This is a genomic window from Streptomyces sp. NK08204, assembly GCF_020400585.1.
In the GTDB taxonomy this organism is placed as follows: Bacteria; Actinomycetota; Actinomycetes; order Streptomycetales; family Streptomycetaceae; genus Streptomyces.
The window spans coordinates 1-57671 of the sequence record NZ_JAINVF010000020.1 but is presented as its reverse complement, the minus strand read 5'-3'; the positions used below and the strand labels follow the sequence as shown (position 1 = coordinate 57671).

Here is a 57671-nt window from a genome sequence, read left to right as displayed (position 1 = left end):
GGCAGTCGGATGTGTGCGGCGCTCGACTCGGCAGTCATGGTGATTCCTCCCATGAGCGGGATTCTCGGCCTGTGTACCCACCGTAGCCGCCGTAACCGACAAAGGTCATCACATCGGGTGATCAACACCCGGGCGACGGATACCGCTAGCTCTTGCGGTGCCCGATCAGCCGCGGCTTCGGCTCCAGACCGTCCAGCCCGTGCCACGCCAGGTTGACCAGGTGCGCCGCCACCTCCGCCTTCTTCGGGCGGCGGACGTCCAGCCACCACTGGCCGGTCAGGGCAACCATGCCGACCAGGGCCTGGGCGTACAGCGGCGCGAGCTTGGGGTCGAAGCCGCGGGACTTGAACTCGCGGCCCAGGATGTCCTCCACCTGCGTGGCGATGTCCGAGATCAGCGAGGCGAAGGACCCCGTGGACTGGGGGATCGGGGAGTCGCGGACCAGGATGCGGAAACCGTCCGTGTACTCCTCGATGTAGTCGAGCAGCGCGAAGGCCGCCTGCTCGCACAGCTCACGAGGGTGGCCCGCGGTCAGCGAGCTGGTCACCATGTCCAGCAGGCGGCGCATCTCACGGTCCACCACCACCGCGTACAGCCCCTCCTTGCCACCGAAGTGCTCGTACACCACGGGCTTGGACACCCCGGCCTTCGCCGCGATCTCCTCGACCGACGTGCCCTCGAAACCCTTGGCTGCGAAGAGGGTGCGACCGATCTCCAGCAACTGCTGGCGGCGCTCGGCACCGGTCATACGGGTCCGGCGGGTCCGCCGCTGCTTGTCGTTGCCTGGATTACTGCTCGAATCGGTCGCCACGGCGTCAATCATGCCGCCTTGGCGGTCTCCTTCCGGCGTCCGGAACCGCCTTCCCCGGTGTTACGGCGGGAATCGATACGCGAGCGTGACGGCCAGCGCACGTCGTACGCCCAGCCGAGCTGCTCGAACCAGCGGATGAACCGCGCCGAGGAGTCCAGCTGGCCGCGCATCACCCCGTGGCGCGCCGAGGTCGGGTCGGCGTGGTGCAGGTTGTGCCAGGACTCGCCGCAGGACAGGACCGCCAGCCACCACACGTTGCCCGAGCGGTCGCGCGACTTGAACGGGCGCTTGCCCACCGCGTGGCAGATCGAGTTGATCGACCACGTCACATGATGCAGCAGCGCCACTCGCACGAGCGAACCCCAGAAGAACGCGGTGAACGCCCCCCACCAGGACATCGTCACCAGCCCGCCGATCAGCGGCGGCAGCAGGAGGGAGACGGCGGTCCACAGGACGAACTGGCGGGAGACCGCCCGGATCGCCGGGTCCTTGATCAGATCCGGCGCGTACTTGTCCTGCGGGGTCTGCTCCTCGTCGAACATCCAGCCGATGTGCGCCCACCACAGGCCCTTCAGCAGCGCCGGGATCGTCTCGCCGTAGCGCCAGGGGGAGTGCGGGTCGCCCTCCGCGTCGGAGAACTTGTGGTGCCTGCGGTGATCGGCCACCCAGCGCACCAGCGGGCCCTCGACCGCCATCGACCCCATGACCGCGAGCGCGATGCGCAGGGGCCGCTTGGCCTTGAACGAGCCATGGGTGAAGTACCGGTGGAAGCCGATCGTGATGCCGTGGCAGCCGAGGTAGTAGAAAAACACCATCAGGCCCAGGTCGAGCCAGCTCACCCCCCAGCCCCAGGCCAGCGGCACCGCCGCCACCAGCGCCAGGAACGGGACGATGATGAAGAGCAGCAGCGTGAGCTGCTCGACCGAACGCTTCTGCTCACCGCCCAGCGTGGCGGAGGCGGAAGGTGTGCCGGCGGCTTTCGGAGCGTCGTCGATCACATCGGAACTTGGCGTCATTGCGCGTCCCCTGTGGGGTCGAGGGTTGAGGTGGGCGCCGGGTCGACGGGACCGGACGGGAGCAGGGCGATACTTCCTACGGTTCCGTAACCTACGGCATCGTAAGTATGGCAGCGTGCCCCCCGGCGGCAAGAGCCCACGAGCCTGCGCGTCCGCGTGGACACCTATCCTTGGTATCGGTCGGACAGCGCGGTCCGCTTCGTTTCCTTCCCGGACGCTCCGGCCGGTATGCGGCACCCCCGCCGCAGGGCCGACGGCCGGGTTCCCCTCCAGACGAGCTTCAACACTGCAAGGAGCCGCACCTGTGAGCAGTGCCGACGACCTGACTACCCGCACCGCGACGACCAGCACCGCGCTGCGCGCCGACATCCGGCGACTGGGTGACCTCCTCGGCGAGACCCTCGTCCGGCAGGAGGGCCCCGAGCTCCTCGAACTGGTCGAGAAGGTCCGCCGCCTCACCCGCGAGGACGGCGAGGCCGCCGCCGAGCTGCTGCGCGGGACCGAACTGCAGACCGCCGCGCAGCTGGTCCGCGCCTTCTCCACCTACTTCCACCTGGCCAACGTCACCGAGCAGGTGCACCGCGGCCGTGAGCTGCGCGCCAGGCGCGCCGCCGAGGGCGGACTGCTCGCCCGCACCGCCGACCGCCTGAAGGACGCCGACCCCGAGCACCTCCGGCAGACGGTCGAGCACCTGAACGTCCGCCCGGTGTTCACCGCACACCCCACCGAGGCCGCGCGCCGGTCGGTCCTCAACAAGCTCCGGCGCATCGCCGAGCTGCTGGACACCCCCGTCCTCGACTCCGACCGCCGTCGCCACGACATCCGCCTCGCCGAGAACATCGACCTGGTGTGGCAGACGGACGAGCTGCGCGTGGTGCGCCCCGAGCCCGCCGACGAAGCCCGCAACGCCATCTACTACCTGGACGAACTGCACGCCGGCGCCGTCGGTGACGTCCTGGAGGACCTCAGCGCGGAACTGGAGCGCGTCGGCGTCCGGCTCCCCGAGGACACCCGCCCCCTCACCTTCGGCACCTGGATCGGCGGCGACCGCGACGGCAACCCGAACGTCACGCCCCAGGTCACCTGGGACGTCCTGATCCTCCAGCACGAGCACGGCATCAACGACGCCCTGGAGACGATCGACGAGCTGCGCGGACTGCTCTCCAACTCCATCCGCTACAGCGGCGCCACCGAGGAACTCCTCACCTCCCTGGAGACCGACCTCGAGCGGCTGCCCGAGATCAGCCCCCGCTACAAGCGCCTCAACGCCGAGGAGCCCTACCGGCTCAAGGCCACCTGCATCCGGCAGAAGCTGGAGAACACCAAGCAGCGCCTCGCCAAGGGCACCCCGCACGAGGAAGGCCGTGACTACCTCGGCACCGGCGAGCTGCTCAAGGACCTGCGGATCATCCAGGCGTCCCTGCGCGAGCACCGTGGCGGCCTCTTCGCCGACGGGCGCATCAACCGCACCATCCGCACCCTGGCAGCCTTCGGCCTCCAGCTCGCCACCATGGACGTACGCGAGCACGCCGACGCCCACCACCACGCCCTCGGCCAGCTCTTCGACCGGCTCGGCGAGGAGTCCTGGCGCTACGCCGACATGCCCCGCGAGTACCGGGCCAAGCTCCTCGCCAAGGAGCTGCGTTCCCGCAGGCCGCTGGCCCCCACCCCGGCACCCGTCGACGCGGCCGGCGAGAAGACCCTCGGCGTCTTCCAGACGGTCAAGAAGGCGCTGGAGGTGTTCGGCCCGGAGGTCATCGAGTCGTACATCATCTCGATGTGCCAGGGCGCCGACGACGTCTTCGCCGCCGCCGTCCTCGCCCGCGAGGCCGGCCTCATCGACCTGCACGCCGGCTGGGCCAGGATCGGCATCGTCCCGCTGCTGGAGACCACCGACGAGCTGCGGGCCGCCGACACCATCCTCGAGGACATGCTCTCCGACCCCTCCTACCGGCGCCTGGTCGCGCTGCGCGGAGACGTCCAGGAGGTCATGCTCGGCTACTCCGACTCCTCCAAGTTCGGCGGCATCACCACCAGCCAGTGGGAGATCCACCGCGCCCAGCGCCGCCTGCGTGACGTCGCCCACCGCTACGGCGTCCGCCTCCGCCTCTTCCACGGCCGCGGCGGCACCGTGGGCCGCGGCGGCGGCCCCTCCCACGACGCCATCCTCGCCCAGCCCTGGGGCACCCTGGAGGGCGAGATCAAGGTCACCGAGCAGGGCGAGGTCATCTCCGACAAGTACCTCATCCCCTCCCTGGCCCGGGAGAACCTGGAACTGACGGTCGCGGCCACCCTGCAGGCCTCCGCGCTGCACACCGCCCCCCGTCAGTCCGACGAGGCCCTCGCCCGCTGGGACGCCGCCATGGACGTCGTCTCCGACGCCGCCCACGCCGCCTACCGCGGTCTGGTCGAGGACCCCGACCTGCCCGCCTACTTCTTCGCCTCCACCCCCGTCGACCAGCTCGCCGAACTGCACCTCGGGTCCAGGCCCTCGCGGCGTCCCGACTCGGGCGCCGGCCTGGACGGCCTGCGCGCCATCCCCTGGGTGTTCGGCTGGACCCAGTCCCGGCAGATCGTCCCCGGCTGGTACGGCGTCGGCTCCGGCCTCAAGGCGCTGCGCGAGGCCGGCCTGGACACCGTCCTGGACGAGATGCACGAGCAGTGGCACTTCTTCCGCAACTTCATCTCCAACGTCGAGATGACGCTGGCGAAGACGGACCTCCGCATCGCCCAGCACTACGTCGACACCCTCGTCCCGGACGAGCTCAAGCACGTGTTCGACACCATCAGGGCCGAACACGAACTGACCGTCCGCGAGGTGCTGCGGGTGACCGGCGAGGAGGAACTCCTCGACGCCCAGCCGGCGCTCCGGCAGACCCTGACCATCCGCGACGCCTACCTGGACCCGATCTCCTACCTCCAGGTCACCCTGCTCAAGCGCCAGCGCGACGCGGTGGCCGCGGGCGCCGAGCCCGACCCGCTGCTCTCCCGCGCCCTGCTCCTCACGGTCAACGGCGTGGCGGCGGGCCTGCGCAACACCGGCTGACCCCTCTCCGAACGACGGTGCCCCGGGGTCGTACGACCCCGGGGCACCGCCCGTTTCCGGCCCGCGTCAGCCCTGCCGAACCCTCCGGCGCCGCACCACCGGGCAGGCGCCCGCGCCCACCACCATGCTGCACGGCGTCACTGCAACGCCAGGAACGCCGCCGTCAGCAGCGCCGCACCGAAGCCGCCCAGCACCCACGCCGCCCGCGTCAGCCGCATCCCGCCCGCGACCACCACCGCGGCCAGCAGCAGCGCCCCGCCGAGCGGCGCCCAGGCGTACAGGATCCCCGCGGGTCCGGACCGCACCGCGTCCCCGGTCCCGGGCTTGAGGACGACGTCGTACGTCCGCCCCTTGCGCACCGCCACGGACTTCTCGAGCATCACGTCCCGCCGGGCCGCCGCGCCCGCGGACACCGGCGTGAACGGACCCGTGCACCGGCTGCCGGCGCAGCGCACCACCTTCACCGTGCCGCGCTCACGCCCCTTCGTCAGCATCACGTGCTGCGCGGTCCCCCAGGAGGCCCACACCCCGCCGATGAGGATCAGCGCGGCGATCGCACCCGCCGCGCCGACGCGTCCGAACCGCAACGCGGTCTGGGAGGCCTGGCGGACGGTGACGGCTGTGGCAGGCATGGCCGGGATCATACGCCCGGTGCGCTCAGGAGTTGTAGGCGCTCTGCGCCCGCTCCAGCCCCTCGGTCACCAGGCACTCCACCGAGTCCGCCGCCCGGTCCACGAAGTAGTCCAGCTCCTTGCGCTCCGCCGAGGAGAAGTCCTTCAGCACGAAGTCCGCGACCTGCATCCGCCCCGGCGGTCGGCCGATCCCGAACCGGACCCGGTGGTAGTCCGCGCCCATCGCCTTCGTCATCGACTTGAGCCCGTTGTGCCCGTTGTCCCCGCCGCCCAGCTTCAGGCGCAGGGTGCCGTAGTCGATGTCCAGCTCGTCGTGGATCGCGACGATGTTCGCCACCGGCACCTTGTAGAAGTCGCGCAGCGCGTTGACCGGGCCGCCCGACAGGTTCATGTACGACATGGGCTTGGCGAGGATCACCCGGCGGTTCGCCGGCCCGACCGGGCCGATCCGCCCCTCCAGCACCTGCGCCTGGGCCTTGCCCGCTCGCTTGAACTTGCCCCCGATCCGCTCCGCGAGCAGGTCCGCGACCATGAAGCCGACGTTGTGCCGGTTCATGGCGTACTCCGGCCCGGGATTACCGAGCCCGACGATGAGCCAGGGGGCGCTGGCAGGGGTGGTCACGTCCATGTCTCCTTATGCAACAGCCGCTGCTCCCTCAAGGGAAGCAGCGGCTGGAGCGAATTACCGCTACCGCTGTGGTACCGACGGGGGCGCTACGGCCCGACCGTCGATCAGGCCTCGGTGCCCTCGGCGGCCTCGGCGCCCTCGCCCTCCGCGGCCTCCTCGGCCTGCGCCTGCAGGACCTGCAGCACGACCGCGTCCTCCTCGACGGCGAGCACGACGCCGTTCGGCAGGGCGATGTCCTTGGCGAGGACGGAGGCACCGGCCTCCAGGCCCTCGACGGAGACGGTGAGCGCCTCGGGGATGTGGGTGGCCTCGGCCTCGACCGGCAGCGCGTTCAGGACGTGCTCCAGCAGGTTGCCGCCCGGGGCCAGCTCGCCCTCGGTGTGCACCGGAACCTCGACCGTGACCTTCTCGCCACGCTTGACCAGCAGCAGGTCGACGTGCTCCAGGAAGCCCTTCAGCGGGTCGCGCTGAACGGCCTTCGGGATCGCCAGCTCGTTGGTCTTGCCGTCGATGTCCAGGGAGATCAGGACGTTCGGCGTGCGCAGCGCCAGCAGCAGCTCGTGGCCCGGCAGGGTCAGGTGCAGCGGCTCGGAGCCGTGGCCGTAGAGAACACCGGGGACCTTGCTGTCGCGGCGGATGCGGCGGGCGGCACCCTTGCCGAACTCGGTGCGGGTCTCGGCGGTGAGCTTCACCTCGGACATGTGGATCACTCCTCGTAGGACGTCGGAACGATGGGGGTCCCCCCTGCTCCCTGGAGCTCGGGGGAGGTCACCCGGCCACGAACGGCCTGCTACGAAGAGCGCGTCGATTACGGACCGCCGTACCTCGTCGGAACAACGAGTACGGCCTCCCTCGCCGAGCAACTGCAGCAGTCTACTCGGCAGGGGAGGCCACACCCAAAAAGATCTTCCGTCAGCGCCTGCTCAGGCGTTGCAGAAACCTCACTGCTCGTCGAAGAGGCTGGTCACCGAGCCGTCCTCGAACACCTCACGCACCGCGCTCGCGATCGTCGGAGCGATCGACAGCACCTTGATCTTGTCCAGGTCCCGGCCCAGCTCCGACGGCGTCGGCAGCGTGTTCGTGAACACGAACTCGCTCACGCGGGAGTTCTTCAGCCGGTCCGCCGCCGGGCCGGAGAGCACACCGTGCGTGGCGGTGACGATGACGTCCTCGGCGCCGTGCGCGAACAGCGCGTCGGCCGCCGCGCAGATCGTGCCACCGGTGTCGATCATGTCGTCGACCAGGACGCACACGCGGCCCTTGACCTCACCCACGACCTCGTGGACGGTCACCTGGTTCGCCACGTCCTTGTCGCGGCGCTTGTGCACGATCGCCAGCGGCGCGCCGAGCCGGTCGCACCACCGGTCCGCGACGCGCACGCGGCCGGCGTCCGGGGAGACGACCGTCAGCTTGTCGCGGTCCACCTTCTCGCCCACGTAGTCCGCGAGGAGCGGAAGCGCGAACAGATGGTCGACGGGCCCGTCGAAGAAGCCCTGGATCTGGTCCGTGTGCAGGTCGACCGTCAGGATCCGGTCGGCCCCCGCGGTCTTCATCAGGTCCGCGATCAGACGCGCCGAGATCGGTTCACGACCCCGGTGCTTCTTGTCCTGCCGTGCGTAACCGTAGAACGGCACGATCACCGTGATGGAGCGCGCCGACGCGCGCTTCAGCGCGTCGATCATGATCAGCTGCTCCATGATCCACTGGTTGATCGGAGCCGTGTGGCTCTGGATCACGAAGCAGTCCGCGCCGCGGGCCGACTCCTGGTAGCGGACGTAGATCTCGCCGTTGGCGAAATCGAAGGCCTTCGTCGGGACGACCCCGACACCCAGCTGGTGGGCGACCTCCTCGGCAAGCTCGGGGTGGGCGCGGCCGGAGAAGAACATCAACTTCTTCTCGCCGGTCGTCTTGATCCCGGTCACAGCACTGTCTCCTCAGAGGTTCTCAGCCAGCCGGCTGCTCGCGACCTCTCGGCTGGGCGCGAGAGGCCGTACCAGCTGGTAGGGGGGTGCGGGGTGCACGTGTGCGGATGTGCACTTATCACGGTACGCCGTGTCCGGCGCACCTGTTTCCGGTCAGTCCTCGGCCACGCCCTGCCGGGAAGCCGTCTCGGCCGCCTTCGCCGCCGCGCTCCCCGGGCGCTTACGGGCCACCCAGCCCTCGATATTCCGCTGCTGACCACGGGCCACGGCCAGCGAACCGGCCGGCACATCCTTCGTGATCACGGATCCGGCGGCGGTGTACGCACCGTCCCCGACCGTGACAGGAGCCACAAACATGTTGTCCGAACCCGTACGGCAATGCGACCCGATCGTGGTGTGGTGCTTGTCCTGACCGTCGTAGTTCACGAACACGCTCGCGGCGCCGATGTTCGTGTGCTCGCCGATCGTCGCGTCACCGACGTACGACAGATGCGGAACCTTCGTCCCTTCCCCGATGGAGGCGTTCTTCGTCTCCACGTAGGTCCCGACCTTCGCCTTCAGGCCGAGCCGCGTACCCGGGCGCAGGTAGGCGTACGGCCCCACGCTCGCCTGCGGCCCGACCACCGCCCCGTCGGACACGGTGTTGTCCACCCGCGCCCCGGCGCCGACCGCGGTGTCCTTCAGCCGGCAGTTCGGCCCGACCTCCGCACCCTCGCCCAGGTGCGTCGAGCCCGTCAGCTGGGTCCCCGGGTGCACCACCGCGTCCCGTTCGAAGGTCACGGTCACGTCCACCCAGGTGGTCGCCGGGTCGACCACCGTCACGCCGTCGAGCATCGCGCGCGTCAGCAGACGGTCGTTCAGGGTGCGGCGGGCCTCGGCGAGCTGCACCCGGTTGTTGATCCCGGCGATCTCCCGGTGGTCACCGGCGACCGAGGCACCCACCCGGTGCCCGGCCCCGCGCAGGATCCCGAGAACGTCGGTCAGGTACTCCTCGCCCTGGCTGTTGTCCGTCCGCACCTTCTTCAGCGCGTCCGCCAGCAACTGCCCGTCGAAGGCGAACACCCCGCTGTTGATCTCCCGGATCGCCCGCTGGGCGTCGGTGGCGTCCTTGTGCTCGACGATCGCGGTCACAGCGCCGGTCGCGTCGTCGCGCACGATCCGCCCGTACCCGGTGGCGTCCGGCACCTCGGCGGTCAGCACGGTCACGGCGTTGCCGTCGGCGTGGTGGGTGGCGGCGAGCTGCGCCAGGGTGTCACCGGTGAGCAGCGGGGTGTCCCCGCACACGACCACGACGGTCCCGGCGACCGACCCGCCCAGCTCCTCCAGAGCCATCCGCACGGCGTGCCCGGTCCCGTTCTGCTGGGCCTGCACGGCGGTGCGCACACCGGGGTCGATCTCGCCCAGGTGCGCGGTGACCTGCTCACGGGCGTGGCCGACGACGACGACCAGGTTCTCGGGTTCCAACTCGCGCGCGGCGGCGAGCACGTGGCCCACCAGGGAACGGCCGCAGATCTGGTGCAGGACCTTCGGTGTGGCCGACTTCATACGGGTGCCCTCACCCGCTGCGAGAACGACGACGGCTGCCGGGCGAATGGCGCTCACGGGGTTGCCCTTCGGCTCTTGATGGGTGGGGGTGACAGCCGCAGGATACCGGGGTGTTTCGTGCAGGACATGAGAGCGGGCCCTGACAGTGCTGTCAGGGCCCGTGGGCAAGCAGCTCCCCCATCAGGATTCGAACCTGAACTTAAGGGACCAAAACCCTCAGTGCTGCCTGGTTACACCATGGGGGACAGAACTCGGCCGAACCCGACATCTCGTCAGGCCGCCGATTCGGCACCCCACACTATGCCGTACCAAGACCCTCCGATGCGACGGTGCAAGTCGGCTCCCCCCAGGACTTTGATCACGGGGCAGCCGCGGTGGTCGTCGTCGGTGCTCACGTGCACCGCTCGCACCGTCCGCGGGAACGGATCGTTCCGGAGTGTTCCGGAGTCGAACGGATGAGGTTCAGCAGTTCGATGGACAAGGATGGTTTTCGCTGCCGTTCGATTACGGGGTGTGGTGTAGGCCAGTAGGGGAAAGTCACCGGAAAAGCGCCCCTGGGCGCCCGTAGGCTGGACGTATGACCACGACGGGGGAAGACCACGCCAGGGCACTGAACGGGCCCTGGTGGTGGGCGCGGTGGCGCAGTGCGGTGCTCGACGGGAGTCTCGCGCTGGTGTCTGCGGTGGAGTGCAGCGCGGAGGGAGTTCCGTTCGCCCGGGACGCGGGGATCCCGGCGTCGGCGGGGATCGTGTTCGGGCTGCTCACCGGTTCGGCCCTGCTGCTGCGGCGGAAGTGGCCGATCGCCGTCGTGCTGGTCGCCATCGCGATCACACCGGCCCAGATGGGCTTCCTGATGGGCATCGTCGGTCTGTACACGCTGGCCGCGGCGGAGCTGCCGCGGCGGATCATCGGCTCGCTGGCGGGGATGTCGCTGCTCGCCACGCTGATCGTGACGTTCGTACGGGTACGGCAGGACATGGCGCGGGGGGATCTCACCCTCGGTGACTGGTTCGTACCGTTCGCGGCGATCGCGACCTCGCTGGGGCTGACGGCTCCGCCGGTGCTCCTGGGGTTGTACGTCGGCGCGCGGCGGCGCCTGATGGAGAGCCTGCGCGAGCGCGCCGACAGTCTGGAACGGGAGCTTCAGTTGCTCGCGGAGCGGGCGGAGGAGCGCGCCGAGTGGGCGCGCAGCGAGGAGCGGACGCGGATCGCGCGGGAGATGCACGACGTGGTCGCGCATCGGGTGAGCCTGATGGTGGTGCATGCCGCCGCGCTGCAGGCCGTGGCGCGCAAGGACCCGGAGAAGGCCGTGAAGAACGCGGCGCTGGTGGGGGACATGGGCCGGCAGGCGCTCACCGAGCTGCGGGAGATGCTCGGGGTGCTGCGGGCGGGGGACGGTGGCGACGGCGTGGAGCGGTCCTCGTCGTCGGTGCCGTTGGCGGTGGTGCGGGCGGCTGCCGCGCAGGCGGCGTCCCGGGCCGTCGACGAGGACGTGGTGGACGTGGTCGGTGACGGGCCGTGTCTGTCGGAGCTGGAGGAGCTGATCGGGCAGTCGGCGGCGGCGGGGATGGTCGTGGACCTGTCGGTCGAGGGGGAGGTGCGGTCGTATGCGGCGGAGATCGAGCAGACGGCGTACCGGGTGGTGCAGGAGGCGCTGACGAACGCCCACAAGCACGCGGCGGGCGCGAAGACGTACGTGCGGCTGGCGCACCGGGTCTCGGAGATCGCGATGCAGGTGGAGAACGAGCCGCCTCCGGAGCCGGCGTCGGCGTCGGCGGGGCTGCCGTCGGGAGGCAACGGGCTCCTGGGGATGCGGGAGCGGGTGCTCGGGCTGGGCGGTGTGTTCGTGTCGGGGCCGACGGACGCGGGGGGCTTCCGGGTGTCGGCGGTGATTCCGGCGGTGTAGGGGCCCTGGCGGCGCAGGGGCCCCCGGGTCAGCCCGCCGTGAGGCGTGCCGGTGTGATGCCCGTGACGAGGGCGGTCAGGGCCCGGTCGATGTCCGGGCCGACGTACCAGTCGCCGGTGTGGTCGAGGGCGTAGACCCGGCCCTCGGTGTCGATGGCGAGCAGGGCGCCGGTGTCGGTCTCCGCGCCCAGGGGGCACAGTTCCGTGCCGAGGGCGCGGCCGAGGTCGCCGAGGGTGCGGGCGAGGTGGAGGCCGTGCAGCGGGTCGAGGTGCAGGAGCGCGGGGGCGACCTGGCGGCCCGGGCCGGTGGGGCTGATGCGCAGGCCGCCGAACTCGGCCCAGGCCTCGACGGCGGCGGGGAACACGGCGTGGGTGTGCCCGGCGGGCGAGGTGTGCTCGCGCAGGGTGTCGGCCCAGACCTCGGCCTGCTTGATGTCCCAGCGTCCGGGCTGCCAGCCCGCGCCGCGCAGGGCGGTGTCGACGAGTACGGGGAAGCGCGAGGAGGAGGCGGCGGCGCGGTCGGGATGCATCTGCCCTTCGTTCATTCGTGAAGCGTGGTGCCGGACGGGTCGGCCGTCAGCCTGGTCGTACGCCGGCCCGATCGGTCGGCAGCGGTTCAGCCGCCGGCCGTGTCGGGGTTGACGATGTGGACGCCGAAGTGGGCGCTGAGGGCCGTGCAGGCGCGGCAGGGGGTGGCGAAGCCGCCGTGCAGGGGATCGCCGTCCTCGCGTATGTGGCGGGCGGTGAGCTTGGCCTGCTTGAGGGCTTTCCGGGCCTCGCCGTTGGTCATGGGTTTGCGCGCGGCGCGTTTGCTGCGGGCGGTGTCGGCGGCGGTGATGTGCCGGGAGATGAGGATGGTCTCGGCGCAGCGGCCGGTGAAGCGGTCGCGCTGGGCGCTGGTGAGGGTGTCGAGGAAGTCCTGGACGAGGGGGTGCAGGGGCGGGGGCTGGTCGCCGCGGGCGGCGGTGCCGGTGAGGGTGGCGCCGCGCACGGAGAGGGCGGCGGCGACGGTGGGCAGGATGCCGTCGCGGCGGTGCAGGAGGGCCGGGGCGGGGGGCGTGCCGGTGCCGCTCCAGCCGATACGAGGGTCGCCGGCCCGCACGCTCGTACCTCCGGTCCGCAGAGTAGTCATTGATCCGTCTTCCCTCCCAAGGCATCCCCCCGAAGGACACAGGGTGCCAAATGCCGTCGCTGGTCCGGAAGCTGGGGCGGCCCGACACGCCAGGGCCGGTGCCGGTCGTCACGGTGGGGTGACGGCTGGTCACGCCAAGCGTCAGCAGTGGTGTTCGGTAGCGGCGGTGGGCCGGTGACCGGGGTGCGTGTACCGCATAGGCTGTCGCCATCCGCGAACGACACCGCCGCTTAAGGCCAGAGAGAACGCCGCAGGGGGCTACCGCCATGACGACAGGTCGGCTCGGGCAGCAAGCCGCGCCGCCGAACGCGGCCTACGCCGGGCAGGTTGTGCACTTCCCGGATCCGGTCCGGGCGGCACGTCACCCGAGAGGGGTACGTGTGGACGAGCGCGGTTACCCGGATTTCTCGCCCTACGCGCGCGTGGCGGTGGAGATCGCCGAGCCGCCGGAGGGCTTCGGCGTCGACGAGTTGCGGCTGACGGACTTTGTGTCAGCGAACGCCGCGCTGGCCGCGTCGCGGCACGAGTTGTGGGACACCGTGCCGGACGTGGCGACGCCGCACGGCTGGACGTGGCACCACGTGGCCGGCACGCGGCGGCTGGAGCTGGTTCCGGTCGAGGTCAAGGCGTTGCTGCGGCACCACGGTGGGGTGGCGACGGCCCGGGTGGACCATGCCAAGCGGGGCACACGGCCGTTGCAGGAGACGCGTCCGGCGCACTTCGGGCTGCCGAAGTCGGGTGTGGCGGTGACGGAGTCGCAGGTCCAGGGTGTGGAGGAGGACCTGGGGTACCGCCTGCCGGGCGCCTACCGCTCCTTCCTGAAGGCGGCGGGCGGTTGCGCGCCGGTGGGCACGGCGCTCGACGCCGAGCTGGGGCTGCTGCTGGACCAGCCGTTCTTCACCGTGCGCGACGAGGCGGCGGTCAACGACCTGGTGTACGTGAACAAGTGCCTGCGTGACCACCTGACGAAGGACTACCTCGGTGTCGCCTTCGCCCAGGGCGGTCTGCTCGCGGTGAAGGTGAAGGGCGAGCGGGTCGGTTCGGTGTGGTTCTGCGCGTACGACGACGCGGGCGACACGGATCCGTCGTGGTCGCCGGCGGAGCGGGTGGAGCGGTTGCTGCGGCCGTGCGGTGACGACTTCGACGCGTTCCTCGCGCGACTGGCCGGTAATCCGCCGGAGTTGGAGACGGTGGCGAACCTGATGGTGGACGGCGGTTTCGCACGTGTCGTTCCGGTGACGTCCGGCCAGGCGGCGTCCGGCCCGGTGGGGGAGTGAGCTTCCGATGGTGACCTACGCGCAGGCGCAGGAGCGCGCCGAGGAGTGGATCAACGGCGACGTCCCGGTGTACCAGCACCGCGAGGTGCGGGTACGGGAGTTCGAGCTGGGCTTCGTCGTGTGGGGCGAGGACCGTGCGGAGGGCCCGCGTTCGGACGCGGGCGGGCAGCGGCTGGTCATCGCCCGGGACACCGGGGATGCCACGCTGTGGCCGGCTCTGCCGGTGGGTGAGGTGATCCGCCGGTACGAGGAGGAGTACGGCCGCGCCGACGAGCCCCGGGACGCGGTTCAGCGCCCGCCGGCCGCCCGCGTCGACCTGAACCAGACGTCGTTCCTGCTGACTCCTCCGGAGTGGCTGCAGGAGGCGGCGGACAAGATGGGCATCCCGGACCGCCGCTCGCACGACGAGGGGCGTGCGGCGGGGTCGGGCGTGGGTGCCGGGCCGGCGGAGACCCGGGCCGGTGTGCCGGCGGGGCCGGCCGGTCCGGGCGCTGTCGCCGGGGCCGGCAGTGGGGCCTCCTGGCCCGCGGCGGGTTCCGGCGCGCAGGCCGCGGGAGTGCCTGCTGCGGGGCAGGGTGGGGCGGACGCGCCTCCCGGGGCCACGCCCTGGGCCGGTACGGACACGAACGCGGACGCGGACGCCGGGGAGGACCGCTCGGTGCCGCTGCCCGCGACGGTCTTCGCACCGCCGCTCAGCGACTCGGACGAGCCCGTGCCGCATCCGCCGGCCGCCGCGCCGGACGCGAAGACGGCATTGATGTCGGGCGGCAGCCAGCTGCCGCCGACGGCGGTCGCCCCGGCGCTCGATGTCTCGAACGCGCCGGGCGCGCAGAACTTCCCGCCGCCCGGCGGTACGCCCGCACCTGGGGCGCCGCAGGGCAGTACGCCTCCGCCTCCGGGTGCTGCGCCGCACGGCTATCCCGGTGCGCCGGGCGGTCCCGGTACGCCCCCGCCGGGTGTGCCCATGGCGCCTCCCGGCGGTCCTGGCGTGCCGGGTGCGCCGCAGGGCAGTACGCCTCCGCCTCCGCATCCGGGTGCTCCGTCGTACGGCTACCCGTCGGCGCCGGGCGGCGCCCCGGACGCGTCGCAGCAGCCTGCGGGTCCGGGTGGCCCGGGGCGGCGGCTCGCGCCGAACGCCGGGGAGATCGCGGACGCCGCCACGAGCAAGGCCGCACCGCCGCCGAAGAAGGCGCGCGGTGGAGCGGGAGCACCGCCTCCTCCGCCGGGCGTCCCCGGTGCGCCGGGCGCACGCCCTGGCGGCCCGACGGCGCCTGCCGCGCCGGGTACGCCTGCGGGCGGGTACGTGCCGACGCAGCTGGTGTCGGCGCTCGGGCCCGAAGGACCGGACGCGCCGGGCGCCCCCAACCCGCCTGCCCCGCCCGCCGCGCCGGGCGGTACGCCTCCGGGCGGTGTGCACTACGCGGCCACGATGCTGGCCGACCCGAGCCAGATGGGTGGCATGCCTCCTGCTCCGGGTGCCCCGCAGCCTCCGGGCGTTCCTGGTGTGCCTCCTGTTCCGGGTGCCCCGCAGCCTCCGGGCGTTCCCGGTGTGCCCCCGGCTACGGGTGCCCCCGGTGTGCCCCCGGCTCCCGGCGGGCAGGGCGCCGGGGGGCGTGGAGCCGTGCATCACGCGGAGACCGTGCTGGCCGCGCCTCCCGTGGGCGGGCCGGGCGCACCTCCGCCGCCGCCCGCGCCCGGCATGGTCGGCGCTCCGGGCGCCCCCGGGGTGCCCCCGGGTGCTCCGCAGCCCATGCCGCCGGGTGCGATGCCGCCGCCGGGCATGCCCGTGCCGGGGCAGCCGCCGGCGTACGGGTATCCGCAGCAGCCCACCGGACAGCCGACGGTCGGCCCCGGCTACCAGGCCGTGCTGCGCTACCGCGCGCAGGACGGCTCCGAACAGCAGCTGATCCGGCGCTCGGCGCCGGGTACGCCGCACCCGGAGTGGCAGATCTTCCACGAGCTGCGGGCGATGAACGTGCCGCCGGACCAGGTGCTGGAGCTGCACACGGAGCTGGAGTCGTGCGAGCTGCCGGGTGCCTACTGCGCGCGCATGATCCGGGAGCAGTGGCCGCAGGCGCGCATCGCGAGCATCGCGCCGTACGGCACGGATCACGCGAGCCGGCAGCAGGGCATGCAGCAGCTGCTCGCCCATCAGGGTGAGTTGCACCAGGTCGCGGACGGTCCCGCCCGCCTGGCTCCGGTGCGGGCGCCGCTGCCGCCGGTGCAGCCCGCGCCGCCCGTACCGCCGGAGGGCATCGCGCAGGAGCTGGCGGCGGCCTTCGGGCCGGGCGTGTTCCGGTTCGAGCAGCAGGCGGTGTCGCGGCAAGGTGTGCCGCCGATCGTGGCGCACACCCTGGTCGCGGCCGGACTGCCGGTGGACATGGGCCCGTTCTTCTGGGCGCAGGCCCAGCCGGGCCGCCCGGTGCCGACGCTGGCGGAGCTGGCCGCCGAGCGCGGGGTGCAGGCGGCCGTGGACGCCGGGTCGTACCTCGTCATGGGCAGCGACTTCGGCAAGGCGATCTGCGTGCAGTACGGCACCGCGCACATCGTGGCCGTGCCCATGGAGGCGGGACCCGGCGGGGCGCCCGTGCCACCGCAGTTCGTCAACACCGGGTTGCCGGAGTTCGCGCGCTGCCTGGCGCTGCTGGGCCGGATGTGGCGGCTCAGGTTCGGCCTGAACCAGGAGCAGGCGGGCCGCTGGACCGTGGACTTCCAGGCCCAGCTGGCCGCCCTGGACCCGGCGGCGCTCGGTTCGCCGGAGACCTGGTGGTCGGTGCTGCTGGAGCAGATGTGGGACGGGCTGCTGTAGCCGCCTGTCGAGGGATCCCGGCCTGCCCGTCGAGCTGTCCCGCCCCGCACGCGCACGCGTGCGGGGCGGCGGCTTTTCCGGAGGGCTGATCCCCGTAAGCGATTCGACCGTTTCATTCCTCTTCACCCCGTGACGCGACTATGGAGTGTCGCGTTATGAACACTTACGCCCGATCCATCAAGATGTGCGCGAAATCAGCCTGTCGTGCATGTCCGCGGAGAGGGGTTGCCAGGGTGAGCAGCGCAGGGATGACGCCGTACGGCTTCGTGACCGTCCGGGGACGCGGCTACCGCCCCGATCAGGTCGACGCGTACACGGAGGCGCTGTCCCGGGACCGGGACGCCTCCTGGGAGCGCGCCGCGCGGCTGACCGTGCTCGCCAAGGACATGGAGGCGGAGACCGCGCGGCTGCGCGAGACCGTCGCACAGCTCGCGCCGCAGACGTACGAGTCGCTCGGAGAGCGCGCACGGCGCGTGTTCCAGCTGGCGCTCGAAGAGGCAGCGGCCCTGCGGGAACACGCGCGGCGCGAGGCGCGCCAGCAGGTCGCACAGGCCGAGGCGCACGCGGACGACGTACGCCGGGCGGCGCAGGAGGCGGCGGACGCGCTCCGCGCGGAAGCCGAGGAACGCTCCCGCCGGCGGCTCCTCGCGGCGCGTGCCGAGGCCGACGACATCCGGGTCGGCGCCCGGCGCGAGGTGAAGGAGTGGCGCGGGGAGGCGCTCGCCGCGTTGCGCGAGGTGCGGCAGCGCACCACTGGCATGCTTGCCGAGCAGTCCAGGGAGCACGCCGAGCGCTGGGCCGCGGCCGAACGCGAGGAGGCCGAAGCCGTGGCCGCGCTGGAGGCCCGCCACGCCGAGCGGGCGAGCCGGGCCGAGGCCGCGCTGTCCGAGGCGAAGCGGGCGTTCGGGGAGGCCGAGGAGTCCGCGCGTCGCTGTCAGGAGGAGGCACGCACGCGTGCCGCCGAGATCGTCGCGGACGCCCGTCTGCGTGCGGAACGCATCGCCCGCGAGACGGAACGGGTCCTGCGCGAGCACGGCGAGACCTGGGACGACGTACGGGCGCAGATGGACCAGGTACGCAACAGCCTGATCTCACTGACGGGCCGGGCGGCCCTGGATTAGCGACCGCCTGCGGCGTGGCGCCGCGTCAACTGCTCCTGCGCACCGCCCCCGCCAGGATCCAGCCCTCCACCGCCTCGTACTGGTGCCGCTGTTCCTGCGCCTCGCGGCGGCCCGAGGCGATCGTGCCGAGCCAGCCGAAGAAGAAGCCGGCCGGGATGGAGACGATGCCGGTCGTGGTGAACGGGAACCAGTTGAAGTCGGTGTGCGGGAAGGCCGACGTGGGCGAGCCGGAGACGAGGTTGGTGCCCGGCATGATCAGCAGCACGGTCAGCGTGCCCCCGATCAGGGTGCCCAGCAGTCCGCCTCGTGTGTAGCGGCGCCAGAAGAGGCCGTACACCAGGGCGGGCGCGAGCGCGGAGGCGCCCAGGCAGAAGGAGAGGGTGATCAGGGGCTGGAGGCTGTGGTGCTGCACCAGGGTGGCCAGCAGCACCGTCGGGATGCCGATGGCGAGCGCCGAGAGGCGGGCGAGGGCCATCTCGCGGCGGGCCGGCATCTCCCGCACGCGGGCCGCGAACACGTCGTGGGCCAGGGAGTTGGCGCAGGCGAGGATCATCCCGGCCACCGAGGCGAGCAGGGTCAGGAAGAGCGCGGTCGTGACCAGGGTGAACAGGAAGGTCTCCGCCGTGGACACGTCGGCGCCGAACGCCGCCCTGGAGCCCAGCAGGTACGCGGTGTTGCCCCGCGGGTCGGCCGCGGCGATCGCCGGACCGCCGACCAGAGCCGTGGCACCGAAGCCGATCACCGTGATGATGAGGACGAACAGGGCCACGATCGACACCGCCCAGGACATCGAGCGGCGCACCTGGCGGGCGCTGGACGCGGTGTACGTGCGCATGGTGACGTGCGGCAGACAGGCCCCGCCGAGCACGATGGTCAGCTGCGAGGTGATCATGTCGAGGCGGGGGTGGGCGCCGCCGCTGAACTCCAGGCCGGAGCGCAGGAAGGCCGGTCCGGCGCCGCTTCGCCGGGAGGCCGCGGTGAACAGGGCGCCGGGGTCCCAGTCGAAGCGGCGAAGGATCAGCACGGCGACCACGGCCCCCGAGCCGACCAGCATCACGATCTTCAGGATCTGGATGAGGGCGGTGCCCTTCATGCCGCCGATCGCCGCGTAACTGATCATCAGGGCGCCGAGTCCGACGACACAGCCGGTCTGCACCGACTCGTCGGAGAAGCCCAGGATGAACGCCATCAGCTGTCCGGTACCGGCCAGTTGGACCAGCATCAGCGGCACCAGCGCGGCGAGGGTCACCGCGCAGGCCGCGATCCGTACACCCCGGCCCGGCATCCGGCGGGCCAGCGCGTCACCCATGGTGAACCGGCCCGCGTTGCGCAGGGGCTCGGCCAGCAGGAACATCAGCAGCATCAGCGACAGCGCCGTACTGAGGGCGAGTACGAGCCCGTCGTAGCCGCACAGGGCGATGACCCCGCCGGTGCCGAGGACGGTGGCCGCGGAGATGTAGTCGCCGGCGATGGCGAGGCCGTTGCGCAGCGGGGACAGGGATCCGTAGCCGGTGTAGAACTCGTCGAGGTCGTCGCGGTCCGGGCCGGTCATCACGCACAGCAGCAGGGTGACGGCGGTGACGGCGGAGAACGCGACCAGGGACATGGTCTGCGAGTCGCTGCTGAGGCCGCTGAGCCCGGCGGGCGCGGGGGAGGCGGTGACGGTCATCGGTTCGCCCCTTGCCGTGCGTCCAGTTCGGCCTCCCGGCGGATGCGGTTCGCGAGCGGATCGACGTGCCGGCGCGCGGTGCGCTCGTACAGGGCTATCGCGAGGAAGGTGACCGGGAGTTGGGTGAGGGCGAGCAGGAGTCCGGCGGGGATGCCGTCGGCGACCGTGCTCGTCATGACGCCCGGGGCGCACGCGGAGAGGATCAGGAACAGCGTGAAGTAGCCGAGCGCGGTGAGCGTGGCGGTGCGCCGCTGCCGGCGGTAGGCGTTGCGCAGGACGCGCAGGTCGCTGTGGTGTCCGAAGGATGTGCGGGGCGGCCGGTGCGGGGGGTGGTGCGGTGCGGGGGACAGAGGCTGCCAGGGGTGGGTGAGGTGCTGCGCGGGGTGCGGCGGGTCGTAGGACATCCCGGGGCTCCTTGCATGGCTCGGGTCCGAAGCGGCGGACCGCAGGGAGTGGGGGAGCGGGGCCACGCACGTTACTCGTGAGTTGCGTTCGGCGCGAGGTTTTCCCCAGACTGGCCAGTCGGTATGCGCTTACTGCTCGAATACCGCGCCGACCTGTCCGAATAGTGTGCCGTCAGGGGTGTTACCTGTGGTTACTCGGGGTCCTCGCCAGGGGAACCTCCCCCGGGCACGCGCCTGGCCCTCCTGCGGCAGAGGCGCGCGCCTGGCCCTCATCGGCGGCACGGGGGTGGAGCGCTGCTGGTCCTCGGGGTGGAGGCGGACCCTGAGACGTCTCCACCCGGCGGTGGAGATCCCCTAGGGGTGTCTCCCCAAGAAGGTGCGGGCAGGGTTCGTCCCGCCGGAGGACGAGAAGGGCCGGGTGCCGTCCTTAACCTGGCTTTACGCCGCTGGGGGGCGGCTGACCGAACCGCCGGGGGTGGGGTTTTCCCCCCTGCAGGACGGGGCTTCGCACCAGCGCGCGACGGCCCCTCCCCCCGCCAGAATCATCGACGTACCGCTTCACGACACTGTTCAACTGACCGGCATAGGAGACCTACCGTGACATCGGCTGTGACCATTCCCAGGCACGGGGGCACTGGAGGGCGTACGGCCGTTGCCGCGCGGGCGCGGCAGGTCGTCAAGGCCTACGGGTCCGGCGAGACCCGCGTCGTCGCCCTCGACCACGTCGACGTGGACATCGCCCGCGGCCAGTTCACCGCGATCATGGGGCCCTCGGGGTCCGGCAAGTCCACGCTGATGCACTGCCTCGCCGGGCTCGACACGGTGAGCAGCGGGCAGATATTCCTGGACGAGACCGAGATCACCGGCCTGAAGGACAAGAAGCTCACCCAGCTTCGCCGCGACCGGATCGGGTTCATCTTCCAGGCGTTCAACCTGCTGCCGACGCTGAACGCGATCGAGAACATCACGCTGCCCATGGACATCGCCGGCCGCAAGCCGGACAAGGCGTGGCTGGACCGGGTCGTGGAGACCGTCGGACTCGCCGGGCGGCTCAAGCACCGGCCCACCCAGCTCTCCGGCGGCCAGCAGCAGCGCGTCGCCGTGGCCCGTGCGCTCGCCGCCCGCCCGGAGATCATCTTCGGCGACGAGCCGACCGGAAACCTCGACTCCCGCGCGGGAGCGGAGGTTCTGGGCTTCCTGCGCCGCTCGGTGGACGAACTCGGCCAGACCATCGTGATGGTCACCCATGACCCCGTCGCCGCCTCCTACGCCGACCGCGTGCTGTACCTGGCCGACGGCCGGATCGTCGACGAGATGTACAACCCGACGGCCGATCAGGTGCTCGACCGCATGAAGGACTTCGACGCCCGGGGGCGCACCTCATGACCGTCCTGAAGACCTCGATGCGCAACTTCTTCGCGCACAAGGGCCGCATGGCGCTGTCGGCGGTCGCGGTCCTGCTGTCGGTGGCGTTCGTGTGCGGCACGCTGGTGTTCACCGACACGATGAACACCACCTTCGACAAGCTGTTCCAGGCCACGGCAGCGGACGTGACGGTCAGCGCGAAGGGCGCCTCCGACACCGGTGAGACCACCTCCCACACCGGCAAGCCGCCCGTCGTGCCGGCCTCCGTGGCCGGCGAGGTCCGCAAGGCCCGGGGCGTCAAGAAGGCCGAGGGGACGGTCTTCTCCACTTCCGTGACCGTCATCGACGCCCGGAAGGACAAGCTGTCGCCCAAGAGCGGCGCGCCGACCATCGTCGGCAACTGGAACGGCAACTCCGCCCGCACCATGAAGATCACCTCCGGCGCGGCGCCCAAGGGCCCCGGCCAGGTGATGGTGGACGCGGACACCGCCGACAAGCACCACCTGAAGCTCGGGGACGAGATCGGCATCATCACGGTCGTGGGCACGCACCACGCGCGGGTGTCCGGCATCGCCTCCTTCAGCGTCACCAACCCCGGCGCGGCGATCTTCTACCTGGACACCAGGACCGCCCAGCAGACCCTGGTCGGCAGGACGGGCGTGTACACCGACGTCGACGTCACCGCCGCCAAGGGCGTGAGCGACGCGGCGCTGAAGCAGAACGTGATCGCCGCACTCGGTCACGGCTACAAGGTGAAGACCGCCAAGGAGGTCGCCGACGCCAACCAGAAGAGCGTCGAGGGCCCCCTGAACGTCATGAGGTACGCGATGCTCGGCTTCGCCGGGATCGCCTTCCTCGTCGGTATCTTCCTGATCATCAACACCTTCTCGATGCTGGTCGCCCAGCGCACCCGCGAGATCGGCCTGATGCGCGCCATCGGCTCCTCCCGCAGACAGATCAACCGGTCCGTGCTGGTCGAGGCGCTGCTCCTGGGCGTGATCGGGTCCGTGCTCGGCGTCGGCGGGGGCGTCGGCATCGCCGTCGGCCTGATGAAGCTCATGGGCAGCATGGGCATGCACCTGTCCACCGACGACCTCACCGTCGCGTGGACCACCCCGGTGGCGGGCCTGCTCCTCGGCGTGATCGTCACCGTCCTGGCCGCCTACCTGCCCGCCCGGCGTGCCGGCAAGGTCTCCCCGATGGCCGCCCTGCGCGACTCGGGCGCCCCCGCCGGCGCCAGGGCCGGTCTCGTGCGGGCCCTGATGGGCCTGGTGCTCACCGGCGCCGGCGTAGCGAGCCTGTACACCGCCGCGAACGCCGACAAGGCGAAGCCCGGTTCCGGCTGGCTGGGCCTGGGTGTGGTCCTCACGCTGATCGGCTTCGTCGTCATCGGCCCGCTGCTCGCGGGCGGCCTGGTCCGCGTCCTCGGCGCGATCATGCTGCGGATCTTCGGCCCCGTGGGCCGCATGGCCGAGCGCAACGCGCTGCGCAACCCGCGCCGCACGGGCGCCACCGGCGCCGCCCTGATGATCGGCCTCGCCCTGGTCGCCTGCCTGTCGGTGGTCGGCTCCTCCATGGTGGCCTCCGCCAGCGACCAGCTCGACAAGACCGTCGGCACGGACTTCATCATCCAGGACGACAAGGGCAAGGAGATCCTCCCGCAGGCGGTCGAGGCGATCAAGGCCACGCCCGGCCTCGCGCGGGTCACCGAGTACCGACTCCTGGACCACGCGTCCCTGACCACCCCGGACGGCCGGACCTCGAAGGACGAGACGATCAAGGCGGCCGACCCGACCTACGCGCAGGACCTGCGCACCACGACGGTCGCCGGCACCCTCGCCGACGCCTACGAGCCCGACTCGATGTCGGTCCCCGAGGGCTTCGCCAAGAAGCACGGCATCAAGGTCGGCTCCACCGTAGGGGTCCACTTCAGGAAGGGCACGCCGGCCAGGCTGACGGTCCGCGCGATCACCAGTGACGATGTCGCACTCGACAGGGGTGCGATGTACGCCTCCATCGCCACGGCCGCGAAGTACGTGCCCGCCGACGGGATGCCGCTGGACCAGATGGTCTTCGCCACGGCCAAGGACGGCCAACAGGCCGCTGCCTACAAGGCGCTCAAGGCCGCGCTGCACGACAGCCACCCGGAGCTGACCGTGCGCGACCAGACCGACTACAAGAAGGCGTTCAAGGACCAGATCGGCCAGATGCTGAACCTGATCTACGGCCTGCTGGCGCTCGCGATCATCGTCGCGGTCCTGGGTGTCGTCAACACCCTGGCCCTGTCGGTGGTCGAGCGGACCCGCGAGATCGGCCTGATGCGCGCCATCGGCCTCTCCCGCCGCCAGCTGCGCCGCATGATCCGCCTGGAGTCCGTGGTGATCGCCCTCTTCGGCGCCCTGCTCGGCCTGGGCCTCGGCATGGGCTGGGGCGCGACGGCCCAGAAGCTCCTCGCGCTGGAGGGCCTGAAGGTCCTGGACATCCCCTGGCCGACGATCACCGGCGTCTTCGTCGGCTCGGCCTTCGTGGGCCTGTTCGCCGCCCTGATCCCGGCGTTCCGGGCGGGCCGGATGAACGTCCTGAACGCGATCGCCACGGACTAGCCGCCCGGATCGCACGACGGCCACCGCATACGGGGGTTGCGGGGGCACAGCCCGGTGCCGGGAAGTCCTGGGGACTTCCCGGCACCGGGTTTCCGACGTTCACCAGGCCTTTGCGCTGACCGGGCTCCCGTTGACCGGCTTTCTTGGCGTAGGGGCACAGTTGTCCACAGCCCCCGGCGTCCACGGGCAACGCGTCGTAGGCTGGACACCCCGGCCGCTCCCAGCGTCGGGCTCTTCGCGTTGCCCACCTCCCTGGACGGAAAAAAGCCCCCATGAGCCTGCACGGTCTGCTCGACGCCGTCGTCAAGGACGCCGCCCTCGCGGAAGCGATCAAGGCCGCGGCGGACGGCAACCGCATGCACGTCGACCTCGTCGGCCCCCCGGCGGCCCGCCCCTTCGCGGTCGCCGCCCTGGCCCGCGAGACCGGCCGCCCGGTGCTGGCGGTCACGGCGACGGGCCGTGAGGCCGAGGACCTGGCCGCGGCCCTGCGCTCCCTGCTGCCGGCCGAGGGCGTCGTGGAGTACCCCTCCTGGGAGACCCTCCCGCACGAGCGGCTCAGCCCGCGCAGCGACACCGTCGGACGCCGGCTCGCCGTCCTGCGCCGCCTGACCCACCCCAGCCCGGACGATCCCGAGACGGGCCCGGTCTCCGTGGTCGTGGCGCCCGTACGGTCCGTGCTCCAGCCGCAGGTCAAGGGCCTCGGCGACCTGGAACCGGTGTCCTTGCGGACGGGTCGGACGGCTGACCTGAACACCGTCGTCGAAGCCCTCTCCGCCGCCGCGTACGCGCGCGTGGAGCTGGTGGAGAAGCGCGGCGAGTTCGCCGTACGCGGCGGCATCCTGGACGTGTTCCCGCCCACCGAGGAACACCCCCTGCGCATCGAGTTCTGGGGCGACGACGTCGAGGAGATCCGCTACTTCAAGGTCGCCGACCAGCGCTCCCTGGAAGTCGCCGAGCACGGCCTGTGGGCGCCGCCCTGCCGCGAACTGCTGCTCACCGACGACGTACGCGCACGTGCGCGCGCCCTGGCCGAGGAGCACCCGGAACTGGGCGAACTGCTCGGCAAGATCGCCGAGGGCATCGCGGTGGAGGGCATGGAGTCCCTGGCGCCGGTCCTGGTCGACGACATGGAACTGCTGATCGACGTGCTCCCCAAGGGCGCCATGGCCGTCGTCTGCGACCCGGAGCGGGTCCGCACGCGCGCCGCCGACCTCGTCGCGACCTCGCAGGAGTTCCTCCAGGCGTCCTGGGCGGCCACCGCGGGTGGAGGCGAGGCCCCGATCGACGTCGGCGCGGCCTCCCTGTGGTCCATCGCCGACGTTCGCGACCGCGCGCGCGAGCTGGACATGATGTGGTGGTCGGTGTCCCCGTTCGCCGCGGACGAAGAGCTCGACGCGGACACCCTCAAGCTCGGCATGCACGCCCCCGAGGCCTACCGCGGCGACACCGCGCGGGCGCTCGCCGACACCAAGGGCTGGCTCGCCGACGGCTGGCGCACCGTCTTCGTCACCGAGGGCCACGGCCCGGCCGCCCGCACCGTCGAAGTGCTCGGCGGCGAGGGCATCGCGGCCCGCCTGGACGCCGACCTCGGCGAGCTGAGCCCCTCGGTGGTGCACGTCTCCTGCGGCTCGATCGACCACGGCTTCGTCGACCCCGCGCTCAGGCTCGCCGTCCTCACCGAGACCGACCTGTCCGGCCAGAAGGCCGCCGGCAAGGACGGCACCCGTATGCCGGCCCGCCGCCGCAAGACCATCGACCCGCTCACCCTGGAGCCGGGCGACTACATCGTCCACGAGCAGCACGGCGTCGGCCGCTACATCGAGATGGTGCAGCGCACCGTGCAGGGCGCCACGCGCGAGTACCTGGTCGTCGAATACGCCCCCGCCAAGCGCGGCCAGCCCGGCGACCGCCTGTACATCCCGACCGACCAGCTGGAACAGATCACCAAGTACGTCGGTGGCGAGGCCCCGACCCTGCACCGGCTCGGCGGCGCCGACTGGACGAAGACCAAGGCCCGCGCCAAGAAGGCGGTCAAGGAGATCGCCGCCGACCTGATCAAGCTCTACAGCGCGCGCATGGCCGCCCCCGGACACGCCTTCGGCGCCGACACCCCCTGGCAGCGGGAGCTGGAGGACGCCTTCCCCTACGCGGAGACCCCGGACCAGCTGACCACGATCTCCGAGGTCAAGGAGGACATGGAGAAGTCGGTCCCGATGGACCGGCTGATCTGCGGCGACGTCGGCTACGGCAAGACCGAGATCGCCGTACGGGCCGCCTTCAAGGCCGTACAGGACGGCAAGCAGGTCGCTGTCCTCGTCCCGACGACCCTGCTGGTACAGCAGCACTTCGGCACGTTCTCCGAGCGGTACGCGCAGTTCCCGGTGAACGTGCGCGCCCTGTCCCGCTTCCAGAGCGACACCGAGGCCAAGGCGGTCCTGGAGGGCCTCAAGGAGGGCTCGGTGGACGTCGTCATCGGCACCCACCGCCTGTTCTCCTCCGAGACCCGGTTCAAGGACCTGGGCCTGGTCATCGTCGACGAGGAGCAGCGCTTCGGCGTCGAGCACAAGGAACAGCTGAAGAAGCTCCGCGCCAACGTCGACGTGCTGACCATGTCCGCCACCCCGATCCCGCGCACCCTGGAGATGGCGGTCACCGGCATCCGCGAGATGTCCACGATCACCACGCCGCCGGAGGAGCGGCACCCGGTGCTCACCTTCGTCGGGCCCTACGAGGAGAAGCAGATCGGCGCCGCCGTCCGCCGCGAACTGCTGCGCGAGGGCCAGGTCTTCTACATCCACAACCGGGTCGAGTCCATCGACCGGGCCGCAGCGCGGCTGCGTGAGGTCGTCCCCGAGGCGCGCATCGCCACCGCGCACGGCCAGATGTCCGAGTCCGCGCTGGAGCAGGTCGTGGTCGACTTCTGGGAGAAGAAGTTCGACGTCCTGGTGTCGACGACGATCGTCGAGTCCGGCATCGACATCTCCAACGCCAACACGCTCATCGTGGAACGCGGCGACACCTTCGGCCTCTCCCAGCTGCACCAGCTGCGCGGCCGGGTCGGACGAGGAAGGGAGCGAGGCTACGCGTACTTCCTCTATCCGCCGGAGAAGCCGCTGACGGAGACGGCCCACGAGCGCCTCGCCACCATCGCCCAGCACACGGAGATGGGCGCGGGCATGTACGTGGCGATGAAGGACCTGGAGATCCGGGGCGCGGGCAACCTGCTGGGCGGCGAGCAGTCCGGCCACATCGCGGGTGTCGGCTTCGACCTGTACGTCCGCATGGTCGGCGAGGCCGTCGCCGACTACCGGCGCCAGCTGGAGACCGGCGGGATCGAGGAGGAGCCGCCGCTGGAGGTCAAGATCGAGCTGCCGGTCGACGCGCACGTCCCGCACGACTACGCGCCCGGCGAGCGCCTGCGCCTCCAGGCGTACCGCGCCATCGCCTCCGCGAACTCGGAGGAGGACATCAAGGCCGTCCGCGAGGAACTCACCGACCGCTACGGCAAGCTGCCCGAACCGGTGGAGAACCTGCTGCTGGTGGCCGGGCTGCGGATGCTCGCGCGTGCGTGCGGCGTCGGCGAGATCGTCCTGCAGGGCACCAACATCCGCTTCGCGCCGGTGGAGCTGCGCGAGTCGCAGGAGCTGCGGGTCAAGCGGCTGTACCCGGGCACGGTCATCAAACCGGCCGCGCACCAGCTGCTGGTCCCGCGCCCGAAGACCGCGAAGGTGGGTGGCAAGCCGCTGGTCGGCCGCGAACTGCTGGGCTGGGTCGGCGAGTTCCTCGCCTCGATCCTGGGTTCCTGAGTCGGCCTTGAAGGGGGGCGCGCGCCGCACCGCGCGCCCCCGCTGTGCCGGGATCCGGTTCCCGGCGGTGGATGCCCGCAGCGTCATCGCCCGGTGACTGCGCACCGAACGCGTACCGCCTGGGCTCACGATCCGCTGGAGCGTCCGTCCTCCTTCGACCGGTCGCCCTGTGCATCCGCACCGTCTCGGCCGCCCCTGCCCCGGCGGCCGGAACGGACGTCACCCCCGCGGTTCGAGCACGCCGTCGACGAGCCGGGTGACACCCAGCGGGTTGTCCGTGCGCAGTTCCTCGGGCAGGAGGGCGTCGGGGAACGACTGGTAGCAGACGGGCCGCAGCCAGCGTTCGATCGCCAGGGTCCCGACGCTGGTGGTACCGGGCGAGGAGGTCGCGGGCCAGGGGCCGCCGTGCACCATGGCGTGGCAGACCTCGACCCCTGTCGGCCAGCCGCCCCACAGGATGCGCCCTGCCCGCTCCTCCAGGACGGGAAGGACGCGCTCGGCCGTCGCCAGGTCGGCGTCGGTCCCGTGCAGGGTGACCGTCAACTGCCCCTCGGCCCGCTCGAGCAGGGCAAGGAGCTCGTCGGTCCCGGACCACCGCACGACGAGCCCCGCCGCCCCGAAGACCTCGTCGGAGAGGTCCTCGTGGGCCGTGTAAGTCGCCGCGTCGCATTCGAGGACCACGGGGCCCGGCGCGTACGGGCTCTCACCGGGCACGCCCTGCGCCACGACCGAGACACCTTCGGTGGCCGCCCACCGCGCCGAGCCCTTGGCGTAGCCCTCCGCGATACCGGGGGTGAGCATGACCTGTCCCGTCGTGCCGGCCACGGCCTCGGCCACCGCCGTGCGGAAGGCATCGCCCGCATCGCCCGTGGGCAGCAGCAGGAGGCCCGGGTTCGTGCAGAACTGGCCCGCGCCGTTGGTCAGCGACCCCACGTACGCGGTGGCGAGCGACACGGGGTCGGCCAGGGCGCCGTCGAGGATGATCACGGGGTTGACCGCCGACATCTCGGCGTACACGGGAATGGGCACGGGCCGGCTGTTCGCCGTCTCGACCAGCGCGAGCCCGCCGCTCCGGGAGCCGGTGAAGCCGACGGCCGCGATCCGCGGGTCGCGCACCAGCGTCTGGCCCACCTCGATGCCGCGGCCGACGAGCAGCGAGAAGACACCGGCGGGCATGCCGGTGCGCTCGGCGGCGGCGGTGAGGGCACGGGCGACGAGCTCGCACGTGCCGGGGTGCGCCGGGTGTGCCTTGGCGATGACCGGACAGCCCGCGGCGAGAGCGGACGCCGTGTCGCCGCCGGCGACGGAGAAGGCCAGCGGGAAGTTGCTCGCACCGAAGACGGCCACGGGGCCGACGGGGATCCTGCGCAGGCGCAGGTCCGCCCGGGGAAGCGGCCGGCGCTCGGGGAGCGCGGGGTCGACGCGGACACCGAGCGCGTCCCCGCCGCGGACCAGGCCGGCGAACATGCGCAGCTGTCCGCATGTGCGCCCGCGTTCGCCGGTCAGGCGGTCCAGCGGCAGCCCGGACTCGCTCGCCGCTAGCCGGAGCAGATCGTCGCCCAGTGCCTCGATCTCCTCGGCGCAGGCGTCCAGGAACGCGGCCCGCCGATCGGCGGGCAGGGCCCGGTAGTCGCGCGCCACGGCGGCGGCCAGCTCCGCCGCCCGCGCCACCTGGTCCGGTGAGGCGTCCCGCAGCTGCGGGCCCCGAGGCTCGCCCGTCGCCGCCACGACGCCGTGCCACGCTTCGCCGACACCGGGAACGTCACGGCCGGCCACGATCGAGTTTCCGGTCAGATTCACAGAGCTCCACCCTCGCGCACGTCTCAAGAAGGTCACGCCGGAGTCGGCGTTGTCTTCGGGTCGATCAGATGTATAGCCTAAGCAATGGCATGTGACATTGCACAGAGGAGGAGCCGATGACCCTGAAGGTCGTCGTCGTGGGCGCGGGCGTCGTCGGCGCCGCGTGCGCCTTCCACGCAGCCTCGGCAGGCATGGACGTCACGGTGATCGACCGCGGACCCGTCGGCGCCGGGACGACGAGCCGCGGCGAGGGCAACGTCCTTCTCTCCGACAAGGAGCCGGGCCCCGAGCTCGACCTGGCGCGGCTGAGCCGCACGCTGTGGGACGAGGCCGGCGAGGAACTCGGGCCGGAGTCGTTCGAACTCGAGTCCAAGGGCGGCCTGGTCGTCGCGAGCACCACCGAGGGCCTCGCCGCGCTCCGGGAGTTCGCCGCGCGGCAGGAGGCGGCCGGCGTCCGTGTCGAGCCGGCCGACCGCGTGCAGGACATCGAACCCCATCTGGCACCCGGGCTGCCCGGCGGCATCCACTACCCAGAAGACGCCCAGGTGCAGCCGGTGCTGGCGGCGGTCGCGCTGCTGCGCGCCGCCGTGCGGCGCGGCGCACGCTTCCACACGGGTGAGGTCGCCGGTGCGGTGACCGGCGGGGACGGCAGGATCACCGGCATCCGGACGACGGCCGGCGAGGTCCTGCCCGCCGACGCCGTCGTCAATGCCGCCGGTACCTGGGGCGGTGAGGTCGGCCGTCGGCTCGGCGCGCCCATCGAGGTGCTGCCACGCCGTGGCTTCGTCCTGGTGACCGAACCGCTGCCACCGATGGTCCGGCACAAGGTCTACTCGGCCGACTACGTCGCCAACGTCGCCTCGTCCGACGCCGGACTGGAGACCTCGTGCGTCGTGGAGGGCACCCACGGCGGCACGATCCTCATCGGTGCCAGCCGCGAACGCGTCGGCTTCGACGCGACCATGAACACCGCGGTCGTCGCCAGGCTCGCGGCACAGGCGTGCCGGCTCTTCCCCTTCCTGCGTGGCGTCCAGCTGATCCGGACCTACCGCGGCTTCAGACCGTACTGCCCGGACCACCTGCCGGTCATCGGTCCCGACCCGCGGGTACCAGGGGTCGTGCACGCGTGCGGACACGAGGGGGCGGGTATCGGTCTCGCCCCCGCGACCGGCGCGCTCGTGACGGCCCACCTGCTCGGCCGTCCCTGGCGCGGCGCCGACCCGGCCGCGCACACCGGCCTCCTGCCCGACCGCTTCCTCACCATCGGAGGTGCGCCAGAGTGAGCGACATCATCATCGACGGCGAACCCCTGCCGTTCATCGAGGGACAGACCGTCGCCGCGGCCCTCGTGGCCGCCGGCCGGGTCGCCTGGCGCACCACCCGCATCGGGCACCGTCCGCGCGGCGTCTTCTGCGGCATCGGCGTCTGCTTCGACTGCCTCGTGACGATCGACGGAGTCGGCGGTCAGCGCGCCTGCCTGGTACCGGCACGCCCGGGTATGACCGTCACGACCGAGGAGGGTGACGATGAGTGAGTCCGCGGACCTCATGGTCGTAGGGGCGGGCCCGGCCGGCATGGCCGCGGCGGCCACGGCCCTGGCCGGCGGGCTGCGCGTCGTGCTGGTGGACTCCGGCACCGCCGTCGGCGGCCAGTTCTGGCGGCACCCGCCCGAGCACGCGCGACCGGCGATCCCGACCGAGGATCTGCACCACGGACTGCGCGAGTACCGCGCCCTGTCCGATGCGTTGTCGGCGGGCCGGACGGCCGGGCGGCTCGACCTGCGCCTGGCGCACCACGTGTGGTCCGCCGTCCGCGACGACGACGCCTTCGCGGTCCACGCGGTCGACCGGCGAGAAGCGCCCCGGGAGACCGCCGTGGTCCTGCGCGCGCCGAGGCTCCTCGTGGCGACCGGGGCCTACGACCGGCAACTGCCCTTCCCCGGATGGGACCTGCCGGGTGTGCTCACCATCGGCGGCCTCCAGGCCCTGCTCAAAGGCGGCGGAGTCGCGGCCGGGAGCCGCGTGGTACTGGGCGGCACCGGCCCGTTCCTGCTGCCGGTGGCCGCCGGCCTCGCGGCGCGCGGGGTCGAGGTGGTCACGGTGTGCGAGGCCGCCAACCCCCTGGCGTGGCTGCGGTACCCGGGTGCGCTGGTGCGCAACCCGGCCAAGTGGGCCGAGGGAGCCGGGTACGCCGCCGTGCTCGCGCGCCACCGGGTCCCGGTCCGCCCGCGCACGGCGATCGTCGGCGCCGAAGGCGGCGACCGGGTGACATCGGTCCGGATCGCCTCGCTGACGTCCGACGGCAGCCCGCGCCCGGGCACGGAACGACGGATCGAGGTCGATGCCGTCGGCATCGGCTGGGGTTTCGCACCGCAACTCGACCTGCTCCTCCCCTTCGGCTGTGAACTGACCGACTCGGCGGACGGCAACGCGGTCGTCGCCGTCGACGACGGGCAGCGCACCACCGTCACCGGTCTCTACGCCGCGGGCGAGGCGTGCGGGGTGGGCGGAGCGCCCCTCGCGGTGGCCGAGGGGCGTCTTGCCGCGGAGTCGGTTCTCGCCGACTCCGGCGCCGCGCCCGTGCTGGGAAGGACGCGCCTGGCCAGGGTGCGCGCCGCGGTGGCCAGGCAGCGTGCCTTCGCCCGGGCGATGAGCCTCGCCCACCCGGTCCCTGCGGCATGGTCCTCGTGGCTGACCGACGACACCGTCGTGTGCCGCTGCGAGGAGGTGACCGCGGGTGCGGTACGGGCCGCCTGCGCCGACGGCGGCGCGCACGATCACCGGCAGGTCAAGCAGCTGACCCGGGCCGGTATGGGCTGGTGCCAGGGGCGGATGTGCGGACCGGCCGTGCACTGCCTCGCGGCACAGGAGCGGGCCTACGTGCCCGCGGAACGACTCGTCGCGACGCCCGTCACCCTCGGTGCGCTCGCCGACCTTGATGACTGACCTTCGAAACCGGACAACAGCGAAAACCGACAAGGAGCACTCATGACCGAGACCCGCAAGCCGTGGCACGGCGTCCTCGTGGCGACCAGCCTGCCGTTCAACGACGACCTCACGATCGACTTCGGCGCCTATGGTGAGAGCGTCGCCTGGCTCGCCGAGCAGGGGCTGCACGGCGTCGCGCCGAACGGCTCGCTGGGCGAATACCAGACGCTGACGCCCGAGGAGCGCGGCCGCGTCGTCGAGACGGCCGTCGCGAACGCCCCCGACGGGTTCACCGTGATGCCGGGTGTCGGCGCCTACGGCGGTCTCGAGGCCAAGCAGCACGCCCAGTTCGCCAAGGACGCGGGCTGCCAGGCCGTCATGTGCCTGCCGCCGAACGCCTACGCCGCCGACGACCGTTCGGTCCTCGAGCACTACGAGCTGGTGGCCTCCGTCGGCCTGCCCGTCACCGCGTACAACAACCCCATCGACACCAAGGTCGACCTGCGCCCCGAACTGCTGGCCAAGCTGCACGCCGAGGGCTTCATCGTCGGCGTCAAGGAGTTCTCCGGTGACGTACGGCGGTGCTACGAGATCTCCGAGCTCGCGCCCGGACTCGACCTCATGATCGGTACCGACGACACCCTTCTCGAGGTCGGTCTCGCCGGCGCCAAGGGCTGGGTCGCCGGTTACCCGCAGGTGTTCCCCCAGGCCTGCCTCGCGCTGTACAACGCGTCCCTCGCCGGTGACCTCGAGACGGCGCTGCCGCTCTACCGCCGGCTGCACCCGGTCCTGCGGTGGGACAGCAAGACGGAGTTCATCCAGGCCATCAAGCTCGGCCAGGAGATGATCGGCCGCCGGGGTGGCATCTGCCGCCCGCCGCGGCAGCCGCTCAGCCCGGAGACGGAGGCCGTCGTGCGCGCCGCCACCCAGGCCCTCATCGACGCAGGGGTGAACTGACGATGCGCTCGACCGTCTGTTATCACGCCGTCGACTCGCACACCGAGGGCATGCCGACTCGCGTGATCACCGGGGGTGTGGGCGTCCTTCCCGGGGCGACGATGTTCGAGCGGCGGCAGCGGTTCATCGCCGAACGCGACCACCTGCGCACCCTGCTCATGTGCGAGCCGCGCGGGCACGCCTCGATGTCCGGGGCCATCCTGCAGCCCCCGACGCGGCCGGACGCCGACTACGGTGTGCTCTTCATCGAGGTCTCCGGCTGCCTGCCGATGTGCGGGCACGGGACCATCGGCGTCGCGACGGTCCTCGTCGAGACCGGAATGGTGGAGGTCGTCGAGCCGGAGACCGTGGTGCGGCTCGACACGCCCGCGGGACTGGTCACGGCCCGGGTACGGGTTCGCGACGGCCACGCCGAGTCGGTGACGCTGGAGAACGTCGCCTCGTACTGCCACGCACTCGACCAGGTCGTCGAGGTCCCGGGGTTCGGGGAGGTGCGCTACGACATCGCCTACGGCGGCAACTTCTACGCCTTCGTCCGGACCGAGGATCTCGGCATCCCCTTCGACCGGGCGGAGAAGCAGCGGCTGCTCGACGCCGGACTGGCCGTCATGGACGCGATCAACAAGCAGAACCCGGTGGCCCATCCGGAGAATCCGGAGATCGACGTGTGTCACCACGTCTATCTGGAGGCCCCTGGGTCGACCGCGGAGCACTCCCGGCACGCCATGGCGATCCACCCCGGATGGTTCGACCGGTCGCCCTGCGGCACGGGCACCAGTGCCCGGATGGCGCAGCTGCACGCCCGCGGGCAGCTGCCGGTCGGCCAGGAGTTCGTCAACGAGTCCTTCATCGGCTCCCGGTTCGTGGGGCGGGTCCTGGAGGAGACGACGGTCGGGGGCCGGCCGGCCATCCGGCCGTCCGTCACCGGCCGCGCCTGGATCACCGGCACCGCCCAGTACATGCTCGATCCGTCGGACCCCTACCCGGCCGGATTCTCCCTCTGAGGTGAGCTCGTATGCCGCCCGCGCGGCATACGGGATGGCCGAAAGTCACACATCCATCACGGATGTCGACGAGCCTCCCGCCCCGTGACACCAACCGTTATTGTCAGCGCAATGTCACACCCTATGAGGTGTGACATTGCACGGCAGGAGTCGTGCGGCCACCGACGAGTTCCGACGAGATCCGGGGATCCACGACAGGAGTGCGGCGGGAGTCGTGCGCCCACCCCCCACGTGCTGCGCAACTCTCCACGCCCGCGAACAGCTATCCGTGCAATGTCACACCTTGCGGAGCCGGGGGTGGCATTGCGCCAGCCGGGGAGCAACCCCGGCCACCGGATGGTCCGCCCGGCGGCGGACCACGCGAGACGGAGTAAGGCATGACCATTGTTCGTCGCGGAACCACGGCGGCAGCCGCCATGGCACTCGGGCTCACCCTCGCCGCATGTGGCAATCTCACTCAGAGCGGTTCCAAGGACAGCGACTCGGGTCCCATCAAGCTCGGGCTGCTCACGCCGCTGACCGGCAGCTCGGCGGCCATCGGCCCCTACATGAAGGACGGCGCCCAGCTCGCTGTCGACGAGATCAACGCCAAGGGCGGGGTCAACGGCCGCAAGCTCTCGCTCAAGGTCGAGGACGAGGCGTGCGACCCGAAGACGGCCGCCGCCGGTGCCGCCAAGCTGGTCAGCTCCGGGATCGACATCTCCGTCGGCGGCTACTGTTCGTCGGCGACCTTGCCGACGATCAGCATCTTCGCCAAGGCGCACATACCGATGGTCATCCCGGCGGCCAACTCCGCCGACCTGCTGAAGGCGCAGAGCGAGAACGTCTTCCTGATCAACGGCACCGGCATCCAGCAGGCGGAGGCGGCGTCGAAGTTCATCCAGGCGCAGGGCAGCAAGCGGGCCGCGCTGATCGACGACAACACCTCGTACTCCGCCGACATCACCGAGCGCACCGGGGACCAACTGGCGCTGACCGGTGTCAAGGTCGCCACCCACCAGTCGGTCACCGCGGGCGAGTCGGACTACTCCGGAGCCGTCAACGCCGTCATGGACTCGAAGGCGGACTTCGTCTACTGGACGGGCTACTACCAGGAGGGCGGACTGCTCATCAAGCAGCTCAAGGCCGCCGGGTACAAGGGCAAGATCATGGTCGCGGACGGCTCGGTCGACGGCAAACTGATCCAGATCGCAGGCAAGAAGAACGCGCAGGGCGTCTTCGCGACGATGACCCAGACGCCGCAGACCATCCCCGGCGGGAAGGCCTGGGTCGCCAAGTACAAGAAGAAGTTCGGCTCCGAGCCCGGCCCGTACTCGACGCAGTCCTACGACGCCGTGCGTGTCGCCGCGGAGGCTGTGCGCAAGGCCCACTCCACCGACGGCGAGGCCGTCACCAAGGCCCTCGAGCAGATCGACGGCTTCAAGATCTTCTCGGGTCCGCTGAAGTTCACGATCCAGCACACGCTGCGCGTCGGTGGTTTCGACATCCTCGTCGTCAAGGACGACAACTTCGTCCTCAACAAGTGACGCCGGCCGGGTGACCGACCCCCCACGGGCGGTCACCCGCGCGGCGATGCTTCCCTACACGCACCGGGAAACACCGCATGGACCACTTCATCCAACTCGTGCTCAGCGGCCTGTTCGTCGGCTCTTTCTACGCCCTGGTCGCACTCGGCTACTCGATGGTCTACGGGATCATCAAACTGCTCAACTTCGCCCACGGCGACCTCTACATGCTCGGCGCGTTCGGCGGCTTCACCGTGCTCAGCGTCGGTGCCGGTGCGCTGGGCGGCGGACTCCTCGCGCTCATCGCCATCATGGTCGTCGCCATGATCGCGACCGGCACCCTCGGCATGGTCCTGGAGCGGGTGGCCTACCGCCCGCTGCGCAGTGCGCCCAAGCTGTCCGTTCTCATCACCGCCGTGGGCGCCAGCTTCGCCCTCGAGTACGGCGTCGCCGTCGCCTTCGGCCCGAACCCGCAGGTCTACCAGATCGGCATCGACGGCGGCACGATGGACATCCTCGGCGCACGGTTGACCTACGCGCAGCTGGCGATGATGGCGATCGCCGTCGTGCTCATGATCGCGCTCGACACCCTGGTGCGGAAAACCCGTTCGGGCCGTGCGATGCGAGCCATCGCGCAGGACCCCAAGGCCTGCCTGCTCATGGGCGTCAACGTCGACCGGGTCATCTCACGGACCTTCCTCCTGGGCTCGGCACTCGCCGGAGCGGCCGGCGTCATGGCCGGTGCGTACTACGGGAAGATCGACTTCCTGATGGGCTTCAGCATCGGGCTCAAGGCGTTCACCGCGGCGGTCATCGGAGGCATCGGCAACCTGCGCGGAGCCGTTCTCGGCGCGGTCGTGCTCGGCCTGCTGGAGTCGTTCGCGGTCGCGTACCTCGGCAGTGAGTGGCGTGACGTCTTCGCGTTCGGCTTCCTCATCCTCTTCCTGACCGTGCGCCCCACCGGGCTGCTCGGCGAGCGCGTCACGGAGCGTGTGTGATGAACGACGAGTCGACCCTGCCCGTCGCCGAGAACGCCTCGGTGTACGTCAGCGCCGTGGAGGAGCGCGCATCCGCGAACGTCGCGCTCGCCGGCAAGGGGGTCGGGATCCCCAGAACGGGCCGTACGGCCGTCGCGGAAGCGCTGTCGGGTGTCCTGTCGAGCAAGTGGCTGGGTCTCGGCGTGGCGGTCGTCGCGCTGGCCCTGCCGTTCCTCGACTCCAGTACGTACGTCATCCAGATCGCGGTGGACGCGCTCATCTTCGTGATGCTCGCCGTGGGGCTGAACATCGTGGTCGGCTACTGCGGACTGCTCGACCTCGGGTACGCCGCGTTCTTCGCGATCGGGGCGTACACCGCGGGACTGCTGTCGACGAAGTACGGCTGGCCGTTGCTCGCGACCATTCCCGTGGTCGTGGTCACCGCGGCCGTCGGCGGACTCGTCATCGGCGGACCGACGCTCCGGCTGCGCAGCGACTACCTGGCCATCGTCACCCTCGGCTTCGGGGAGATCATCCGCATCACGGCGAACAACCTCGACTTCACCGGCGGACCGAACGGCCTGTACGGCATCCCCGACTTCGGTGACTTCGGACTGCGCTCCGACATCGCGCTCTACTGGATCACCGCGGTCATCGTCATCGTCGCCGTGCTCTTCTCCAGCCGGCTCGGGCGTGGCCGGCTCGGCCGGGCATGGCGGTTCGTCCGCGAGGACGAGGACGCCGCCGAGGCGATGGGCATCCACACCTACAAGGTGAAGTTCGCGGCCTACATCGCCGGCGCGGTCTTCGGCGGCATCGCGGGCGTGCTGTTCGCGGCACACCAGACGGCGATCTCCCCGCCGAGCTTCAACTTCCTGTGGTCGGCGCTCATCCTGATGGCCGTCGTCCTCGGTGGTATGGGATCCACGCCGGGTGTCGTCGTGGGAGCCCTGGTGATCTCGCTGCTGCCCGAGTTGCTGCGCGGCGCGGAGAACTGGCGCTATCTCATCTTCGGTCTGCTGCTGATCGTCGTCATGCTCTTCCGTCCGCAGGGACTGCTGCCGGCCCGTGCGGGCGAACCCAGGCGGCGCGGACGCCGAGTACAGGAAGGTGCGTCGTGAGCAAGGTGCTCCTCGATGTGAGGAACATGGCGGTCTCGTTCGGCGGAGTTCGCGCCGTCGACGGCCTGACGTTCTCGGTCCACGAGGGCGAGGTGCTCTCGGTCATCGGCCCCAACGGTGCCGGCAAGACGAGTGCGTTCAACTGCATCACCGGCTTCTACAAGCCGTCCGCGGGCTCGGTGACGTTCGACGGCACCGACATCACCGGCAGACGGCCGGCCGTGATCGCCGCGCGAGGGATCGCGCGCACGTTCCAGAACCTCCGGCTCTTCGGGGACCTGACCGTCCTGGACAACGTGCGGGCAGGCATGCACGTCCGCATCAAGCAGAACTTCCTCGACGCGATGCTGCACACGCCGCGCTACTGGCGTGGTGAGGACGCGGCGACCGGCGAGGCACACAAGTGGCTCGACTTCGTCGGGATGGAGTACGACCGGACGGCACAGATCCGTAACCTGCCGTACGGCGAGCAGCGGCGTGTCGAGATCGCCCGCGCGCTGGCCCGTGAGCCCCGGATGCTCCTGCTCGACGAGCCGGCGGCCGGACTCAACCACGGCGAGAAGGCACAACTGCTCGATCTGATGCGGCGCATCGCCGGTCTCGGGATCGCGGTGGTCCTGATCGAGCACGACATGGGCCTGGTCATGGAGGTGTCCGAACGGATCGTCGTACTGAGCTACGGCAAGGAGATCGCCGACGGCACACCGGCCGCGATCCGGTCGAACCCGGCGGTCATCGATGCCTACCTCGGCGCGGAGGACGAGGAGGCGCACGCGGAGGCCGAACGAATCGCGGCCGAGGCGGGCTCGGGCGGTACGGCGGAGGTGGAGTGGTGAGCACAGTCCTCGACATCAGGGGCCTGGAGGTCGCCTACGGCAAGGTGGAGGCCCTCCGGGGTCTGGACCTCACCGTCGGCGAGGGGGAGATCGTCGCCCTGCTGGGCAACAACGGCGCCGGCAAGTCCACGACGGTCTCGACGATCTCCGGCGTGGTGCGGTCCCAGGCCGGGTCGGTCACGGCGTACGGGGAGGACATCACGGCGGCGACGCCCTGGTCGATCGTCGAACGGGGGATCGTGCACGTGCCCGAGGGCCGGCGGATCTTCTCGCGGCTGACCGTGCACGAGAACCTCCAGCTCGGCGGCTACACCGTGCGCGACGGCGCGTCGATCGACAAGCGGATCAGACAGGTCTACGAGCTGTTCCCGCGGATGGCCGAGCGCCGCGAACAGCAGGGCGGCACCCTCTCCGGCGGTGAGCAGCAGATGCTCGCCATCGGCCGGGCGATGGTCACCGGACCCCGGCTGATCATGCTGGACGAGCCGTCGATGGGCCTGGCGCCGCTGGTCGTGGCCCAGGTCATGGACGCCATCGTGTCGATCAACCAGGCGGGCACGTCGGTGCTGCTCATCGAGCAGAACGCACGGGCCGCGCTGAAGGTGGCCCACCGCGGCTACGTCATCGACTCCGGCCGTGTGACGCTGGCCGGGTCAGCCGCCGACCTGCGCGCCGACCCGCAGGTCGTCGAGGCCTACCTGGGAGCGTGAGGGATGACACCGACGGGACCGATCGAGACGATCGACTGGCACACCGGTGGCGAGCCGTTCCGGATCGTGCCGGACAGCCCGGACGCGGTGACCGGTGACGGGCTCACCGTCGCCGAGCGCCGGATCCTCGCGACCGAGAGCGACGAAGTGCAGTGGCTGCGGGCACTGTTGTGCAGTGAGCCCCGCGGCCACGCGGACATGTACGGCGGCTTCCTGGTCCCACCGGACGACGCCGGCGCCCATCTGGGGGTCCTGTTCTGGCACAAGGACGGGTTCTCGACGGCCTGCGGACACGGCACGATCGCCCTCGGGGCCTGGGCGGTCGCCTCGGGCCGGGTGCCGGCCCCTGCCGACGGGCTGACCGACGTCGTGGTCGACGTGCCCTCGGGGCGCGTCACGGCGACCGTCCGCACCAGCGGGGGCCTCGTCGAGGACGTGACGTTCACCAACGTCGCGAGCCACGTCCACGCCCGCGGCGTCGAGGTCGCGACCTCGCGCGGCACGGTCACCGTCGACATCGCTTTCGGCGGTGCGATGTACGCCGTGCTGCCGGCCGCGGCGACCGGCCTGCGAGTCCGGCCGCAGGACGTCACCGAGCTCATTGCGGCGGGCCGTGAGATCCGCGACGGCCTCAACGCCGCCGGTGCCGCCGAGCACCCTGGTGATGCCCGGCTCTCCGGAATCTACGGGACGATCTTCACCGAGGAGGTGCGCCCTCCGCGGCTGCGGTCCGACGGCACTCGGCAACTGCACCAGCGCAACATCACGGTGTTCGCCGACGGCGAGGTCGACCGGTCCCCGTGCGGTTCGGGCACCTCGGCCAGGGTCGCGCTGCTGGCCGACGCCGGGGAACTGTGTCCCGGTGACGAATTGCGGCACGAGTCCGTGGTGGGCTCCGTCTTCCGCGCACGGATCACGGAGCGGACCACGGCGCACGGAAGGCCGGCGGTGATCACGGCGGTGACGGGCACGGCCCACGCCGTGGGGACCTGCCGGTTCACCGTCGATCCCCGCGACGTTCTCGTTCCCGGGTTCGTGTTGCGATGAGCGTGATCCTCGACGCCGAGGACGTCTTCTCGCTCGGTCCCGTCGCCGCGGTCGCCGCGATCCGTCGTGCTCTGGCCGAGGGGCTCGATCCTGATGGCGACGTGCCGCGCTCCGTCATCGCGCTGACCAACGGCCAGGGACTGCTCATGCCGTCGGAGTCCAGAGGCTGGTTCGGGGTCAAGGTCGCGACCGTCGCTCCCGGCAATGCCGCGCGCGGACTGCGGCGGATCAATGCGACGTACATCCTGCACGACAGCGAGACGCTGACCCCCGTCGCGATCCTCGACGGGGTCGCGTTGACGACCCTGCGCACGCCCGCGGTCGCGGTCGCGGCCTGTCTGGACCGGCTACGGGATCTCGCGGACTCCTCCGCCGACGGGCTGCGGATCGTGGTCTTCGGGACGGGTCCGCAGGGCGAGGGGCATGTGCGCACGATCGGGGCCCACGTACCGGTCGCCGATGTCACGGCCGTCACGCGCTTCGGCGGTGCGGCCCCGGCATGGGCGGACCGTCATCTGGCGGCGGGCGACGCGACGGTCGTCGGCCGCGTATGCGGTGCGGACGTCGTCGTCGCGGCGACCTCGGCCCGTGAACCGGTCGTCGACGGGCACCTCGTGCGCGACTCGGCGGTCGTGCTGGCCGTCGGTTCCCATGAGCCGGAGGCGCGTGAGCTCGACGGTGCGCTCATGGGACGCGCGACGGTCGTCGTGGAGAGCCGCGACATCGCGTTCCGCGAGGCCGGCGACGTCGTCCTCGCGGTGCGGGAGGGCAGGCTCGACCCGGACTCACTGGTGACCATGGCCGATCTGCTCGGCTCGGGAGCGGCTGTGCGGCCCGACCGCCCGATGGTCGTGAAGACGAGCGGCATGGCATGGGAGGACCTCGTGGTGGCCGTCGAGGTGTACAGACAGGCGGGCAGGAGAGTGTGAGTTCCGCCGCCCGGGGGCCTGCTCGCGGCGCGGGCCCCCGGCCCACAGGCGCCGGTGGTCTCATGAGGATCCGTGATCTGCCCGCAGCTGGATCCGGTCGCCGCCGCCCTGGGGCACGGCCGGGGCGGAGGGGAGCCGCCCCGGCCGTGGGGAAGGATCGGCACCGGCGTGCCGGGACCGGTCAGTACTGGGTGGAGACGGTGACCCCGGAGAAGCTCTGGTTCGCGTAGAGGGTGATGTAGTTGTAGCCGGCCGGGGGGTTGGTGATGGTCAGGGTGTGGCTGTTGCCCGTGCCGGTGGAACGGTTGGTGTAGCTGGTGCTGGTGGCCCAGCCGTTGCTGTTGTAGTAGAGGTCGGCGTCACCGGTGCCGCCGGACGTGGTGATCTTCAGCTGGGACACGCCGGACGGCAGGTTGATGTAGAGGTAGTCGTTGTTGCCGGTGGTGGCGGACCGGTTGCTGCGCTGGCAGTCCTGGCCCAGTACCCGGGTGTCCACTGCGGTGCACTCCGGGGTGGTGCCCCCGCCGCAGTTGCCGGCCGCGCAGGTCGACAGCCAGGTGTACCAGTCGCTGTCGTAGCGGGTACCGATGGTGCCGGTCAGGTAGGCGCGGGCGGCGCTCCAGTTGCCCGCCCGGTAGTAGCCGAGCACCGTGTCCATGTCCGCGCGGTGGTTCTGGAGCATGTACCGGGTGGCGAGGTAGCCCCAACGGTAGATGCGGGTGGTGTCGTTGCTGTACGTGGTGTCGAACAGGGTGCTCAGGGCGTAGGTGCGCCGGCCGGCCTCGGTCATGGCCTCGTTGTAGGTGACACCGCGGTAGGAGTAGGACACGTACTCCGCGAAGCCCTCGATCCACCAGACGGTCGGCGTGGTGATCCCGGTGTTGAAGTCGCCGTACATGTCGAACCGGCCGTCGAGGTAGTGCGTGTACTCGTGGTTGAGGTTCCAGATCTGGAAGTCCGGGCGCAGCCACTCGGCCTCGTAGGCGACGAAGCGGGGCTGGTTGCCGGCCGCCGCCGGGTCACCCTCGAGGTACATGCCGCCGTTGTTGGTGTCGATTCCGTACATGACACCGGCGTAGGTCTGGTAGTCGGTGCTGGAGTCGAAGACGACGACTTCGATCGTGGTGTTGTTGTCGTTGGCGACGGGGCCGCTGTCACGGACGACGTTGTGGAAGTACGCGTCCTGGTTGCGCAGGCTGGTGCAGGTGGACGACAGCTCGCTCGAGGTCATCTGCTGGGCCTTGATGGTGATGCTCGAGCTGCACGGGTAGGTCACCGTCAGCACCGAGCTCGCCAGCTGCGACTGCAGGTTGCAGGTGCCGTAGTAGGAGCAGTTGGCCTTGTCGTAGCTGTCGGTCATCCCGGCCACGCCGACCCAGAGCGGTGCGGTGGTGCCGGTGATCGAGCTCGAGTTCAGCAGGCCGGCGGCCAGCGGGCGGACCTTGGGCAGCAGCGTGGAGTCCTGGAGGAAGCGGCCGAGTTCACGTCCGGCGTTGGACGTGAGGTAGGCCTTGTCGGTGCCCAGCAGCGAGAGGTGACTGGCCGCGAAGCTGTACAGCGCGTCGATCAGACTGGGGTCGGACTCGACGGCGGACACGAACGCGGGAACCTGGTGCCCGCGGAAGGCCACCGTGTAGACGTTGTTGACCGCGCTGAGCATCCACCAGGACGAGTTCCAGGAGGAGTCGTAGGCCCCCAGCAGCCGCTTGAGGACGTAGATGTAACGGGCGTTCTCCTCGGCGCTGTCGATCAGGGTGACCGCTTCGGCGAGGGTCTCACCGTTGGCGTCGGTGACGTCGCTGGAGTGCGAGCTGGAGAAGAACGCGTCGAGACCCGCACGGATGGCGGTCTGCAGGGTGCTGCCGTAGGCGCCCACCGTGCCGGCGTCGTAGTAGTGGACGTAGTAGCCCGCGCGCAGGTAGAGCACGAGCTGCGGCATGCCGGTGCTGGAGTCGCCGGGGTAGGACGCCGAGCCGTCGCGCAGGGCGTAGGCGACGGTGGTCATCTGGGCCTCGCGGAAGGCGTAGTAGGCGTCGCTTCCGGTCAGCTTGAACAGGGTGTTGATGCAGTCGGTCGTGGACGCCTCGATCTGCTGCACCAGCGCGCTGCCGGTGCGGCTGGTGAAGTCGGAGACGTTGCACGTGGCCGCAGCGGTGAGAGTGCTCTTTCCGGCCGCGCCCCTGCCCGCCGTCTTCATCGACATGGAGGGCCGGACCGGCAGGTGCTCGGGCCGGCCGTAAGGCTCCTTGAGCGCGTCCTTGCTCGCTCCCAGCGGCGGGAGGGCGGACGCCTTCAGGCGTCCCTTGCCGACGTGGTCGGTCTCGGCGGTGGCGGACTGTGCCACGGGCGGAGCGCCGGGGTGCTTCCCGCCTCCGGCCGCGGCCCGTGCGGCGGACACGGGGGTTCCCGTCCGCGCGCTGGCCGGCTGCGCCAGCAGGCCGGTGCCCATGGCGAAGGCCAGGGCCAGCGGCAGCGCCGCTCCCAGACTTCGCCGGACAAGTGACTTTTTCACTAACGCCTCCCATGAGGGGTGGGACCACGCGATGGGTGTGGTCCAGGGGACGAGAGGGGTCGTGGGCCGGGAAGAACGCCGTCGGCATGACGCGAGCACGACCACTGGGATTGACATGCTCACAACCACGACCTGTCACATGTACCATTGCACAGGTGACATGACTCAGGGAAGGCATTCGGCGAAATCAGAGTTGGCCAACTGGTGTACGGCGCAAGGGTGTTGGGTCAGAAGGTCAGGAAAGGCCCTGGTGAGCGGGCCCCTGTTCGTCTTTCTCGGCTCGGGGGCACCGCGCCGCCGGAGCGGGTCGCCGAGCCGGCGACGGCAGCGACAGGCCGGGGGCCGTGGCCGGTGCGCCGGCGACCGCCGATGCGCCGGGTCCGGCCGCCGCAGAACCGTGCACGGTCGCCGCGGAACCGCGTGCGGGCGGCACCGCCGAGGGACGCGTGCCGACGGGGGACACGCACGGGTTCCAGAAGATCACTTGCAGGTGCCGCTGCGTCGGTCTAGGCCGGCGCGGTGAACGTGAGTGAGGCCCTGGCCGACGTGAGGGATGCCCCGGCCGTCGGCTTCGGCAGCCGTACGAACCGGCTCCAGGCGGTCGACGGGCGCATGCAGCGGTGACGGGCCCGCAGGCGTCGGGGAAGGGTCTGCCCGCTCAGCTGCCTCGACGTACTCGCGGTGGCGCAGGAGGAGAGCTTCGCCGTGACCGAACACCGCGAAGCCGGACCGACCGGCCCCGGCATGAGGGGCCGAAGGCTCCGGTGATGCGACCGGAAGCGCTACTGGACACCGGCCCGAAGAGCCGGACCCTGGTCTTCGGCGTCTGTCCGGCCGTCCGCCCACAGGGTACGGACATGCGCGAGATGGAGGCGCATGCAGTTCTCCGCCTCCTCGCCCCGGCCGGCCACCAGCAGGTCGAGAAGTTCGACGTGCTCCTGGGCGGAAGCAACCAGGCGCCCCGTCTCGTTCAGGCTGCCCAGTCCGAAAAGACGCGACCGCTTGCGCAGATCGGCCACCACCTCCACGAGATGGCGGTTGCCGGCCAGCGCCAGCAGCTCCAGATGGAACCGGTGATCGGCTTCGAGGTACTTGAGGACGTCGTGCTCCTGGGCCGCCGTGACGATCTCCTGCGCCAGCGGGCGCAGGGTCTCCAACTGCTCGACGCTCGCCGTCGCGGCGACACGGCCCACGGTGGGGACCTCGATCAGGGTGCGGATCTCGGTGAACTCGTCGAGGTCCTGGTCGGTCATCTCGGTGATACGGAAGCCCTTGTTGCGCACCGCTTCGACCAGGCCCTCCCTGGCCAGGTCCAGCATGGCCTCGCGCACCGGGGTGGCGGACACGCCGAGTTCCGCCGCCAGGGTGGGGGCGGAGTAGATCACACCCGGACGCAGCTCGCCTGCTATGAGGGCTGCCCGGAGCGCCGTGGCGACCTGGTCGCGCAGATGGGTCTGGACGGAGATCACCTGCGGTTTGAGATGAGGCATCTTCGCTCCTCCGACTGTCCAGCCCACCGACCTCCTACTATACAATGTCACGTTGCTTTAGGGTCCCGGCGGCGGCCCGCCCCCCGGCGAGGGCCTGGCGCAAGCGCAGGGAATGGAATCAGCGCAGAGACGCCATCCACGTCTCGACCTCGTCCGCGCCGCGCGGCAGGCCCGACGACAGGCACACGGCCCCGTCGGCCGTGATGACGAAATCGTCCTCGATCCGCACACCGATGCCGCGCAGTTCCCCGGGCACTGTCAGATCGTCGGGCTGGAAGTACAGTCCGGGCTCGACGGTGAGGACGTGACCGGCCTCGAGCACACCGTCCAGGTAGGTCTCGCTGCGGGCACTGGCACAGTCGTGGCAGTCCAGCCCGAGCATATGTCCCGAGCCGCAAAGGGTGTACCGGCGGTACAGCTCGGACACGGAGGTCGAAGCCGTCCTGCCATGCGGCCGCAGGCCCCAGGCGTCGAGTCCCTCGGCGATGACACGCATCGCGGCGTCGTGGAAGTCGCCGTACCGGGCGCCGGGCCGCAGCGCGGCGATACCTGCCGTCTGAGCGGCGAACACCAGGTCGTAGACGCGGCGCTGGGCATCGGTGAAGCGTCCGCTGACCGGCAGCGTCCGGGTCACGTCCCCGGTGTAGAAGGAGTCGGCCTCGACACCCGCGTCCAACAGGAGCAGGTCCCCCTCCCGCACCGGGCCGTCGTTGCGCATCCAGTGCAGGACGCAGGCGTGTGCCCCGGCCGCCGCGATGGTCTCGAAGCCCAGGCCGTAACCCCCGAGCCGGGCACGCCGGTTGAAGGTGCCCTCGATCCAGCGCTCTCCCCGGGCAAGGCGCGTGGCGTGGCGCAGTTCACCGACGACGTCGTGAAAACCGGCGACCGTGCAGTCCACGGCCGCACGCAGCTGGCCGACCTCCCACTCGTCCTTGACCAGCCGCAGCTCCGACAGAAAGGTGACCAGTTCGGCGTCGGCCTGCGGAGCCGGCGGCACCAGCGCGTCGACGTGCGTGTCGGCACCGCGCAGCACGCGGGTCGGGACGTTCCTGCCGAGGGCCCGCTCCAGATCGTCGCGCGCGGCGACCTCGATGCCGAGTGCTTCCGCGGTCTCCGTGAGCGTCCGGCGCCGGCCGGTCCAGAACTCGCCGTACCGCCGGTCGCTGTAGAACTCCGCGCCGTTCGGTCCGCCACCGCGCGGCGACCGCGGCCGGGTGAACAGGGTGACCGAGTGTCCGCTCCCGGTGGGTTCGAAGACGAGGACGCTGTCGGGGACTGCCTGCGTCCCCTGCTCGGCGGTGAGATGGACGAACGCGGAGTGCGGCCGGAACGCGTAGTCGAAGTCGTTGCTCCGGACCTTCAGCCCTCCTGACGGGACGACGATCCGTTCACCGGGAAACCGTTCGGACACCGCTGAGCGCCGCTCGGCCGCGCGCGCCGCTCCCGGCACGAGCGGCAACTCCAGGTCCGTATCCGCCCACCCTCCGTCGAAGGGGCCGGCCGCCGTGGCCGGTACATCACGATCGTCCCTGCTCATACCGTGCAAGCCGTCCTGTTCTTCCATCGAAGGAAATACCCATGTGTTGTGATCCGCCGTACGGCGGCATGAACTGCGGCACGCCGTGGCCGACCACAACCTGGGGTGCGGTCGGCCCGTGGCCGGTCGCACCCCGCGTGGGGCGCACGCGGCGGGAAGACGTCAGCTGCGCAGCCGGGCCATCCAGGCCTCCACCTCGCCCGCCTCCCGTGGCAGGAGGGCCGAGAGATTCTCGTTGCCCTCCTCGGTCACCAGGATGTCGTCCTCGATCCGTACACCGATGCCGCGATATTCCTCGGGAACGGTCAGGTCGTCGGACTGGAAGTAGATGCCTGGCTCGACGGTGAGCACCATGCCCGGTTCCAGCGTGCCGTCCACGTACATCTCGGTCCGGGCCTTGGCGCAGTCGTGGACGTCCAGGCCGAGCATGTGACCGGTGCCGGCCAGGGTCCAGCGGCGCTGCAGTCCGAGTGCGCAGGCCTCCTCCGCGGACCGGTCCCCGAACAGGCCCCAGGCGGCCAGGTGCTCGGCCAGAACCCGCTGGGCGGCGTCATGGAAGTCCCGGTACGCGGCACCCGGCTTGACCGCGGCGATGCCGGCCTCCTGCGCCGCGTACACCGCTTCGTAGATCTTGCGCTGGACCGGGGTGAAACGACCGTCGACGGGCAGGGTGCGAGTGACGTCGGCCGTGTAGAGGTTACGGGTCTCCACCCCGGCGTCGAGCAACAGAAGATCACCAGGGCGGGCGTCGCCGTCGTTGCGGACCCAGTGCAGGATCGTGGCGTGGGATCCCGCCGCGCAGACCGACGCGTAGCCGACGTCATTGCCCTCGAGCCGGGCGCGCGTCCAGAACCTGCCCTCGATGAGCCGTTCGGGAGTCGGCGCGGTGGCGTCGAGGACACGGACGACGTCCTCGAAGCCGAGGGCGGTGGCCTCGCAGGCGAAGCGGAGGTCGGCGATCTCGAACTCGTCCTTGACCAGACGCATTTCCGAAAGAGCCACCCGGAACTCGTCGTCGTGCTCGGCGGTCACCTTCCCCTCGAGAGCGGCGTCGACGCCGGCGTCGTGGCCCCGCAGCAGGCGGACGGGGCCGGTGGCCGCGCCGAGCCGGCCGGCCAGAGTGCGGACATCGCGGCAGGGCAGGCCGAGCAACTGCTCGTTCTCGGCCGGACTGTTGCGGCGCCCCTCCCAGAGCTCACCGTGGTAGTCGAGCCAGAACTCACCGTTCTCGCGGTCGGAACGCGGGAGCATGTAGGCGATCGCCTGGTGCCCGCCGGAACGACCGGGTTCCATCACCAGCACGGCGTCCTGGGACTGGTCGCCGGTCAGGTAGACGTAGTCCGAGGAGGGCCTGAAGGGGTAGGCCGTGTCGTTGGCGCGGACCTTCGGGTTGCCGGCGGGGATCACCAGCAGCTCACCGGGGAAGCGTGCGGACAGCGCCCTCCTGCGCCGCGCGGTGTGCACCGCTTGGGTGGCCGGTTCGAGGTCGTGGCGCTCGGTGTCCGCCCAGCCCTGCTTCATGTTCTCGGCGAGCTCGGCGCTCACCTGACGGTACAGACCGTTTTTCCGGTGCTTGTTCTCGTCCGTCTCCGTTGCCACTGTCGCCTTCTGTGTCGAATCCGTCATGGGCGTTGTCGCAGTGCGCATCGCACCGCCCGGTAATCGCCGGAACCACGTCGCCGGGAGGTGGCCGGCAGCAGCTCCTTCCCGGCCGGGGTCACCGACCTGGGCCGCTCCGACGGTTACCGTCGTACAGCCGCTGGAACACACGAACACTCCTGAACCGGACGGCACTGGCGGTGCAAGAGGCGCAGGGAACGGACGTGCTCCATCCCGGTGGGGCAGCGGCGCGAAGTGGAGACTTCCACGGTGGGCTCCACCGGGACAACGGGTAGAGGCATAAGAGAACGAGCGGCCCAGCCATAAGGTCAGGAAGTCGTCTCCAGCGGGCCGGCCGCGAGGTGTACGGAGGGAACCGAGCGCGCAGGACGGGTGCCTCGGCTCATCTCTATGCTGCGCGGCATGACCGCCCTTCGCAGCTCATCCGGGGGGGCGGTGCGCTCTGCGTACGGAGAGGAACATGCGGCACATGCACATCGAAAAGGTGGCGACGAAGGGCCGCGGCCCGGAAACGCGTTACGACCGCGACGAGTTCGGCTGTACCTGGACGGACTCGGCCCCCGGTGGCCTTTCCTTCGCTCACAACGGGTGCGACGCGCGGATCATCCCTGTGCTTCGCCGGGTGACCGAGGCGTTTGCGCAGCGCACGCGAGGAGTGGTGCGCTGTGCTCACTGAGAGGGACCTGAACCACAGGGCTGTTGAGGGTGCGCGCTTCTTCCGTGCAGTGACGGTGTTGGCGGCTGCCGTGCTCCTCGTCGCGGGATGCCAGGCTCACGGCGAGGACAACTCCTCGACGCGCTCCGGGCCGACTGCGTCGGACGGACGCGCGGTCAATCCGCTCAAGAACCCGGACGGCACGAAGCCAGGGCTCGCGCCCGTGACGGCGGACGCGGACAAGGCGGCGGCCCGCAAGCTCATCGAGGGCCTGTCCACGAAGGGGCGGGGGCCGAAGACGGGCTACGACCGCGACAAGTTCGGCTACGCCTGGATGGACACGGCCGACGGGGTGCCACTCGCGAGGAACGGGTGCGACACGCGAAACGATCTCATTCGTCGTGATGGCCACAACCTTCGTTTCCGGGCCGGCTCCGACTGCGTGGTCATCGCCATGACCCTGTACGACCCCTACACCGCGACGGTCATCGAGTGGCGCAAGCAGAAGGCGACCGAAGTGCAGATAGACCACGTGGTGCCGTTGTCCTACAGCTGGCAGATGGGTTCGTCGCACTGGCCGAAGAGCAAGCGCGAGCAGCTTGCCAACGACGTGCTGAATCTGGTTCCGGTCGAGGGGCGAGCCAACTCGGCCAAGGGGGATTCCGGACCTGCCTCCTGGCTGCCGCCCAACAAACAGATCAGGTGTGCCTATGTGGTCCGGTTCGCGCAGGTTGCCCTCAAGTACGACCTCGCGGTGACCCGGGCGGACAAGGCGATGATGTTGAAGCAGTGCGAAGGCGGATAGCAGTGCCAGGCGTTCGACGGCTCTTCGCGATTGAGGGTGCAACGGAGTGGCGGGCGTTGCGCGCCACATCCTCGTGTCGGTTGCTGCTTGGGGCTACGACCTCGCCCTACGCCTCGCGGCGGCACCTGACTGTCGTCGACGAAGGTCACCGGGGTCGACGAGCACGTCTGGTGCCACACCCGCCGGGGCGACGAGTACGTCACCGTCAGCTCTCCCGGCGGCATTCCCGCTCGGACTGCTTCAGGCGCGCGAGCTCATGTACGGACTGCCGGTCACGCCTGCCGACAAGGAGTCGACGCTGGAGCGGTGCGGCGGATGAGGGCATGCCGCCGGTTGCCGGTGTTCAGGCGATGGCGGTGGCAGTGGCGGCCAGGTCGGCCGAACGTGGGCCGGGGACACGGCGGGGGGGCTGATGCCCCAGGCCACCTGCTCGAACCATCGGCCGGCCGGGCTCAGCCGCCCAGCGCGTCCAGGTCGACGATCTTCCCGGCGGGCTTGCGCGCCGGGACCGGCTTCTCGAAGTCGCTGAAGGACAGGTGCACCGGCTCCTCGGCGCCGGCCGAGCTGTCGACCTTCAGCAGATACGGCCTGCCCTCGGTCGCCACGTACAGCGTGTAGCGGTCCTTGCCCTCCTTCTCGTGCAGGACGATCGCCGGGACGCCGTCGACGGTGGTGTTCTTCCCGCGCGTGGCGTCCGAGTCGGCGTCGCCCGCGCCGCCCAGCACCGAGTCCAGGTCGCAGAAGCCCGCGATGTCCTTGGCGTCCTGCCCCTTGACGGCCATCTTCGCCCACTTGCCGGCCAGCAACGACACGGCTGCGTCGGTGTCGGCCCTGGACTCGCCCTCGCTCTGCGCGCGCAGGAACGCCTCGTCGTACTTCATGTAGACGGTGTTGCCGGTCTTGATCAGGTCGGCCTTGCCCTGGCCGCCCATGCCCATCGTGCCGGCGCACTCGCCCTTCTTGTCCAGGGCCATGTCGAGCCGGATGGTGCCCTTGCTCTCGTCGTCGGCGACCTCGCCCTTCATCCGCAGCGACGAGGCTCCTGTGGTGGCCTTCATGGCCCGGTCGGCGATCTCTGCGCCGCTCAGCCCGGGGAACGGCCCCTTCGGCTTGCTGTCCGCCTTGTCCTGCCCCGGCAGACACCCGGTGAGCCCCGCAGCAGTCGCGGCGGCGAGACAGAGAGCGGCAAGTGCGGTACGGCGCATGGCAGGTCCTTGTTCGAGAAGCGAGGTGCGTGGTGGTGGTGCGGGGTGGCGCTTCGAGGTGCGTGGTGGTGCATGGAGTGTGTGGTGATCTTGGCGGGGCTTGGTGGTGCGGCCCGGGGGTTCGGGGCGTGCGCCCGGCGCAGGGCCGGTGCGGGCCGGGCGCACGCCGTCCCGGTGTGCTGACCGCAGGCGTCAGGCCGTCTTCTTCCAGTCGCCGCAGCCGGTCGTCTTGAAGTAGGCGTCCGTCGCGCGGATGGTGACGACGGCCGTGCCGGTCACGTTGTTGTTGGCGATGATCGAGTCCAGCCCGTGCTCGGCGTCCTTGGTGCGCTCCCAGTAGCAGGAGTCGTCGGCGTTGCCGGTCGACTTGTAGGTGCCCGGCGCGATGTCCGTGCCGACCTTGAACATGCCCCCGCTGCCGCGCATGGAGGTGGCGGGCGTCCCCTTGGCCTTCGGGTCGACGGCCTCCCAGTCCTTGCAGCCGCTGGACTTGAAGAGCTTGTCGGTGGCCTTGACGGTGACGTAACTCGTGCCGGTGACGTTGTCGTTGGCCAGCAGCGAGTCCGTGTCGCCCGAGGCGTCCTTGGCCCGCTCCCAGTAGCACATGTCGTCGGTGTTGCCGGTCGTGCGGTAGGTGCCCGGCTTCAGGTCGGTGCCGACCTGGTACTCGCCGTCCCCGTCGAAGGCGGCCTTCTTCTTCTCGGCCGCCTTCGCGCTGCCGCCGTCCTTCTTGCCACCGGGCTTGTGGCCGGCGGAGGCCGAAGAGCCCTTGTCGCTGCTGCCGGAACCGCTGTCCTTGTCGCCGCCCCCGGCGTTCGCCGACACGACACCGATGACGACGACCCCCACGACGGCGCCCAGCGCGACCTTGCCCTTCATCCCCATGACGGGTCCCTCCCCTGTGCGGCGGCCTCCCCCTCTGGTGGCCGCTCGTTCGCTGGGTCAATAAGAGCAGAGCCTGTGAACCGAGTCAACATGATTCACAGGGGAAGTTGAGTACACGCTCGTGAATGCGCAGGTCCTGTGTACGCCGCTATGCTCAGTGCACACACGTGGACGAGGGGAGCGGGGCCGGTGCAGGACAACGCGACAGAGGTGACCGCGGCCGGTATCGCCCGGCTGGCCGGAGTGGGCCGGGCCGCCGTCAGCAACTGGCGCCGCCGCCACGCCGACTTCCCCAAGCCGGTCGGCGGCACCGAGACCAGCCCGTCCTTCGCTCTCGCCGAGGTCGAGGGCTGGTTGCGCAGGCAGGGCAAGCTCGCCGAGGTCCCGCTGCGTGAACGCGTCTGGCAGCAGCTCGCCGGCCACCCGGAGGGCCCGGTCACCGCCCTGGTGCAGGCGGGCAGCGTGCTGCTGCTGATCCACGAGCGCCCCACCGTCTGGCTCGACGTCAGCGCAGGCTCCGACGAACGCCTCGCCGCGATGCTGCCGGGCGTCCTGGAGCAGGTTCTGACCCCGCGTTTCGGCGTCACGCACAGCCGTCGTGTTCACAGCACGGGGGCATCGGGCAGCGCAGAGGCTGTGAACGCTACGGCACCTGTGAACACCAGGATGCCGACTCACACGGCAGCGAGCGCCCCGACCGTGATGTCTGTGAACACCCCGTCCGCTGTGAACAGCGGTCCCGCGTTGCACGTCCCCACCGGTCCCGAACTCCTCCCGTCCGTCCCGCTCCTGCGCGGCGCGGCCGAGCTGGCCGCGGAGGCCGGGGCGCGGCAGGCCTTCGAGTTCCTGCTGGGCAGGCACCTGGACGCCAACCCCCGCCAGTACACGCTCACCCCGGCCGAACTCGCCGGCCTCATGGCCGACCTGGCCGGCCCCGCCCGGACCGTCCTGGACCCCGCCTGCGGCACCGGCGCCCTGCTGCGCGCCGTCGACACCCGGCCGGACCAGGAGCTGTACGCCCAGGACAGCGCCCACGACCTCGCCGCGCTCACCGCGCTGCGGCTCGCGCTGCACGCACGCGCCGACGTGCGCGGCGCCGCCGGCGACACCCTGCGCGCCGACGCCTACCCGGAGCTGCGTGCCGACGCGGTCCTGTGCCACCCGCCGTTCAACGAGCGCAACTGGGGCCACGACGAACTCGCCTACGACCCCCGCTGGGAGTACGGCTTCCCCGCGCGCACCGAGTCCGAGCTGGCCTGGGTGCAGCACGCGCTGGCCCGGCTCGCCGACGGCGGCAGCGCCGTCCTGCTCATGCCCCCGGCCGCCGCCTCCCGCCGTTCCGGGCGCCGGATCCGGGCCGACCTGCTGCGCCGGGGCGCGCTGCGGGCCGTGGTCGCGCTGCCGGTCGGTGCGGCGCCGCCGTACAACATCCCGCTCCACGTGTGGGTGCTGCGCCGCCCCGACCGGACGCCGGCCGCGCCCGAGGTGCTGCTCGTGGACACCGGGCGGTTCGCCGGCGAGGGGCGCGGCGGACCCGACTGGGCGGCGGTGCGCGACGCCGTCCTGGACGCCTGGCGTGTCTTCGAGCGTGACGGGCGGCTGGAGGAGCGGCCAGGACTGGCCCGTTCCCTGCCCGTCATCGAACTCCTCGACGACGACGTGGACCTCGCTCCCGCCCGGCATCTGCCGCCCGCCGCCGTGGCCGACGGCGCCGAGCAGCTCACCGCGGTGCGCGAGCGCCTCGGCGTGACCCTGCGCCTGACCGCCGACCTCACCCCGCCCCCCGCCACCCCGGCCCCGGCCGCGCGCTGGCCGCTCACCACCGTCGGCGAACTCGCGCGCGGCGGCGCCCTGGTGATGCGCACGGGCGGAAACGGCGGCCACGCGCGCGTGCCCGTGCTCACCGACCACGACGTCCTGGCCGGCACGGCACCCTCCGGGACCCTCCCCGAGAGCGACGAGGAGGCGGTGCTGACCGAGCCCGGCGACGTCGTCGTGCCGGTGCTCGGCGGCGGCTCGGTCGCCCGTGTGATCGACGACGTGACAGGGGGCGCCGCCCTGGGGCGCAACCTCGTGCTCCTGCGCCCCGATCGCACGGCGCTCGACCCCTGGTTCCTCGCCGGCTTCCTGCGCGGCACCGCCAACAACCGTCAGGCCAGCAGTTACGCCTCCACCGCCACCCGTCTGGACGTGCGCCGCCTCCAGCTGCCCCGCCTCCCGCTGGAGGAACAGCGGCGCTATGGCGCGCGCTTCCGCGCACTGGACGAGTTCGAGCGGGCCCTGCGCCACGCGAGCCGCCTCGGGGAGCAGCTCGTGCGCGGGATGTACGACGGGCTCACGGACGGGACGGTGGCGCCGGAATGAACGACGTGATCGGCGAGACAACGGTTCGGTACAAGGCGAACCGCTTGTCCGTGCCTGGCCATATGCTCGATGCGATAATCGGAGTCAGGCATCAGGAGCAGCCATGCAAGGCCACGGCTACGTACAGCCGGTGAAGCAGCCGCCGCACACCGGGTGGCTGGTCTTCCTGCGCGTACTGTTCGTGGCGGTCGGTATCTTCACCCTCGGAATCTTCGCCTGGGTGATGCTGCTGCGGCTGGCCGTTGTCACGCGTCGGCCACTGGACTGGGGCCTGTTCACGACGGCGCTGGTGACCGACTCCGTCAGCATGGTGTTCCTGGCGACCGAGCCCGGCGACGAGATCCACACCGCCCGCGGCTGGCTGGGCCTGTTCCTGCTGCTCTTCACACTGGTGTGCGCGACGGCGTACTACCTCTCCGCGGAGATACGCCACTTCATGCTGGTGCAGCAGACCTGGCAGGCGCGGCGCCCGGCCCCGGCGTACGGCTACCCGGCCGCCGGCGCGCCCCCGTTCACCGCGACGACCGTACCGATGGCACCGGCCCCGCCCCTGCCGCAGCCTCCGCCGACCCCCTCCCGGCCGCCGACCGGTTCTCAGCCTCCGCTGACCGGTTCTCAGCCTCCGCTGACCCCGTCTCAGCCTCTGCTCGCCACCCCGCCGCCCCAGCGTCCGGCGCCCGCGCGGATCGACCAGGTGCGCGCCGAACTGGACGAGCTGAGCGACTACCTGCGCAAGCACGACGGCCAACAGGGCGGCAACCACGAAGGCGGAAGGTGAGCGTGGCGACGGGACGTGTCGTCGCCGGCCGTTACGAACTGTCCACGCTCATCGGGCAGGGCGGCATGGGCCAGGTGTGGACGGCGTACGACCAGCGGCTCGACCGGCGCGTGGCGGTGAAGCTGCTGCGCCCGGACAAGGTGGCCGGACAGGAGGCGGACGAGCTGCGCCGCCGGTTCGTGCGCGAGTGCCGGGTGACCGCGCAGGTCGACCACCCGGGGCTGGTCACCGTGCACGACGCGGGCAGCGAGGGCGAGGAACTGTTCCTCGTCATGCAGTACGTCGACGGCGCCGACCTCTCCGACCACCTCGCCGAGCACGACCCGTATCCGTGGCAGTGGGCGGTCGCGGTCGCCGCGCAACTGTGCGCCGTGCTGAGCGCCGTACACGCCGTGCCGATCGTCCATCGTGACCTCAAGCCGCGCAATGTGATGGTGAAGCAGGACGGCACGGTCACCGTGCTCGACCTCGGCGTGGCGTCGGTCATGGACACCGACACCACCCGCCTCACCCACACCGGCTCACCCATCGGCTCGCCCGCCTACATGGCGCCCGAGCAGGCGATGGGCGGCGCGGTCGGTCCGTACACCGACCTGTACGCGCTGGGTGTGCTGATGCACGAACTGCTCAGCGGTGAGGTGCCGTTCGCCGGTTCCACCGCGCTCGGCGTGTTGCACCGGCACCTGTACGAGCCCCCGCTGCCCGTGCGCCGGATCCGCCCCGAGGTTCCCGAGGCGCTCGAAACCCTCGTTCTCAGGCTGCTCGCCAAGGACCCGCAGCACCGTCCGGCCTCCGCGCAGGAGGTGTACGAGCACCTGGCCGTGATGCTGCCCGCGCGTGGAATGCCGACGGGGGCGCCTCTGGACCCGACGCGCCCCTTCCTGCGCCCGCACGCCCCCTGGCCGGACCGTGCGCGGACACCCGCGCCCCAGCCCGCCCCCGTCGCGCCCGCGCCGCCGGTGGCCGAGAAGCCCGATGTCGCCGCCGCCGTGGACGATGTCAAGCGCCTCCTGGGGGAGGGCCGCATCACCCAGGCCGTGGACATCCTCGGCGCGATCCTGCCCGCTGCCGCCGAACAGCACGGCGAGCACTCCCCGGTCGTCCGCACCCTGCGCAAGCAGTACGCGGCCACGCTCCTGGACGACGGCCAGTACCGGCGCGCACTGCCCGAACTGCGCCGTCTCGCCGACGAGCGAGCCGCCGAGGCCGGCCAGGCCGACCCGCAGTCCCTGCGCTACCGCTACGAGGCCGCCCAGTGCCTGGAGCAACTGGGCGAACCGGCGGCGGCGCTCGCCGAGTACCGTGCGCTGCTGCCGTACTACGAGAACCAGTACGTCTCCGGCGACCCGCAGCTCGCCCACGACGTGCGCCGTCGCATCGGCCACCTGCTGCTCGCCCTCGGCGACCGCCCGGCCGCGCACGACACGCTCGCGCGGCTGCTGATGGACGTGGAGCGCCTGCACGGCCCCGGCCATCCCCTCGCGGCGGACGTCCACCGCACACTGCAGTGGCTGGGCCAGGTGCGCGGCTAGCACTTTCCGTTCCGGCGGGCGCGACGGTGCCCGAAGCGCGCGTGAATCGTTGGTCCAATGGGTTGGCCGCGGCCTGCCCACTGCCTACCATCGATCACCGCAAGACTTTGTGCACCGCCGCACAATCTCCTCGGGAGGCTTCCTTGCACCGCCGTCGCACCGCGCTCGTCCTCACCGCCGCGATCGCCGCCGCGGCCCCCCTCCTCACCGCCTGCGGAAACGATGCGCACCCGGGTGCGGCGGCCGTTGTCGGCGGACAGCGGATCACCGTCGCCCAGCTGCAGAACCGGGTCAACGAGGTCCGCAAGGCCCAGCGGGCCGCGGTGCCGGACGAGGCCCAGTACCAGCAGGTCCTCGCCTCCACCGGCAGCCTCACCCGCGACACCCTGCACAACATGGTCCTGGACCGGGTGCTGCGCCGCGCCGCGCGGGACGCGGACGTCACCGTCACCCGCAGGGAGGTGCAGCAGATGCGCGCCGGCCTGGAGCAGCAGGCGGGCGGCGCCAAGGGGCTGCAGATGGTCTGGCTGCAGAAGTACGGCATCGCGCCCGAGCGTCTCGACGACAACCTGCGCCTGCAGCTGGAGGCGCAGAAGCTCGCCTCGAAGCTCGGCACCGACACCACCCAGCCCGCTTTCTGGAAGGCCCTGTCCAAGGCCTCCGCGGAACTCCACATCGACCTCAATCCGCGCTACGGCTCGTGGGACGTGCAGCGGAGCAGCCGGGTGGACGCGAAGACGCCGTGGGTCCGCGAGGTCACGGCGAGCGGCGGACAGCCGCTGTC

General features: G+C 71.2%; 45 protein-coding genes (1 of these 45 running past the window's edge). 26 read left to right on the top strand and 19 right to left on the bottom strand.

Features of this window, described 5'->3' with window-relative positions:
- The 3 genes from K7G59_RS25470 to K7G59_RS25460 all read right to left on the bottom strand — a co-directional run.
- A protein-coding gene (locus K7G59_RS25470; protein ID WP_225838072.1) for a Uma2 family endonuclease crosses the window boundary here: on the bottom strand, window positions 1–38 show its 5' end (the start). The gene continues 559 nt to the left of window position 1, outside the view; only the first 38 of its 597 coding nucleotides appear in the window; its start codon is at window positions 36–38; its stop codon lies off the left edge, out of view.
- Between the two features lie 107 nt (window positions 39–145).
- On the bottom strand, window positions 146–823 hold the full coding sequence (locus K7G59_RS25465) for a TetR/AcrR family transcriptional regulator (protein ID WP_225838070.1): 678 nt from the start codon (window positions 821–823) through the stop codon (window positions 146–148).
- Window positions 820–1827, bottom strand: a complete 1008-nt coding sequence (locus tag K7G59_RS25460; protein ID WP_225838068.1) for an acyl-CoA desaturase — start codon at window positions 1825–1827, stop codon at window positions 820–822. Before K7G59_RS25460 ends, K7G59_RS25465 begins: the two co-directional genes overlap by 4 nt.
- 304 nt (window positions 1828–2131) lie before the next feature.
- Here K7G59_RS25460 and ppc point away from each other — a divergent pair, with 304 nt between their 5' ends.
- On the top strand, window positions 2132–4873 hold the full coding sequence (gene ppc / locus K7G59_RS25455) for a phosphoenolpyruvate carboxylase (protein WP_225838066.1): 2742 nt from the start codon (window positions 2132–2134) through the stop codon (window positions 4871–4873).
- A 137-nt stretch (window positions 4874–5010) separates the two neighbouring features.
- On the opposite strand, the gene K7G59_RS25450 is transcribed toward ppc, so the two are convergent.
- From K7G59_RS25450 to glmU, 5 genes are all read right to left on the bottom strand, one after another.
- Window positions 5011–5517 carry a hypothetical protein gene (locus K7G59_RS25450; protein ID WP_225838064.1) on the bottom strand — a complete coding sequence of 169 codons (507 nt, stop codon included), beginning with the start codon at window positions 5515–5517 and terminating at the stop codon, window positions 5011–5013.
- Window positions 5518–5530: 13 nt separating this feature from the next.
- Complete coding sequence (gene pth, locus K7G59_RS25445) at window positions 5531–6133, bottom strand: aminoacyl-tRNA hydrolase (RefSeq protein ID WP_225838061.1); 603 nt, start codon at window positions 6131–6133, stop codon at window positions 5531–5533.
- Window positions 6134–6237: 104 nt separating this feature from the next.
- The gene (locus tag K7G59_RS25440; RefSeq protein WP_225838059.1) at window positions 6238–6834 is read right to left on the bottom strand and encodes a 50S ribosomal protein L25/general stress protein Ctc; all 597 of its coding nucleotides are present in this window, start codon (window positions 6832–6834) and stop codon (window positions 6238–6240) included.
- Window positions 6835–7074: 240 nt separating this feature from the next.
- The gene (locus K7G59_RS25435) at window positions 7075–8055 is read right to left on the bottom strand and encodes a ribose-phosphate diphosphokinase (RefSeq protein WP_225838057.1); all 981 of its coding nucleotides are present in this window, start codon (window positions 8053–8055) and stop codon (window positions 7075–7077) included.
- 153 nt (window positions 8056–8208) lie between these two features.
- Window positions 8209–9657 carry a bifunctional UDP-N-acetylglucosamine diphosphorylase/glucosamine-1-phosphate N-acetyltransferase GlmU gene (gene glmU / locus K7G59_RS25430; RefSeq protein WP_225838055.1) on the bottom strand — a complete coding sequence of 483 codons (1449 nt, stop codon included), beginning with the start codon at window positions 9655–9657 and terminating at the stop codon, window positions 8209–8211.
- Window positions 9658–10177: 520 nt separating this feature from the next.
- Between glmU and K7G59_RS25420 the strand changes: the two genes are divergently transcribed.
- Window positions 10178–11506, top strand: coding sequence for a sensor histidine kinase (locus tag K7G59_RS25420; protein WP_225838053.1), 1329 nt, complete (start codon window positions 10178–10180; stop codon window positions 11504–11506).
- A 28-nt stretch (window positions 11507–11534) separates the two neighbouring features.
- Here K7G59_RS25420 and K7G59_RS25415 read toward each other — a convergent pair whose 3' ends face one another.
- Window positions 11535–12035 carry an SUKH-3 domain-containing protein gene (locus K7G59_RS25415; RefSeq protein WP_225838181.1) on the bottom strand — a complete coding sequence of 167 codons (501 nt, stop codon included), beginning with the start codon at window positions 12033–12035 and terminating at the stop codon, window positions 11535–11537.
- Between the two features lie 86 nt (window positions 12036–12121).
- A complete protein-coding gene (locus K7G59_RS25410; RefSeq protein ID WP_225838051.1) occupies window positions 12122–12637 on the bottom strand; it encodes a YwqJ-related putative deaminase in 516 nt (171 codons plus the stop codon).
- 266 nt (window positions 12638–12903) lie between these two features.
- On the opposite strand from K7G59_RS25410, the gene K7G59_RS25405 reads away from it, so the two are divergent.
- The 3 genes from K7G59_RS25405 to K7G59_RS25395 all read left to right on the top strand — a co-directional run bounded on the left by K7G59_RS25405 (window position 12904) and on the right by K7G59_RS25395 (window position 17844).
- On the top strand, window positions 12904–13914 hold the full coding sequence (locus K7G59_RS25405; protein WP_225838049.1) for an SMI1/KNR4 family protein: 1011 nt from the start codon (window positions 12904–12906) through the stop codon (window positions 13912–13914).
- Between the two features lie 7 nt (window positions 13915–13921).
- A complete protein-coding gene (locus tag K7G59_RS25400; RefSeq protein WP_225838047.1) occupies window positions 13922–16723 on the top strand; it encodes an SUKH-4 family immunity protein in 2802 nt (933 codons plus the stop codon).
- Between the two features lie 248 nt (window positions 16724–16971).
- On the top strand, window positions 16972–17844 hold the full coding sequence (locus K7G59_RS25395; protein ID WP_225838180.1) for a DivIVA domain-containing protein: 873 nt from the start codon (window positions 16972–16974) through the stop codon (window positions 17842–17844).
- Window positions 17845–17869: 25 nt separating this feature from the next.
- On the opposite strand, the gene K7G59_RS25390 is transcribed toward K7G59_RS25395, so the two are convergent.
- Together K7G59_RS25390 and K7G59_RS25385 are read right to left on the bottom strand one after the other, a co-directional pair.
- Entirely contained in the window at window positions 17870–19513 is a 1644-nt protein-coding gene (locus tag K7G59_RS25390) for a cation acetate symporter (protein WP_225838045.1), read from the bottom strand.
- Window positions 19510–19917, bottom strand: coding sequence for a DUF485 domain-containing protein (locus K7G59_RS25385; RefSeq protein WP_225838043.1), 408 nt, complete (start codon window positions 19915–19917; stop codon window positions 19510–19512). Before K7G59_RS25385 ends, K7G59_RS25390 begins: the two co-directional genes overlap by 4 nt.
- A gap of 597 nt (window positions 19918–20514) precedes the next feature.
- Here K7G59_RS25385 and K7G59_RS25380 point away from each other — a divergent pair.
- The 3 genes from K7G59_RS25380 (at window position 20515) to mfd (ending at window position 27691) form a co-directional block, all read left to right on the top strand.
- Window positions 20515–21303, top strand: a complete 789-nt coding sequence (locus K7G59_RS25380) for an ABC transporter ATP-binding protein (protein ID WP_225838040.1) — start codon at window positions 20515–20517, stop codon at window positions 21301–21303.
- Window positions 21300–23885, top strand: coding sequence for an ABC transporter permease (locus K7G59_RS25375; RefSeq protein ID WP_225838038.1), 2586 nt, complete (start codon window positions 21300–21302; stop codon window positions 23883–23885). Before K7G59_RS25380 ends, K7G59_RS25375 begins: the two co-directional genes overlap by 4 nt.
- A gap of 272 nt (window positions 23886–24157) precedes the next feature.
- Complete coding sequence (gene mfd / locus K7G59_RS25370) at window positions 24158–27691, top strand: transcription-repair coupling factor (protein ID WP_225838036.1); 3534 nt, start codon at window positions 24158–24160, stop codon at window positions 27689–27691.
- Window positions 27692–27910: 219 nt separating this feature from the next.
- Here mfd and K7G59_RS25365 read toward each other — a convergent pair whose 3' ends face one another.
- Window positions 27911–29491: an aldehyde dehydrogenase (NADP(+)) gene (locus K7G59_RS25365; protein WP_225838034.1), complete on the bottom strand. Its 1581-nt coding sequence runs from the start codon at window positions 29489–29491 to the stop codon at window positions 27911–27913.
- A gap of 116 nt (window positions 29492–29607) precedes the next feature.
- Here K7G59_RS25365 and K7G59_RS25360 point away from each other — a divergent pair, with 116 nt between their 5' ends.
- From K7G59_RS25360 to K7G59_RS25305, 12 genes are all read left to right on the top strand, one after another.
- Window positions 29608–30774, top strand: coding sequence for an FAD-binding oxidoreductase (locus tag K7G59_RS25360; RefSeq protein ID WP_225838032.1), 1167 nt, complete (start codon window positions 29608–29610; stop codon window positions 30772–30774).
- Window positions 30771–31025 (top strand): (2Fe-2S)-binding protein, encoded by a 255-nt coding sequence (locus tag K7G59_RS25355; RefSeq protein ID WP_225838030.1) that lies wholly within the window; start codon window positions 30771–30773, stop codon window positions 31023–31025. The genes K7G59_RS25360 and K7G59_RS25355 overlap by 4 nt, the downstream gene beginning before the upstream one ends.
- Complete coding sequence (locus tag K7G59_RS25350; RefSeq protein WP_225838028.1) at window positions 31018–32436, top strand: NAD(P)/FAD-dependent oxidoreductase; 1419 nt, start codon at window positions 31018–31020, stop codon at window positions 32434–32436. The genes K7G59_RS25355 and K7G59_RS25350 overlap by 8 nt, the downstream gene beginning before the upstream one ends.
- Window positions 32437–32478: 42 nt before the next feature.
- On the top strand, window positions 32479–33375 hold the full coding sequence (locus K7G59_RS25345) for a dihydrodipicolinate synthase family protein (protein ID WP_225838025.1): 897 nt from the start codon (window positions 32479–32481) through the stop codon (window positions 33373–33375).
- Window positions 33376–33377: 2 nt separating this feature from the next.
- Window positions 33378–34379: a proline racemase family protein gene (locus tag K7G59_RS25340; protein ID WP_225838019.1), complete on the top strand. Its 1002-nt coding sequence runs from the start codon at window positions 33378–33380 to the stop codon at window positions 34377–34379.
- A 377-nt stretch (window positions 34380–34756) separates the two neighbouring features.
- Window positions 34757–35905: a branched-chain amino acid ABC transporter substrate-binding protein gene (locus tag K7G59_RS25335; RefSeq protein ID WP_225838017.1), complete on the top strand. Its 1149-nt coding sequence runs from the start codon at window positions 34757–34759 to the stop codon at window positions 35903–35905.
- 77 nt (window positions 35906–35982) lie between these two features.
- A complete protein-coding gene (locus K7G59_RS25330; protein ID WP_225838015.1) occupies window positions 35983–36882 on the top strand; it encodes a branched-chain amino acid ABC transporter permease in 900 nt (299 codons plus the stop codon).
- Entirely contained in the window at window positions 36882–37982 is a 1101-nt protein-coding gene (locus K7G59_RS25325) for a branched-chain amino acid ABC transporter permease (RefSeq protein ID WP_225838013.1), read from the top strand. The genes K7G59_RS25330 and K7G59_RS25325 overlap by 1 nt, the downstream gene beginning before the upstream one ends.
- Window positions 37979–38818 carry an ABC transporter ATP-binding protein gene (locus K7G59_RS35100; protein ID WP_308295087.1) on the top strand — a complete coding sequence of 280 codons (840 nt, stop codon included), beginning with the start codon at window positions 37979–37981 and terminating at the stop codon, window positions 38816–38818. Before K7G59_RS25325 ends, K7G59_RS35100 begins: the two co-directional genes overlap by 4 nt.
- On the top strand, window positions 38815–39528 hold the full coding sequence (locus K7G59_RS25315; RefSeq protein ID WP_374114279.1) for an ABC transporter ATP-binding protein: 714 nt from the start codon (window positions 38815–38817) through the stop codon (window positions 39526–39528). The genes K7G59_RS35100 and K7G59_RS25315 overlap by 4 nt, the downstream gene beginning before the upstream one ends.
- Before the next feature lie 3 nt (window positions 39529–39531).
- Entirely contained in the window at window positions 39532–40575 is a 1044-nt protein-coding gene (locus K7G59_RS25310; RefSeq protein ID WP_225838011.1) for a proline racemase family protein, read from the top strand.
- The gene (locus K7G59_RS25305; protein ID WP_225838009.1) at window positions 40572–41504 is read left to right on the top strand and encodes an ornithine cyclodeaminase family protein; all 933 of its coding nucleotides are present in this window, start codon (window positions 40572–40574) and stop codon (window positions 41502–41504) included. Before K7G59_RS25310 ends, K7G59_RS25305 begins: the two co-directional genes overlap by 4 nt.
- 181 nt (window positions 41505–41685) lie before the next feature.
- On the opposite strand, the gene K7G59_RS25300 is transcribed toward K7G59_RS25305, so the two are convergent.
- The 4 genes from K7G59_RS25300 to K7G59_RS25285 all read right to left on the bottom strand — a co-directional run bounded on the left by K7G59_RS25300 (window position 41686) and on the right by K7G59_RS25285 (window position 48669).
- Window positions 41686–44016 carry a M9 family metallopeptidase gene (locus K7G59_RS25300; protein WP_374114278.1) on the bottom strand — a complete coding sequence of 777 codons (2331 nt, stop codon included), beginning with the start codon at window positions 44014–44016 and terminating at the stop codon, window positions 41686–41688.
- Window positions 44017–44798: 782 nt separating this feature from the next.
- Entirely contained in the window at window positions 44799–45506 is a 708-nt protein-coding gene (locus K7G59_RS25295; RefSeq protein WP_225838008.1) for a GntR family transcriptional regulator, read from the bottom strand.
- Window positions 45507–45624: 118 nt separating this feature from the next.
- Complete coding sequence (locus K7G59_RS25290; RefSeq protein WP_225838006.1) at window positions 45625–47043, bottom strand: aminopeptidase P family protein; 1419 nt, start codon at window positions 47041–47043, stop codon at window positions 45625–45627.
- Between the two features lie 162 nt (window positions 47044–47205).
- The gene (locus K7G59_RS25285; RefSeq protein ID WP_374114277.1) at window positions 47206–48669 is read right to left on the bottom strand and encodes an aminopeptidase P family protein; all 1464 of its coding nucleotides are present in this window, start codon (window positions 48667–48669) and stop codon (window positions 47206–47208) included.
- 463 nt (window positions 48670–49132) lie between these two features.
- Between K7G59_RS25285 and K7G59_RS25280 the strand changes: the two genes are divergently transcribed.
- Window positions 49133–49339, top strand: coding sequence for a hypothetical protein (locus tag K7G59_RS25280; RefSeq protein ID WP_374114276.1), 207 nt, complete (start codon window positions 49133–49135; stop codon window positions 49337–49339).
- Between the two features lie 55 nt (window positions 49340–49394).
- Window positions 49395–50123, top strand: a complete 729-nt coding sequence (locus K7G59_RS25275) for an HNH endonuclease family protein (RefSeq protein ID WP_225838178.1) — start codon at window positions 49395–49397, stop codon at window positions 50121–50123.
- A 452-nt stretch (window positions 50124–50575) separates the two neighbouring features.
- On the opposite strand, the gene K7G59_RS25270 is transcribed toward K7G59_RS25275, so the two are convergent.
- Window positions 50576–51328: a hypothetical protein gene (locus K7G59_RS25270; RefSeq protein WP_225838003.1), complete on the bottom strand. Its 753-nt coding sequence runs from the start codon at window positions 51326–51328 to the stop codon at window positions 50576–50578.
- A 192-nt stretch (window positions 51329–51520) separates the two neighbouring features.
- Window positions 51521–52213, bottom strand: a complete 693-nt coding sequence (locus tag K7G59_RS25265; protein WP_225838001.1) for a hypothetical protein — start codon at window positions 52211–52213, stop codon at window positions 51521–51523.
- A 189-nt stretch (window positions 52214–52402) separates the two neighbouring features.
- On the opposite strand from K7G59_RS25265, the gene K7G59_RS25260 reads away from it, so the two are divergent.
- The 4 genes from K7G59_RS25260 to K7G59_RS25245 form a co-directional block, all read left to right on the top strand.
- Window positions 52403–54577, top strand: coding sequence for an N-6 DNA methylase (locus K7G59_RS25260; RefSeq protein WP_225837998.1), 2175 nt, complete (start codon window positions 52403–52405; stop codon window positions 54575–54577).
- Between the two features lie 103 nt (window positions 54578–54680).
- Window positions 54681–55355 (top strand): hypothetical protein, encoded by a 675-nt coding sequence (locus K7G59_RS25255; protein WP_225837996.1) that lies wholly within the window; start codon window positions 54681–54683, stop codon window positions 55353–55355.
- Between the two features lie 38 nt (window positions 55356–55393).
- Complete coding sequence (locus K7G59_RS25250) at window positions 55394–56887, top strand: serine/threonine-protein kinase (RefSeq protein WP_263976750.1); 1494 nt, start codon at window positions 55394–55396, stop codon at window positions 56885–56887.
- Between the two features lie 143 nt (window positions 56888–57030).
- The coding region (locus tag K7G59_RS25245) for a SurA N-terminal domain-containing protein (RefSeq protein WP_225837992.1) at window positions 57031–57671 on the top strand (641 nt) is incomplete at its 3' end.

Excerpts from the sequence above, each read along its gene's own strand:
- K7G59_RS25285 (WP_374114277.1), bottom strand. The coding sequence starts at position 48,669 with ATGACGGATTCGACACAGAAGGCGACAGTGGCAACGGAGACGGACGAG.
- mfd (WP_225838036.1), top strand. The coding sequence starts at position 24,158 with ATGAGCCTGCACGGTCTGCTCGACGCCGTCGTCAAGGACGCCGCCCTC.
- K7G59_RS25390 (WP_225838045.1), bottom strand. The coding sequence starts at position 19,513 with ATGACCGTCACCGCCTCCCCCGCGCCCGCCGGGCTCAGCGGCCTCAGC.
- pth (WP_225838061.1), bottom strand. The coding sequence starts at position 6,133 with ATGGACGTGACCACCCCTGCCAGCGCCCCCTGGCTCATCGTCGGGCTC.
- K7G59_RS25405 (WP_225838049.1), top strand. The coding sequence starts at position 12,904 with ATGACGACAGGTCGGCTCGGGCAGCAAGCCGCGCCGCCGAACGCGGCC.
- K7G59_RS25255 (WP_225837996.1), top strand. The coding sequence starts at position 54,681 with ATGCAAGGCCACGGCTACGTACAGCCGGTGAAGCAGCCGCCGCACACC.
- K7G59_RS25415 (WP_225838181.1), bottom strand. The coding sequence starts at position 12,035 with ATGCATCCCGACCGCGCCGCCGCCTCCTCCTCGCGCTTCCCCGTACTC.
- K7G59_RS25295 (WP_225838008.1), bottom strand. The coding sequence starts at position 45,506 with ATGCCTCATCTCAAACCGCAGGTGATCTCCGTCCAGACCCATCTGCGC.
- K7G59_RS25335 (WP_225838017.1), top strand. The coding sequence starts at position 34,757 with ATGACCATTGTTCGTCGCGGAACCACGGCGGCAGCCGCCATGGCACTC.
- K7G59_RS25305 (WP_225838009.1), top strand. The coding sequence starts at position 40,572 with ATGAGCGTGATCCTCGACGCCGAGGACGTCTTCTCGCTCGGTCCCGTC.
- K7G59_RS25410 (WP_225838051.1), bottom strand. The coding sequence starts at position 12,637 with ATGACTACTCTGCGGACCGGAGGTACGAGCGTGCGGGCCGGCGACCCT.
- K7G59_RS25270 (WP_225838003.1), bottom strand. The coding sequence starts at position 51,328 with ATGCGCCGTACCGCACTTGCCGCTCTCTGTCTCGCCGCCGCGACTGCT.
- K7G59_RS25280 (WP_374114276.1), top strand. The coding sequence starts at position 49,133 with ATGCACATCGAAAAGGTGGCGACGAAGGGCCGCGGCCCGGAAACGCGT.
- K7G59_RS25460 (WP_225838068.1), bottom strand. The coding sequence starts at position 1,827 with ATGACGCCAAGTTCCGATGTGATCGACGACGCTCCGAAAGCCGCCGGC.
- K7G59_RS25420 (WP_225838053.1), top strand. The coding sequence starts at position 10,178 with ATGACCACGACGGGGGAAGACCACGCCAGGGCACTGAACGGGCCCTGG.
- K7G59_RS25375 (WP_225838038.1), top strand. The coding sequence starts at position 21,300 with ATGACCGTCCTGAAGACCTCGATGCGCAACTTCTTCGCGCACAAGGGC.
- K7G59_RS25325 (WP_225838013.1), top strand. The coding sequence starts at position 36,882 with ATGAACGACGAGTCGACCCTGCCCGTCGCCGAGAACGCCTCGGTGTAC.
- K7G59_RS25265 (WP_225838001.1), bottom strand. The coding sequence starts at position 52,213 with ATGGGGATGAAGGGCAAGGTCGCGCTGGGCGCCGTCGTGGGGGTCGTC.
- K7G59_RS25450 (WP_225838064.1), bottom strand. The coding sequence starts at position 5,517 with ATGATCCCGGCCATGCCTGCCACAGCCGTCACCGTCCGCCAGGCCTCC.
- K7G59_RS25310 (WP_225838011.1), top strand. The coding sequence starts at position 39,532 with ATGACACCGACGGGACCGATCGAGACGATCGACTGGCACACCGGTGGC.
- K7G59_RS25360 (WP_225838032.1), top strand. The coding sequence starts at position 29,608 with ATGACCCTGAAGGTCGTCGTCGTGGGCGCGGGCGTCGTCGGCGCCGCG.
- K7G59_RS25330 (WP_225838015.1), top strand. The coding sequence starts at position 35,983 with ATGGACCACTTCATCCAACTCGTGCTCAGCGGCCTGTTCGTCGGCTCT.
- K7G59_RS25395 (WP_225838180.1), top strand. The coding sequence starts at position 16,972 with ATGACGCCGTACGGCTTCGTGACCGTCCGGGGACGCGGCTACCGCCCC.
- K7G59_RS25340 (WP_225838019.1), top strand. The coding sequence starts at position 33,378 with ATGCGCTCGACCGTCTGTTATCACGCCGTCGACTCGCACACCGAGGGC.
- K7G59_RS25400 (WP_225838047.1), top strand. The coding sequence starts at position 13,922 with ATGGTGACCTACGCGCAGGCGCAGGAGCGCGCCGAGGAGTGGATCAAC.
- K7G59_RS25385 (WP_225838043.1), bottom strand. The coding sequence starts at position 19,917 with ATGTCCTACGACCCGCCGCACCCCGCGCAGCACCTCACCCACCCCTGG.
- K7G59_RS25290 (WP_225838006.1), bottom strand. The coding sequence starts at position 47,043 with ATGAGCAGGGACGATCGTGATGTACCGGCCACGGCGGCCGGCCCCTTC.
- K7G59_RS25465 (WP_225838070.1), bottom strand. The coding sequence starts at position 823 with ATGATTGACGCCGTGGCGACCGATTCGAGCAGTAATCCAGGCAACGAC.
- K7G59_RS25350 (WP_225838028.1), top strand. The coding sequence starts at position 31,018 with ATGAGTGAGTCCGCGGACCTCATGGTCGTAGGGGCGGGCCCGGCCGGC.
- K7G59_RS25345 (WP_225838025.1), top strand. The coding sequence starts at position 32,479 with ATGACCGAGACCCGCAAGCCGTGGCACGGCGTCCTCGTGGCGACCAGC.
- K7G59_RS25440 (WP_225838059.1), bottom strand. The coding sequence starts at position 6,834 with ATGTCCGAGGTGAAGCTCACCGCCGAGACCCGCACCGAGTTCGGCAAG.